Genomic DNA, 54,742 nt, shown 5'->3' on the forward strand with positions numbered 1-54,742 from the left:
AAAGGAACCAGACGTACAGTCTGGTTCCTTTTCAGCATACTTTCCTCTAAAGGAAAAAGGTCCGGCTCTATAGGCCAGACCTCATGAAACTCTGATGATATATTTATTGTATTTGTCGATACTGTTGTTTATTGAGCGCAGCGACTGTTTCGTTTCCTGGATCTCTTTTTCAAGGTTTTTCAGAAACTGAGTTAATTCCTCAATCTTTTGCTGTTGCACCGCTTCCACACTCCTTTAATAAGATCGTCCTATTTATATGGCTAATGTCTTATCGATGATCTTATCTTTGTTACCTTAATAGTAAAGGAAGCTGGAAGGAATTTCACCGAAAATAAGGCGAAATTCTTAGTGCGTCATACCGCAAAGAGCGCAATAGTCCGATATGCGTGTTTTAGACTGCGTTTCCTCTCCGTCAAAACTCCCAAATAACGACATGTTTCGATATTTTCAGATGCTTAAAGCTTATTTTTTCAGGGAAAACAAAATTTTTTCTTTGAATAGGACGTCTGCTTCAAGGAGGGCTGCTCTGTGGAGCTCTTCTCTTGATTCTTTTCTGCCTTTGTACTCAATCGTATAGTCCACTATTCCCTCGGAAGAATACATGCACTCCATTTTTGCTGAACAATTCCCATACTGTACCGAAAAAACCGCAACGAGGTGCTCGCCAAGCTCAAACAACGCTGGAACAGCAGCCATGTCTACGCCTCCTTATCCCTGTTTATTTGGGAATATTCGGCATACTGTGACGAAATCCTGCTTCTTTCTTAAGGGGTCATCCTCTTCCTCACTTCGCATATGAATAAGAAGAGCGCGTCAGGCATCCTTATATACAAGGGGGGAAAAGACATGTTCCATTTGAACGGAAATTTCCCGCACAGGGCGCAGCCTTCGGTCTATCCGCCTATCGTTACCGGAAGATTTATGTCATCAGCAAGAGGGATGAATGTACTCCTAGCTGATGCAGGCAAGCTTGGAGCAAGGATTGCCCAGTCGCCGGCTTTTGCAAGGCAGCTGATGATCGAGGCGCAGAGTGCACAGACTCCCCGTGTTTATAAGCTTCTTCAAAGTGCGGGCATTATAAGTAAAATGGAAGCAGTTTATTCGCCTGACGGATTGCGGATTGCCTTTTCTTCTGATTGCTGCCGTCTGACGGTATTTTACAGCTGGTAGTTCTAACGCAAAAACCGCAGTCCCTTCATGAGGGATCTGCGGTTTTTGCGTTAGGCTACTTCATGGCCTCTGGAGGCTTCTAAAATTTTAAACCATTGTTCTCTGCTCAATGTGAGATCAAGCGCGTTAACGGCTGCTTTCACTCTTTCAATTTTCCCTGATCCTGTTATCGGCATGATGCGGGCAGGATGCACGAGCAGCCACGCGTATAGAACTTCATCTATACCGCCGGCTCCAATTTGCTGTGCGGTCTCCTCAAGCACCTCTCTTAATCGGACAGCTTTATCGCCTTCTGCCTGAAAGATGCTGCCTCCGGCAAGCGGTGACCAGGCCATAGGAGGAATGCGCATTTCCTGGCATAAATCAAGTGTGCCATCTTCAACGTTTTCAAGCTGATAGGCAGACAGCTCGATTTGGTTTGTTACAAGCGGCATCTCTAAATAGGATTGAAGCATGCGAAATTGCGATGATTTAAAGTTAGATACACCAAAATGGCGGACCTTGCCTGATTTCTTTAAAGCTGTGAAGGCTTCTGCCACTGCTTCAGGGTCCATAAACGGATCCGGACGATGAATAAGCAGCAGGTCTATGTAATCAGTCTGAAGATTTTGAAGCGATTGTTCCGCCTGCTTGACGATATAATCCCTGCTTGTATTGTAATGCTTCACATCAGACTTTAAATTTATTCCGCACTTTGTCACAAGCTCCATCTGTTCTCTTAAAGAAGGCTCTAATGCGAGTGCTTTGCCGAAAAGCGCTTCACATGTATATCCCCCGTAAATATCTGCATGGTCAAAGGTTGTAAGGCCAAGGTCCATGCAATCTTTTATCAATTTGAAGGTTTCCCCAGAGGATTGATTCCAATCGGCCAGACGCCATAGGCCATGAATAATCCTTGAAAAAGATAAATCTTCTGCCAGCTGTATTTTTTCCATTGGTTCAGCTCCTTTCTCCCCTAATTTTAATATCCTTTTTCAAAAACACAAAAGTTAAGCATTAGGTCTTTAAGAAAATAGATTAATAAGTCTTCTTAATGCTTTCAATTTGCTTCATCTTATTTTCCCAGCACGCTTCACTCAAATCAACTGGGTATTCTTCAGGATTGAGCGCACGCTTGTATTCATCCCATATAAGCCCAAGATTGTCTTCTGCAAATGACTGAATTTCTTTAAGCGGAGGAGTATCATATACTTGCTTGCCGTTTTTGATCACTTCTATTTGAAGCTCCCTCGCTTCAAAATTCGTCACAAATTTGCTGATAAAGGTATGAACAGGATGGAACAGCTTCAGCTTTTCTTCTCCCTGAAGATTTTCACTTTCAAGTGCAATATAATCTCCTTCTGAATGTCCGTTCTTCAGATTGATAATCCGGTAGAGCTTTTTTAAACCTGGTGTTGTGACCTTTTCAGGGTTTGAGGAGATTTTCATTGTATCTGCCATTTCACCTGCTTCGGTTTCAATGGAAACGAGCTTGTAGACGGCACCAAGAGCAGGCTGGTCGAAGGCCGTAATCAGCTTTGTTCCCACACCCCAAATATCTATTTTTGCTCCCTGGGCCTTTAGATGAAGAATGGTTCCTTCGTCAAGGTCACTTGAAGCAACAATTTTCGTGTCTTTAAATCCAGCTTCATCAAGCATTTTTCTCGCTGCTTTTGAAAGATAGGCCAAATCGCCGCTATCAAGGCGAATCGCTTTGAAACGAATCCGATCTCCCATTTCTCTGGCGATTTTAATGGCATTTGGAACGCCTGATTTCAGCGTATCGTATGTATCAACGAGAAAAACGCAGTCTTGATGTGCTTCTGCATATTTTTTAAAAGCGGTATATTCATCTCTATATGCCTGCACCATTGCATGGGCATGTGTTCCGGCCACAGGAAGACCAAACTTCATGCCTGCCCTGACATTGCTTGTCGCTTCAAAGCCTCCGATATATGCTGCTCTGCTTCCCCAAAGGGCCGCATCCCATTCCTGCGCTCTGCGGGTTCCAAACTCAAGGAGATGGCAGCTTTCTGTCACATGCTTAATTCTCGACGCCTTTGTGGCAATGAGCGTTTGGTAATTGACAATATTTAATAAGGCGGTTTCAATCAGCTGCCCTTCCGCAAGCGGCGCCTCCACCCTGACCAGCGGCTCATTCCCGAAAACAAGCTCTCCTTCTCGTACAGATTTCACGGTTCCTGTAAAACGAAGATTCCGCAAAAAGCCCAGGAAGTCATCCTTATATCCAAGTTTTTCTTTTAAATAGACAAGGTCCTTTTCTGTAAAATGAAAGCGGGTCAAATACTCCAGCATTTTTTCAAGCCCGGCAAAGATCGCATAACCGTTTCCGAAAGGAATTTTTCTGAAAAACAGCTCAAACACTGCCCTCCGGTTATGAATGCCATCACGCCAATAAGTTTCAGCCATGTTAATTTGATACAAATCTGTATGCAGCGCAAGGCCGTCCTTTTCAAAAAGCTCTTCCACGCTCTAAACACCTCTGCAAACGGAAAGTTTTCAGCTAATAAGCTGTTGTGACTATATTGCCCTAAAAACGGAATTACAATAGAAAAACGGCTGTTCCCCGCTTCCTCACTGCATGGCAGGACTTTGCATATAGTAACCCAGAGACATTTTTACCGGGGAGTGAACAGTTTGCCTGCCATTTCTGGAAAAGAATATATCAAGCGCATGAACCAAATGAATCCAGAGATTTGGATTAAAGGAGAAAGAGCAGCTATGCCGCTGTCTGAGCACCCTGCATACAGCGGAGCTATGAAAACAAAAGCGGGTTTATACGATTTGCAGCTGCATCCTGAGAAAATTGAAAAGATGACATTCGAAACAAAGCCAGGCCATTTAGCAGGCCTGTCCTATCTTCGTCCAGAGACAAAAGAGGATCTGGCGAAAAGAAGGGAAATGATGACAGAATGGGCGCTTGCAACGTGCGGGATGATGGGAAGAACGCCGGATTATATGAATACGGCTCTGATGTCTCTCGCAGCCAGCGCCGATCTGCTGAAAGACCAGGATGACGAATTTGCCAAAAACCTGGTCCGCTTTTATGAAAAGGCAAGAGATAGCGATCTTTCTTTTACTCATAGCTTTATGAACCCGCAGACAAACCGTTCTTCTTTTTATGACGAGGAGACGGATAAGCCGATTGCAGCCAAAATCATAAAAAAAACGTCTGAAGGGCTTGTTATTCAGGGGGCGCGCCTGCTCGCCACTCAAGGCGGCATGACGGATGAAGTGCTGATTTTTCCATCTGCAGGTAAATTCACGGATGAAGAATATGCTTACGCCTTCAGCATTCCAAGCAATACAAAAGGCCTTTCGTTTATTTGCAGAGAGTCCTTTCATGAGGGAGATTCCCGCTTTAATTATCCACTTTCCTCCCGCTTTGATGAAATGGATGCTCTTCTTGTTTTTAATGAAGTGACTGTTCCATGGGAAAGAGTATTTTTTTATCACAGGCAGGATCTCGCACAGAAGCTTTTTCAGCAAAGCTGCTTTATTCCACAGGCACTTCACCAGACTGTGAACAGACAGCTCGTTAAAAGCCAATTCCTTCTTGGACTGTCGCAGCTCCTGGTCCAAACCCTGAATGTGAGCGAGTATCAGCATATTCAATCAAAGATCAGCGAAGTGATTATTGGGGTAGAGTCTACACAGGCAATGCTTGAAAAGGCAGAAAACGATGCTGTACAGGATAATTGGGGGACGATGCGGCCAAGCACACATCCGCTCTATTCGGCGGTTTGCCAGTTTTCCTCTCTTTACCCGAGATACATTGAAATACTGCAGCTGATCGGGGCTGGCGGTTATATGAGCCTTCCCGGCGAGGAAGACTTCAGTTCCCCTGTTTCGGACTCCCTTGATGATTATCTGGCTTCAGCTGCCTATGATGCCCGCTCCAGAACAAAGATTTTCCGCCTTGCGTGGGATACAGCCATGAGCTCTTTCGGCACGCGCCAAACCCAATATGAACGGTTCTTTTTCGGTGATCCCGTCAGGCTCTCATCCAACCTTTACTGGAACTATCCGAGAGAAGAATATTTGAGCCGGGTGAAGCAATTTTTGAATCTTAAAGATCCCTTTTCTATGTAATTTAATAGTTCCGTTATGAATTGATGCAGCAGTTTAAGAGCTGCACCCGAAAGGAAGGATCCTATGCCTTCTCAAATTAACATTATTAATTTCAAAGTGAACTCGATCAACAACAATGCCAATGTAGACTTTGGCAACATTACACAAAACAGCCATACAGCCAACTCGAAAAACGTCGGGCTCAATCTGTCATTCGGTGATTTATCAGTTAATTATTCTCTTATGAACAATTGCTATGCCGATCCTGATGTCAGCGATCAGGATCAGATTGAAAACCCTTCTTTCCCGGTTACAAAGCAGCTCTGAAAAGCAAATCAGCCTTCAGAAAAGTCTGAAGGCTGACGTCAGGCATTGTATGAAATGCTTTGGCCGCTGATGCTTGTGCTTTTATAAGTCTCTGCGCTCTTTTCATTGTACATCCGGATTCTGTCCCCTGACACACTGGAACCTGAGCCGTAATGGTTTTTTTCTGCGGATTTCGGCGAAATCGAGAATACATCACCGACTGTGAATGCACCAAATCGGAGCCTTTCCACCTCAATAGGGCCAGTGATAGCCGGCATATGCCCACCTCCTCTTGAACAATGTATGGCTTTCCCTGTCATTTGTTTCATTCTTTTTATGAACGGTTAGGCTTATCCCCGCATATGATAGGCGTGAAGCACGCATTACAAAAAGAGGGTGAAGGAACATGCCGACTGTGATCAACCTTTTCAGCATCAGGGTGAACAGCATATCCAATAACGGCTCTGTAAATATCGGCGAAGCAATGCACAACAGCCATGTGTCCAGCTCAAAGGCAACCGGAAGCAATACGTCTTTCGGCGACCTTTCTCCGACTGAATCGCTGATGGAAAATATTTACATCGATCCGGATACGAACGATCAGGCGAATATCGGAAACCTTGATGAAGTTGTAACAACTCAAACTTAAAGGGGAACAACCAGATGCCCTATCAAATTAATGTGTTTAATATCAAAGTCAATGCCATCACGCAAAACGCGAGCGTTGACTTTGGCAACACTTCGCATAACAGCCATACCTCCAATTTTAAAATTACCGGCTCCAATGCTTCTCTCGGAGATCTATCACCAAGCTTTTCTTTAATGGGGAATGGCTTTTTGGATCCTGATATTACGGATCAGGATCAGATTCTTGATCCGGCTAACGCCTTTACGGCCCAATTTTAATAACAGGGGGCGCTTCCATGGACGTGGAAAAAATCAAAAAATGGCTCGCTTTGACGGAAAAATATCAGCAAAACGATTTTTGGGATTCCATTTTTGATGAAAATACCCTTACGCGAAGCAGCAATGCTGCCTCTCCAAAACAGGACAGCGCTCCTTTTCCAAAGTGCGATATTTTTCAAAACGAGACATCGGTAGTGGTCATGGTTGAGCTTCCTGGCATTAGAAAAGAAAACCTGATTACTGCCCTTGATCCTGCCGGGGAAGTATTGAAGGTAAAAGGAATGCTTTCCCCGCCGTTTCCATTCCAATCTATCGTTTCCTCCGAAAGATATTACGGAGAATTCATGCGGGCCATCAAGCTGCCGTATCCTGCAGTAAAAGAATCTGTCAGAAGCTTTATTCAGGACGGCCTCCTGCAAATCACATATGAAAAGCGTCTGGACCAGCCTGCTGTATCCTTTGAAGCTGATGATACGAATATTTCCCCTTCTTAACCGCATACACTTTACTAATCTATAGAAGCCTGCGTGGGATCGGCGATGTTTTTCAAAAAACGGAAAAAACACACACAAGAAACGTCAGGGTTAAAGGAACAAATAGCCAAGCTTGAAAAAACGGTCCACATTCTTGAAAAGCAGCTGTCCGCATTTATGAAGATACAGGAAATACAAAGGCAGCGCCCTGAATCCATTTCTAAGGAAATTCACCACATTCATAAGGAAACGGAAAATGAAACACTGCCAATGGTGTATGTTGAAAAAATCCATATTGAAACGCTTCACATGAAAGAGCTGGATCTCTCCAACAACCTTGGCCAGCTTGGAGTGAAGGATTTAACAGGTCAGCTGTTTATCGGGACCACCTATGGGAAAGAACATCAGGTCAGCAAGAAAATCAGCGAATCAGAAGATGGACCAAAAATCAACTATTCTTCAAAGACGGAAAAAGGCCCCGTTTCAGATGAAACGTGACCTTTTTTGTTTTATTATTTCCCTTTGTTTTCATTCTGGTAGCGCATCCTTAAGCGGACAAGCCTTACTACGTTCAAAAATACCGCCTTCAAAACAGCATAAGTAGGAACAGCAAGGATCATTCCTAAAATGCCCCCAAAGCTGCCGGCTCCGATTAAAAGCAGGATGATCGTAAGGGGATGCGTATTCAGCCGCTTTCCAATGATAAGCGGTGACACCAGATTCCCGTCAATCTGCTGAACAACGGTTACGACCACTGCAGCGAGAAGCGCTTTTGTAGGAGATTCAAGAAGCCCGATAATAACAGCCGGGGTTGCCCCAATGAAGGGTCCAAGGTATGGAATAATATTGGCCACAGCTACTGTCAGACCAAGGATCAAGGCATAATTAAGGCCGATGAGCGAAAAGCCGATAAAACAGCCGGTTCCAACGAAAATGCAAATAATGAGCTGTCCTTGAATGTAAGCTGCAAGCGTATTGTACAAATCAGCAAAGATCTTTAAGCCTTCTTTGCGGTATACAACCGGCAAAACCTTAACAGCCATTCCCGGAAACTTATGGCCGTCCTTCAGCATATAAAACAAAATAAACGGGACGGTAATAACGGTCAGTGTAATATTTGTGACCACACCAAGAAGCTGTGTCAGGCTTGACGTAATGTTTTGCGGCAATGAAGTCGAAAAATCGGTCAGTGCCTGCCTGATCTTTTCCATCGATATATATTCCTGTGTCATCACCCAAGTGAACCATTTGGAGTGGGAAAGCGACTCAATATATTGGCTGATCTGAATGGTATACGCAGGCACACTCTTAAATAAATCCTGCACTTGCTGGGAAAGAAGCGGTCCGACCAAGGCAAAAAGGAGAATAAACAATCCAATGAAAACCAAATAAATAATGAGGATGGAAAGTGTCCGGGGTATGCGGTTTTTTTCCAGGAACTTCACTACAGGGCTGAAGATAAAAAACAGAATACCAGCCGCAAGCATCGGCAGGAAAAGCGTTGTAGTAAATGAAATGATGGGGTGGAACAAAAATGTTACTTTCGTACAGACAAAAATAATCAGCAGGAGCAATAAAATCTCCAGCGTCCAAAACTGCAGCTTCGATTTTGGCAATCCGTTTTCCTCCCAAAATACCTATGTATTCTCTCTGCTTCAAACCTACTACCAATAAACAGAGCCTGTCAATAACTTCTCGCTTCTATTTATAAAAACTTTATGTTTGAGCTGAAGATGCTGCGGTGTTCGTACTATGGAGCGCAGAAAAAAACCGCACATTATACTGTGCGGCCTTCTTCCTGCTGTATGACTTCTTCTTCTGTTTCATCCGCCTGTTCTATTTTTTTAATTTCAATAGAGCGGATTAAATGGCTTTCTACTTCTCTGACAGTAAATTCATATCCATTGTATAAAAAGCCCTGGCCTGATTGGATGTCGATGTTGCGGGAAAGAATCCAGCCGCCGACCGTATCAATTTCTTCTTCCTCAATATCAAGGTGAAGAATCTGGTTTAATTGGTCGAGCAGTACCTTCCCATCAATCAGATAATGATGCTCGCTGAGTTTTTGAATTTCTGACACTTCATCCTGGTCAAATTCATCACGGATTTCGCCGACGATTTCCTCCAGTATGTCTTCCACCGTTACAAGTCCTGCAGTCCCGCCGTATTCATCAACCAAAATGGCCATGTGAACCCGTTCCTTCTGCATTTTAATAAGCAGATCATGGATCGGGATAGACTCAATGACTTGGATAACCGGGCGCAAATATTTCTCAATTGAAACATTTCCCCGTTCTTCAGGAGTCAAATAGAATAAGTCCGTGAAAATTTCCTTAATATTAATCATGCCGAGGATATGGTCCTTGTCGCCGTTCACGACAGGGTAGCGCGTATACTTCTCGGTATTCATTGTTTCAAGATTTTCTCTAAATTCTTTTTCAATAGATACTGTTGCGATTTCTGTCCTCGGTACCATGATTTCCTTTGCGACCCGGTCGTCAAATTCGAAAATCCGGTTCACATAGCGGAATTCCGACTGGTTGATTTCCCCGCTTTGATAGCTTTCCGTTAAAATAATTCTCAGCTCTTCCTCAGAATGGGCAAGCTCGCTTTCCGAAACCGGCTTTAATCCGAACAAGCCGACAAACAGCCTTGCCGAATTGTTTAAAACCCATATAAACGGAAACATAATGCGATAAAAGAACATCAGCGGTTTTGAGAAAAGCAGCGCCACCTGCTCTGCCTTCTGAATAGCCAATGTTTTCGGCGCCAATTCCCCTATCACAACATGCAAGAAGGTAATGACGGCAAAAGCTATCGCAAAGGACAGGATTGCGCTGATCGATTCATTCAAATGAATTTTTTCGAATAGCGGATGAAGCAGATGCTCCACAGTCGGTTCGCCAAGCCACCCAAGTCCAAGGGCTGTAATCGTAATCCCAAGCTGGCAGGCTGACAGGTATTCATCGAGGTTGCTCACGACCTTTCTGGCGGAGAGGGCATTTTTGCCGCCCTCTGCAACCAGCTGATCAAGACGCGAGCTCCTCACTTTAACAATGGCAAATTCTGTGGCAACAAAAAATGCCGTTAAAGCAATTAATATCGCTACGAGTAACAGGTTAACTATATCCAAAGCATCCTTACCCCTCTGGAGTAAGGACTCACCTCCAATTTTGATTCAAAATTTAAATTGCCTTTCCTTTATACCTTAATCGTCGCTGCTTCCCTGGAAGAAAATCAGGACCAGATTCAGCAATTCAAATACAGATATCAATGCTGCGGCCACGTAAGTCAAGGCTGCAGCTCCAAGCACTTTATTAACCCCGCGCTCTTCATTGTTCCGGATCAGGCCTTCAGAAAGCATTTGCTTCTTGGCTCTGGAGCTTGCATTAAATTCCACAGGCAGTGTAACAACCTGGAACAGCACTGCTGCAGAGTAAAGAATGATCCCAAGGCCGATCAGTGAAAAGGCCTGAAGGAAAAATCCGCCGAGCAGCAAAAATGGCGCTACGCCAGATGTGAAGCCGACCACCGGGACCATTTTATGGCGCAGTGTCAGCGCCCCGTAAGACTGCTGGTGCTGAATGGCGTGCCCTACTTCATGGGCTGCAACAGATACAGAGGCAATCGAATTTCCATAATAAACAGGTTCAGACAGGCGAACAACCCGTGAAGTCGGATCATAATGGTCTGTCAGTGTGCCTGGAACAGGCTCAACCGGTACATCGTAAAGGCCGTTTTCATTCAGGATGCGCCTTGCTGTCTCAGCGCCTGTCTGGCCGGAAGATGCCGGCACCTTGGACCACTTTTTAAAGTTTCCTTTAACTTTAGATTGTGCCCATAGAGACAATATAAATGCCAGGATGACAAAAATATAAACAGGGGTAAACATTCTCGTGATATTCCTCCCTCAAGTAAGTTGAAAAAACTAGAAAAACAGGATAGCGAGAGACTGCAGAAGCGCTGCTTTTTCCGGTGACAGCATTTTGGCAATTCTCGTTTTCTCCTCTATACTCAGACGGTCAAACAGCGGCTGAAGTTCCGTAATTTCGTCTTCCAATTGTTTCATATGCGAAGCAAGAATCTGCGCCTGCTTCAGATATTTTTCGTGTTCAGCCTGCTGCAGCACATCAGCGCGCTTCCACTCAAGCCTATCTTTAATCTCGTTCAGGCTCATTTTCAGCTCTTTGCATTTTTCAATAAAATGAATATCATCCAGTGCGTTTTCGGAATAAAGCCGGTAATTGGAGCTGGATGTCTTCTCAACTTGCAAAAGACCAAGCTGGGTATAATAATCAATGGTCCTTTTTGATACATCTGCCCGCTTTGCTATTTCCCCAATCCGGTACATAACCCCATTGGAACGTCACTCCTTATTATCATGTTAGATCCGTTATTTTATTGACAGATTTTTATCTATCATAACTTAATTTTATCAGTCCTTAACCGTACAGTCAAACGTTATGGTTGGCGTTTAAAATGCTTTTCTCTCAGCATGCTTGTCCCCACGGCAAAGAGCCGCTGGCTGCGGCAGCTTACTGCAAATTTTCCGGCATAATGTACACAATGTGCTGAAGCCTGACAAAAAAAGTGCTTCCGTCAATTTGGATAACGGCATGATCGGGCTTCACATCCGTAAGTTTTCCTCTAAGGGTGTCCCGGACAGTCTGTACGATAATCGTTTTTCCAATCGCTCCCTGAAGCGTATGGTAAACGTACGGTTCAACAAGGGTAACCATTTTAGGGCTCTCTGACTGCTGATTTGCCATGCATCCAGCTCCCTTCATGAATGTCACTTCCACTATATGAAGGAGGAGGGCAACTTAGACATTGTTGATTTCCGTTTCAAGCAGGCGCTGAGTCTCCTCGGCGTTTTAGCTCCTGCCACTCCAATCAGCAGGTGCGAAAAATCAATATTCTTCTTTAACTTAGCCTTTTTTCTAAAAATAACAAAATACAACCCTAAAAGCGGATTGTATTTCTCTTTCATATCGTATTCTGCTTTGGTTCAAGCACTCCGTCAATTTTCTTGTCGAGCTCCCGAACCATCCTGAGGGCCCGCTCTTCTGAGATTTGCCGGCGGTGATGATTGCCGTTCGGCTCTTCATCCAGTTCATCAGCAAGCTTTACAATCTCCTGCAGCGGTGTAAGCGACAGATTTGTCTGCGGCAAATAGGAATCCGTATGAAGAAGAATGGCTACTGCAATTTCCTTTGCTGCCGCTCTGTCTTCGCCAAGCTGGATCAGCATGCGGTGGGCTCTTTCTGCGCCTTTGATTGCGTGAATGTCATTTTGCCTGTAAAGGTTGTAGTCCCACTTGCCGTCAGTGTACCACTCATAGTGGCCGATATCGTGAAGCAAAGCAGCTTTGGCTGCATAATCAGGGTTTACTCCTCTTTCAATCGCCAGCTTAAACGCATAATAGGCTGCCGCTACAGCGTGAGCAGTTCCGGATCGGTGAAGATATTTAATTGTTGACGGGTGTGTAAACAAGTCTTCTAATGTAATTTTCCTCAAAGAACATTCCTCCTCCAGTTCCTTCGCTGCCATTTAACATAATTGATATGGGAGAGAGCACGCCATTGATCTGGTATATTTTATACCCGTTCTTTTTTACCTGCCCCGCCAGCTATCTTTTTCCCGTTTTTATTTCAGGCAAACCGAAAAGAACATGTCAGGTACGCGGAAATATGACGGTGAAGCTGACCCCATCCTCTACATTTTGGGCAAATACTTCAGCCTTATGCAAATCCGCAATGCGCTTGATGATGGCTAGTCCCAGTCCGAAATTTCCTTTTTTCCCTTTAATGTACGGCTGGAAAAGAGAAGGCAAAAGCTCTTCTTCAATTTTCTCTCCATCATTAAAGCATTGCACGATGGCTTTTCCTGCTTCAATCTTCGAGGAAATAACCACTTCTGTTTTAGCGTATTTCAAGGCATTATCCAGCAGATTTTCAAACAGCACGGATAGCTGTTCCGGATCGCCTTCTATTTCTGATTCCTGAATAGCAGACTTGATTTTGATGTTTTTATTCGCGGCCTTCAGCCTGACAATCACATCTTCAATGATTCCGTCCAAAAATACCTTTTCATGAACTGCCTCCATCTGTGAAAGATAATCGAGCTTTGTTAGGTACAGCAGTCCTTTTATTTTCTGGCCGAGTTTTTCTGCTTCCTGTTCTATAATTTCAGCAGTGCCATAAGGGGATCCTGTTGGATGCACCCCTTCTTTCAGGGCGTCCGCATAGCTCCTTATCACCATAATCGGAGTTTTTAAATCGTGTGAAACGTGCTGAAGCATCGTTTGCTGAAATTCATCCTGCTTCTTCAGCTGAATTCTCATTTCCTCAATCGACTCTGCCAGCATTCCGATTTCATCGCCTCTTTTTAACAGCAGAGAAGCGTTCAGCTTTCGGTCTGCGATCAGCTTCACATGCTGGTTGATTTTTTCAAGCGGTTTGATCAGCATTTTAGAAAAGATAAAAGAAAGAATGATGCCTCCAATAATAATCAGAATAAAAATCACTAAAATTTTGGCCAGCAGCGTCTTAACCAGCTCTTTGCGGTAAGTATCCCATAAATAAGAGATTTGATAATAATCATTGCCTTTATAAATAACCGGCCTGATCACATACAAAAGCTCCTGATTGCCTATCGTTGTATGATATCTCTGCTCGCTTGTCCTCTGCTCTTCTGCCTGCTTATAGACATACTGGATCACCTTTAGCGGCAGCCTTGCCGTCGAATCCATCCGGATGTCATTGCCATCCTGTGAAATCAGCACATCCTGAACAGAGCGGATTTCCTGCTCACTTTGAGTCTGGCTGGAATCTTTGTTGATGACTGCTCCGACCGTTCGGGTCAGCTGATATTCCTCAATTGTTTTAAACATTTCATTTGTAAAAAAGGTTTGCAGCGCAGTGGGAATCACCAGAAAAAAGACGATGGCCATAAAAACAATCAGTCCGGTAAACAAAAGCGAAATCTGGACAAACAGCGGTCTATTTTTCAAAATGCTTGACCGTCCTGTACCCGTATCCGTAGATTGTTTCCAGATGAAGCTCCGGACACTTTTTCCGGACCCTTCTGATCAGGTCATCCACAACCCTGTCTGAGCCGAAATAGTCTTCGCCCCATACATGAAACAGGATTTGCTCCCTGCCGAGTGCCTGCCCGATATGCTTCAGCAAATACAGCAGCAAGTCATATTCCTTTGATGTGAGCGGGATCTGCTTTCCATCTTCTGTTACAGTCCGCTCTCTTTCTTCTATTGTATAAGGTCCGTAACTGAACGCTGTTTGTTCATGCTCCATGCGCTCATATACTCTTTTTAAAATCTTTTTGGAACGAATGACAAGCTCCTTCGGCAAAAAAGGCTTGGCAAGATAGTCATCACTTCCCAATTCTAGCCCGATAATCCTGTCCAGGTCTTCATCCCTTGCACTGATATAAATCACCGGAATCTGCTCATCAATTTTTTTGATTTGCTTAAGCAGCTCATACCCGTCCATATCAGGCAGCATGATATCAAGAATCCATAAATGCGGCTTGTCAGCTGCTGCCTGAAGTGCAGAACTGCCGTTCAAAAAACTTTTCACTTCCCAGCCTTCCTGCTTCAAGTAGGTTGAGAGCAATGTATTTAAATTTGCTTCATCTTCCACTAAATAAACGTTATAACTCACCAGATAAGCACCTCCCGTATACACGAAAGGGACGTTTTCAAGGAAACGTCCCTTTCAAAGCTTCCTTCTATTATTGAACATTTTTTTGGGGCTGTTTGTCCATCTCTTTTAACCGGTTTTCCATCTTTTTGTTGTGCTGCTGCAGACGGTCAAGCGCAAGGTTCAGCTGTTTCTGGATTTCTGCTTTATCTTTTGATTGAACAGCTTCATGAAACTTCTTCATCGCTTCCTGCTTTTCCATTTTATGTGCCTGATGCTTTTCTTTCCATTTAGCCATTTTTCCCTTGTATTGCGCATCTGTCATTTTATTGTTTTCCGCTTTTTTCTTCCATTTTTCTATGTTATCCATTTTGGCTTCTTTGTGTTTTTCGAAATGCGGCTTCATTTGCTTTCGAAGCTCCTGCTGCTTTTGGATTGCCTGATTCCATTCATCCTTCTTCTCAGGCGTGTATGTTTCTACCAGTTTCATAAGCTTGGCTTTCATTTCAGCCCGCTTTTCAGCAAACTTTTCTTTGTTCAGGTCCTTTTGCTCTGTCGGGGCATCAGTCTTCGCTGTGACGGCAGATGCTGCGTTCGCTGCTCCCGGGATAAGCAATCCCAATGCTGTTCCGGCAACAAGCCATTTTCTTTTAAGCAAATCAAATTCCTCCTTATGAGTTGGTACGTTAATAGATTACCCCCAAACTATGTCAAAAACCCTGTATCAGTGTGTGAAATTATGTGAAACAACTGCCTTTAGGAAGGCTATTGCTTTTGCCTCTTTAGAGGGCAATAATAGAAGAAAGACGACATGATAAGGTGAGGAACGGTAAATGAGTGCATTATCAAAAGACCCTTTTGCCTACCATTTTGAAAGGCTTGAGGATATGGCAGACAGGATCAGCGAGGTTCTCCTTTGCCCAATTACAATAGAAGATGTGAATCATCGGCTTCTTGCCTACAGCACGCATGATGACTGCACGGACCAGGCAAGGATTTCTACAATCATCGGACGGAGGGTGCCCGAAAAGGTTATTAACAGTCTCTGGAAGGACGGCACCATTCCAAAGCTGATGGAAACAGACGAGCCTGTCCGTGTCTCTCATATAGATGAAGTGGGCCTAGGCAACCGGATTGCGATCTCCATCTGGAAGAACAAGGAGGTCATCGGCTTCATCTGGGCGCTTGAAATTCATAAAACGCTTGATCAAGATGACTTGCAGCTGTTAAAAAAAGCCGCACAGGCTGTGAAAAATAAAATGGTTAACCTGCAGGTAAGGAAAATTAAGAAAGAAGAGCGAAATCAGGAGCTGCTGTGGAAATTGCTCACAGGGCATTTAACCATGCAAAAGCAAATCAGTGAGAGCTTTGAGCAAATTCAAGTGAAAGAACCTGCCTTGTTCTCTATCGCCCTTTTCCGCTTTCCTGAAAAAATCAGCGATACAGCAGAACGGCAAATTAATTATCTGCTGCAGACAACCCAGCAGATTCAAATACCTTTATCTACGATTGACTACGACAAGCTTTTAGTGCTGGTTGACTTGAAAGAAGAGCTCCCGCTTGCGAGCCTCAAGGAATTTTCTGGGGCGGTTATCCGCCAGCTGGATGAGCGTTTTTCTATTAAAAATGTCTCCGCTGCAATTGGAGGAATATACTCTAACCTTGCCCTAGCTGGAAAAAGCTATAGAGAAGCACTGTCAGCTCTTCGGATTAAACAGCGCTTACCGGAAGAAACAGCAGGCCTGATTCACTTTTCGGAGCTTGGGATCTACCAATATCTTGATGTATTGCGGGAAAAAAGGCAGGAAGAAGGGTATGTTAACTGGCAGCTGCTGATGCTGAAGGAATATGATTTGGAGCATCGCACAAACCTCGTAGAAACTCTTGAGGTTTTTCTCGATTCTGACAGCAGCGTGCACACGGCTGCAAAAGCCCTGAATGTACACGTTAATACGTTGAATTACAGACTGAAGCGTATTGCCGAAATTGCCGAGATCAATTTAAAAAACCAGAATGAAAAGCTGACGATCTACCTCGATTTGAAATTAGAAAAACTTGATTTGTGAAATCCCACAAATCCATGTAAACCCTTTCTCCATTTTTAACAAAGAAAAAAAGAATGACAGGGATTATACTGAAATTATAGTAAAGCCTGCTTCAGCGGGCTTGATTCTGTCATATTTTTAGCGCATTGCTTTTTCTGTTTGTAGATGAAGAACAAAAGAAAAAAGAATTCGCTGTTATTTATAAGGAGGAAGAATCCATGATTATTGGGGTACCAAGAGAAATTAAAAATAACGAAAACCGCGTTGCACTGACTCCAGGCGGCGTTACACAGCTTCTGGCAGCAGGACACCGTGTTCTAATTGAAATGGATGCAGGGACAGGAAGCGGATTTACAAACGAAGACTATGAAGCTGCAGGTGCTGAAATTGTTTTAGAAGCAGCAAAAGTCTGGGCTGATTCTGAGATGGTTATGAAAGTAAAAGAACCGCTTGAATCTGAATATGGCTATTTCCGCGATGGTTTAGTGCTGTTCACCTATCTTCACCTTGCAGCAGAACCTAAACTCGCCAAGGCGCTTAAAGATTCCGGAGTGATCGCTGTTGCCTATGAAACTGTATCACCAGGCAAAACGCTGCCGCTTTTAACGCCGATGAGCGAAGTAGCAGGCCGCATGTCAGCGCAGATTGGCGCTCAATTCCTTGAAAAGCCGAAGGGCGGCAAAGGCATTCTTCTTGCAGGTGTACCAGGCGTCAGCCGCGGAAAAGTGACCATCATCGGCGGAGGCGTCGTTGGAACAAATGCAGCGAAAATGGCTATCGGGCTTGGAGCAGATGTTACCATCATTGACCTTAGTGCGGATAGACTCCGCGAGCTTGATGATATCTTCGGCAACCAAATCAAAACATTGATGTCAAATCCGGTAAATATTGCAGCAGCTGTTGCTGAAGCAGACTTGCTGATCTGTGCCGTACTTATCCCTGGAGCAAAAGCACCGACGCTCGTTACAGAGGACATGGTAAAATCAATGAAGCCGGGCTCCGTGATTGTTGACGTAGCCATCGATCAGGGCGGCATCGTTGAAACAGTTGACCATATTACAACACATGACAATCCGACATATGAAAGACACGGTGTACTTCACTATGCCGTAGCCAATATGCCAGGTGCAGTGCCAAGAACTTCAACGCTTGCCCTGACAAACGTCACAGTTCCATACGCCCTTCAAATCGCAAACAAAGGCGTTTACCGTGCTGTAAAGGAAAATGCGGCGCTGAAGCAAGGGGTTAACACAGCAAAAGGTGAAATCACCTACGAAGCGGTTGCGCGCGACCTTGGCTATACGTATGTGCCGGCAGAAACGGTTCTGGAAAAAGAGTTCAGTATCCAATAATTTGAAAGGACTGCCCTGATTCAGGGCAGTCCTTTTTTAACCTGTTAATCAAAGCTGAAGCGCTCTTCCTTCCAAGGGTCTCCATTTATATGATAGCCGTTTCTTTCCCAGAAGCCTGGATGGTTCTTTTCAGTGAACTGTATGCCGCGGAGCCATTTGGCGCTTTTCCAAAAGTATAAATGCGGCATGACCATTCTTAAAGGATAGCCGTGCTCAGGTGTCAGCGGTTTGCCGTCATGAGCATACGCAAGAAGACTTGTCTCTGCAAGAAAATCTTTGATGGACACATTGGCTGTCCACCCCTCTTCTGCATGAAGCAGGACATATTCCGCTTTCCGTTTAATGCCGATATCTTTTACAAGGTCAGATGTTTTTACGCCTGTCCACCCATTATCAAGCCTTGACCAGCCTGTAACGCAATGAATGTCATTACTGACATTTGCCTCTGGAAATGCCTTGATGTCTTCAAAGGTCAAAAGCTTCGGATTTTCTACAAGCCCGTATATTTGCAGGTTCCATTTTGACAAATCAGGATAATAGGGCACACTCCCCGCATGAAGAACAGGAAATTTAGTTGTGGCATTCTGATTTGGCGGTATTCTGTCTGAGTCTTTCCCAGCTTTGCTTTTCCCAAAATACATCTCACTCACCCCGTTCTTTTTATGTTAACCTTTATATAAAATTAGTTGACAACAATTATTCCTTCAATTAATCTGAAATTAGATGTCACTATAAGCTGGAGGATTAGGATGAATAGCAGATTTAGAGTTTATGATTTGGCTCTTGCCGGAATGTTTGCTGCCTTGATGGCAATTGGAGCAAATTTGACTTCCTGGCTGCCGTTTCTTCAGGTAGCTGGAGTGCCGCTTTCCATGGCCCCGTTCTTTGCTATTTTGGCTGGATTGCTTCTTGGAAGCCGCATGGGAGCTTTATCGATGATTGTGTATGCATTAATCGGTGCTGCAGGGGCCCCTGTGTTTGCCGGTTTTAGCGGCGGCTTTAATGTCTTAATCGGCTCTACCGGAGGATTTATTCTATCATATATCGCTGCCGCCTACATTGCCGGTAAAGTAATTGAAACAAGAAAGCAGCCGGGACTGCCGCTGTTTATTGCCGCATCATTCGCAGGAATTGCTGCCATTTATTTTATCGGAACTACTTATATGTATTTTGCCGTAAATTACCTTGTCCATGCAAAGATGACCTACGCTGGAGCATGGCAGATCATGGCATGGTTTATAGTAAAAGATATAGCTTTCACAGTGCTTGCTGCCATCATTGCTCCAAGAATCTACTATGCTGTATCCAAACCATCGCGGCGAACTCATAGAGCAGCTTAAGAAGCGGGCAGAAATGCCCGCTTTTCCTTATAAATAAGTGAAAAATAAATTGCAAAAAAAACCATAATATAGTATATTAACAACCCTAAGCTGCCGATAATAGAATTGTCAGCTTGGAAAAGAGCTGAACGGTCTGCTAAAGCGTAAGCAGACTTGGTATTTTTATAGAGAGAGGAGCTAGAGGGGATGAACGTAGCTTTAAGACGTTACTTTTTTACCGAACTAGAAAGAGAAATGTTCGAAACACAATTGCTGCAAAGAGAGCCGCAGATGGCCGACAGCATTTTTGACCTTGACGATGCCGAATTGCTGAATAGACTTCAATAATAGCCCTAGCGCTTAAATAGGATGGAAAAAAAGCCGCCGAATTTCATTCGGCGGCTTTTTTGTTCAGCTATTTTCAGGCACAAACCGTTCTACAAAAGAAGCAAGTGTTCTCGCCATCACGCCTGTAGCGCCTGATGGGCCAAGAGGAGATGCTTTCTTAGTCGTTGCCGTCCCTGCAATATCGAGATGCACCCATGGCGAACCTTCTGCAAACTCTCTTAGGAAGGCACCGGCCATAATCGCATGTCCCTCTCTGCCTGGGGAGTTGTTCAAATCAGCCATCTGGCTGTTCCGCACTCTCTTCATATCCTTCTCTGTGATCGGCAGCTGCCACATCGGCTCACCGCATTCTTCACTTGCCTCAAGTACTTGTTTATAGAGACCCTCATTATTTGTCATGGAACCAGTCATTTCAGTCCCAAGCGCCACAATCACGCCGCCTGTCAGTGTTGCAATGTCAACAAGCACTTCTGCTCCGTGATGTTTGGCATAAGTCAGGCCATCAGCAAGCACAAGGCGTCCCTCAGCGTCCGTGTTCAGGATTTCAATTGTTTTTCCGCTCATGGAAATGATGACATCATCAGGCTTCATTGCGCTTCCGCTGATCATGTTATCTGTTGACGGGATCACGGCCACGATATTTTGCTCAGGCTTTGTTTCTCCGACAATTTCCATGGCGCCAAGCACTGCCGCAGCTCCGCCCATATCGGTTTTCATTCCGACAATGCCATCCTTCGGCTTAATGGAATAACCGCCTGTATCGAAGGTGATGCCTTTTCCTACAAGACCGATCACATCTTCCCAGTTTTCTCTGCCCTGATATTTAAGGACAATCATTTTCGGGGGCTCTGCAGATCCTTGATTTACTGCAAGCATGCCGCCCATGCCGAGCTTTTCCATATCTTCCTTTTCCAGAATTTCGCATTCAAATCCATATTTTTCCGAAAGCCTTGCAGCGTATTCTGCCAATTCAGAAGCTGTCAGGATGTTTCCGGGCATATTAACAAGTGTTCGGGCTGAGTTCGTTCCTTTCCCGTATGCCTCTCCTACATTTAAAGCTGCCTGTATTTCAGCTGAGTCTTTTTCAGAAATGATCGTCATCTGCTGGATCGGCTTTTCAGGTTCATTCGACTTGTGCTTGTAATTCTGCACTTGATAAGTGGATAGATGAAGAGCCTCACCCATAGCATGGCTAATTTCCAGGATATCCATTTCCTCAGTTAAAAACGTATCAGCTGCAACCGCTGCCGTCTGGATTCTTGCTTTCTGAAGTGACTGAAACAGCTTCCCGAAAATCTCCCTTGCCGCTTCAAAGGTAAATTCTTTTTCTTTTCCAAGACCTGCAAGATAGATTCGTTTTGTACTCATTTTTCCGAGCGGATAAAGCTTTGAGATTTCTCCTCTTTTTGGAGAAATATCGCCTTCTTTCATCAGTTCGGAAATTTGTCCTTCCAGCTTTTCATCCAGAATGGAAAGCAAACCGCCAAGCTGATTGTTTTTTTGAAACACTCCCAGCACAATGGTATCCTCGTTCCAGTTTAAAAGAGATTGCACTTGAAACAATGTTTATTCCTCCTCGAAATGTTTTTCTTTACGATCATCCAGGTATAAAAATAATGAGGGAAAAGAAGGCAGTTCATTTGCCAGTTCGTAGGGTACCTTGTCTATTTCATGTGGTATAATGGATAAGCACTTTTCCATAAAAACATGAACTCTTTCAAGGTCGATTCCCCAGTAAAAAGGGCGGTAGGGCTGTATGTATTGTTTTCCTGCAAGCATCATTAAACGAGCCCCTTTTACATTGCCATATTCATAATGATAAATGGCAACTGACATTTGCAATAGACCCTTCAAGAAAAGGTTCTCTTTATCTGTGAGCCAGATATCCTCTAAGAGATCATGGCAAGTATAGTAATCGCCTTCATTAAATGAAACGAAAAACTGATAATACTCTGCAGGATATTCCTTCATGAAAGAATCCCCCACTTTCATGTTAATATTGTATCAGAGCATTTGAAATTTTCATACGCAGCATGCTTACAAGGCATTTTGCAAGTACCTTTGTGATTGAAAGGAAGGGTTTCGCCATAATGAATATCCTTTTTAACTTCCCGCTTCTTGCGGCATTATTCGCTATCTTCTTTGCCCAATTTGTAAAAGTACCGATTCACTTTATCGCCATCAGGCAATGGGACTGGTCTTTAATAACAAGTACAGGCGGAATGCCAAGCTCTCATTCTGCAGCTGTAACAGCCCTTGCCACAGCTGTCGGGCTTGAGGAAGGATTTGATTCTTCCATCTTTGCTGTAGCGGCCATTGTAGCCGTCATTACGATGTTTGATGCGACTGGCGTCAGACGGGCTGCAGGGGAACAGGCAACAGTGCTGAACAAACTGGTCGTGGATTTTAACCGATTTGTATCTGAAGCAAAAGACTGGCCGCAGGCACAGGAAAAAGAAAAAATTAAAAAGCTGAAAGAATTGCTCGGCCATCAGCCGATTGAAGTCTTTTTCGGAGGCTTGACAGGCATTCTTTTATCTATTCTGATTTACTATTTATTTATTGTGTAGGTGACACATATGAGACTCCTTTCACTATGTCCGAGCAATACTGAGCTTGCAGCCTTCCTCGGGCTCGAAGACCAGCTGGCTGCTGTAGATGACTATTCAGACTGGCCTGAGTCGGTCGCAAGCCTTCCAAGACTGGGTCCGGATCTTTCCATTAACATGGATTCTGTTGAAAAAATGAATCCTGATCTTGTGCTTGCTTCACTCAGCGTTCCAGGGATGGAAAAAAACGTGGAAGAGCTTGTCAAAAGACAGATTCCCCATATCGTTTTTAACCCTCAGTCCCTGGACGATATTGCGGAAGACCTGCTGACCTTAAGCGAGGCATGCGGACTTGGGGAAACAGGCAGAAAATTTGTTAGTCAGTATAACGAAAAAATTACCCATTACCGGAGCAAAGCGGAACAGCTGCAGGATAAGCCGCGAATATATTTCGAATGGTGGCCAAATCCTATTTTTACTCCTGGAAGGATTAACTGGCTTACGGAAATCAGTGCGCTTGCAGGGGCTGTTAATATCTTTGAAGATGTGGAGCTCGCAAGCATACAAACAGATTGGAAGGATGTTCTTTCAAGAAACCCTGACTATATTTTTCTAGCATGGGTCGGCGTCAGCCAAAAAAGGATGAAGCCGGAGCTTGTGCTGAAAAGGCAGAATTCCGGGTCATCTGCGGCTGTTCAGCGGAATCAGATTCACCTGCTGCAAGAAGCGCTTTATTGCCGGCCATCTCCAAGACTTCTTGAAGGTCTTGAACACCTGGCAGATTTATTGCACCCTGGACATTTTTCTTCGTGAAATAAAGACAGCCTGTCCGTTTAGGACAGGCTGTCTTTATTTTTTAGTCTCGGCACTCACATATTGCTGCCTGAATGCCTGCATTGTCTGATCCTCGTTCAGCTGCGACAGCTCTTTCTCCGTCAGCCGGCCGCTGCCCTGGCGGATCACATAGACATCCAGCTTCTTCTTTCCCCAGTTGGCATACACATCATCCACTGTCTTATAATATAAATCCAATTCATTTCCCTTTATGGCTTCTCCCTTGTCAGCAACCACTCCGTAGCCGTAGCCCGGAATAAATAAAATGGTGCCCACCGGAAAAACCTTTAAATCAGCTGCAACCGTTGAATACAAGTCCCTTTTAACTTTAACACCAGAGAAAGTGATGCCGTATAACGGGTGACCCGCCTTCTTCCCTGTTGATTCATAGCCAGCTGTGTATCCAGTTGCTGTAACAGTCTTTTTTGGATATCGGTCCCATTCAAATGCCGTTTCCAAATCAGGCTGCCTTTCCGCTGCAGCTGCAGCGTAGTTATGTAAGCGGTTTCCGTTAAAGAGTGATTTAAACTCCAATCCGAAAATATTAGCCTGCTGCTCGTCCGTATTTTGCTTATGTGAATTTCCCCATGCTGCTAAATCCTCTGCTTTCACTCCAGTAATCGCACTCAGGGTGACCATCAGGGCTGCAATAAATAAAAGAATAAAAGTAAGCCTGCGAAAAAGAGTTACCATCTTTTTCATATGTCTCTTATCCTCTCCTCTCAACAGTCTATTCTTTCCCACAATTGGAAAAAAGTATTCCTCCTGCTGAAATGGCGAAGACGTTCTGGAGAGCTGGAAGTGGTTTGCAGCTGAACTGGCGTATGAGATAGGAGGTCGCTGATATAATTTTGGAAGTGCTCGATATATTGAAAAGCTCGCCGATATTTTAAGGTGATCCGCTGATAGTTTAAGGCAATCCGCCGATAACGGCTGGCTGGACTAGCTCATTGCCCTGCCTCACACCCAATAATCAGCAATCCCACGTCTAATGCAGCTGAAACAGGCCCTTAGGTAACAAAATTTCCGCAAAATAAAAAGCCTCCCTGCACAGCGGGAAGCTAAAACATTTGATATCCTCTTTTTCTTAATGTTTTGATGGTAATTCCGGCTAAGATTGCTCCAGTCAGGCCGCTGGATAGGATCAGCATGTCTGCCGGTGCAAGGGAAACAATTTTATGCCCAAGAGATTCAAATGATTGCACAGGCATAGTAAAGTAGTTCTTTACGTTAATCTGCTGAATAATGGCTATGCAGACAAGCGGATAAACGATGGCCATTACCCATGATTTCCGCAGGAGCATATTCAAGATAAATCCGATTCCGAAGAATAGAACGAAAAATAAGACCATGGAAATGATCACAACTGCTATATTCATGCCCAGCACCCCTTTTTCTAGACAATTCTAGTTTACTGAAAGGGGGTAAGGCGAGTCAATCTCGTTTTTAGAAAATTTTTACTTCTTCCCTGTACCCTGGCAGCAGTCGCATGTTTCTGATCCTCCAAGCAGCAGCTGGAAGTATCCTTTTCCAGAACAATATGGACAAACTTTTTTCTCTGCTTTTGTGGAATTCATATGCTAATCTCTCCCCTTTTGTATTGATTGAATATTAAGATAACAGGTATTCTGTCAAGAATAAAGGGAGAAAAACTTACAAATCTTCTGATGTAAGCGAGTACATTAGGCTTTTACTCGCTCATCCTCTTATTTTCTTATTATTTTGAATATTATAAAAATAAGTGATATGCCGTATAACCAAAGTGATCACCCGGATTAAAATCTTTATATACATCAAATTGCGGTGCTATGTTTCTGTCTAAAAATGATTGAAGCAAAAGTGATGAGTCCGGATCCTTTTTTAGCGCTTCCGGTGAAAGAAAAGCTGCTTCAGATAACTCTTTTTCCTGTGCTGTTATGGTTTCTGTCAGGGCATGAAGCTTGAAAATCAGCATGTTATCGCTTATTTTATGCTGAAGCACTCCAGTTCTGATTCCAATCAGCCCTTCAAGCGAAGCTTCAACGCCTGTTTCTTCCTTTATTTCTCTTAGGATCGCCTGGTCCAATGTTTCATCATGGTTCACAAATCCGGCAGGCAGCGACCATTTCCCCTTCAAGCCCCCGTACTTCTTTTTCACAACAAGCCATTTTCCTTCTTGATCGGTCACCAGCCCTGCTGCAGCCAGCCAGACATTTCCTCTCTTTTCCATTCCATCTCCATCCTCTCTTTGAAGTTGGCTCTATTAAATTGGCTGTTGATTTCCGTTTCAGGCGTCCGCTTTCCGCGGGGCGGGCGGTGAGCCTCCTCGGCGCCTTAACGCCTGTGGGGTCTCACCTGTCCCGCTGCTCCCGCAGGAGTCTCCCGCCTGCCACTCCAATCAACAGGTGCGGAAAAATCAACTTTTTTTCTTTAACAAAGCCTTGAAGTTAAAAAAAGACAAAAGCCTGTTTGCTTTTGCCTTTTTCTTGTATAGTCATTCTTCAAGCATCGGCTTAGAAGAATTTGAATTTACCTTTTTTCAGAACCATGCCTGGTCCGCCGACCATGAAGAGGGCGCGGTTGTCGATCATTTTTTTCATGAAAGAGGCTTTTGTTCCGTAAAGTTTTTTGCCGAATGCCATACCAACAGCATTGCTTTCGCCAAGTGATGCCACAGTACCTTTAATATCAGGCTTGAATTGTTCAAGCTGGCCTTGGCCTTTCACTAGTGCGGCGATGTTTTTCGCACAAGTTTCCCCTTGCTGCATAGCGATTTGCGCAGTTGGAGGGAATGGACGGTTGATTTCTTCGTTGATGATCAGTGAGCAGTCACCGATAACGAATACTTCATCATGTCCTGGTGCGCGAAGCTCAGGGCTTACTTTTACGCGTCCACGCATGTTTTCAAAACCAGCTTCTTCTACAACGCTGTTTCCGCGGACACCTGCTGCCCAAACAACTGTATCAGCTTTGATTTCTTCCATCTCTTCGCCTTTTGCAACGATAATGCCTTCTTCAGTGCATTCTTTGATCGCAGTGCCAATTTTGAACTCTACTCCGCGCTGCTCAAGGAAATTCACTGCATACTCAATCAGTTCCGGATCAAATCCAGGAAGAGCAGTCGGTGCTGCTTCTACACAGATAATACGGACGTTTTTCTGATCAATGTCATACTCGCGGCAAAGCTCAGGAACCCGCTCTGCAAGCTCGCCAAGGAATTCGATGCCAGTAAAGCCGGCACCGCCGACAACGATTGCCAAGCGCTCGTTGCGTTTTACTGCTTCTGTATTATATGTGGCAAATTGATATTCAATATGCTCGCGAAGCTGGCGTGCAGCGTTAATATTTGTAATTCCGAAGGCATATTCCTTCAGACCTTTAATGCCGAATGTTTCAGGATTTGAACCAAGCGAAATAACAAGGTAGTCATAATCCAATTCTCTGTCTTCCAATTTGACTTTCTTCGCTTCTTTATCAATGGCAACAACATTGCCTTTAACAAAGTTAACACGGCTTGTATTAATAACTTCTTTCACCTGGTAGCGTGCTTTATCATGGTGAATTGTACCTGCTGATGCTTCATGAAGCCACGTTGTTTCGTAGTGGTAATCATTTTTGTTCACAAGCGTGATTTCGGCATCATTGACACCCAATTGTTTTTGAAGCCTAGTCACCGTCATAAGACCGCCGTAACCAGCACCCAAAATAAGAACTTTTGGCTTTCTCACAAGAATCACATCCATCTAATAGATTTTGAAATGAGTACAGAAAATAGGTCCAACCTTATTTTCTGCCCTTTTTCGCATAATATTTCTTTTTTCAGCAAAAAAGTTTGTGAAATCCTTCACTTACCTCTCCGCAAAAACACACAAAACACTATAAAACCACAGAAAAATTATAATAATGATGTCTATATATCATCATATTCCTTTCCTCTTTTTTTTTCAAGTTATAAATAATTTCCTGTCGAAAGATAAGAAAATTCAAATAATATTGTATAAAATCGGAGAATCCTATATCATAATACATAACTTTTTTGCCTTTCTTTAGGCCATTTCGTTTTAAACTGATTTTAAAAAAGTATGGTATTATGGATTTCAATAAGTATTTTATTTGCTGGGGGGAACGATTGTGAAGGAAGATACAAAGGTTTATGACATTACCATTATCGGTGGAGGTCCAGTTGGTCTGTTTACAGCCTTTTACGGCGGTATGCGCCAGGCAAGCGTAAAGATCATTGAAAGTCTGCCGCAGCTTGGCGGCCAGCTGTCTGCCCTTTATCCTGAAAAATACATATATGATGTAGCCGGATTTCCGAAAATCCGCGCCCAGGAGCTAATCAATAATCTAAAGGAACAAATGGCTCAGTTTGAACCTGCTGTCTGCCTTGAGCAAGCAGTAGAGTCTGTTGAAAAACAAGCTGACGGTGTTTTCAAACTAACGACTGAAAGTGAAGTCCATTACTCCAAAACCATTATCATTACTGCAGGAAACGGCGCTTTCCAGCCGCGCAGGATGGAGCTTGAAGAAGCAGAGAAATACGAAAAGAAAAACCTTCATTATTTTGTAGAAGATATGAATTACTTTTCCGGCAAGCGGGTTATGCTTTGCGGCGGAGGCGACTCTGCAGTTGACTGGGCGCTGATGCTTGAGCCTGTGGCAGAAAAGGTTATGCTCGTTCACCGCAGAGATAAGTTCCGCGCCCATGAGCACAGTGTGGAGCTTTTGAAAAATTCCAAGGTGGAAATCCTGACTCCTTATGTGCCGACAGAGCTTCATGGTGAAGATCATGTGCAGCAGGTTGGCCTTGAAGAAGTAAAAGGCGACCGCAAGGAATTGGTAGAAATTGACGAACTGATTGTCAACTTCGGCTTTGTTTCATCTCTTGGCCCAATTAAAAACTGGGGACTTGAGATTGAAAAGAACTCCATCCTTGTAAACAGCAAAATGGAAACGAACATTGAAGGCATTTACGCAGCAGGAGACATCTGCACGTATGAAGGAAAAGTAAACCTGATTGCGAGCGGTTTCGGCGAAGCGCCTACTGCTGTTAACAATGCAAAGGCGTACATGGATCCAAAAGCGCGCGTGCAGCCGCTGCACAGCACAAGCTTGTTTGAAGGAAAATAAAACATTAAAAAACTGACCATTCAGGTCAGTTTTTTTGTATTCTTTTCATCATTCTATAATTGATCAATTCAACACCGTTTTTTAAGATGCACCGTTCTTTTTCCACTTGATAGCCGATATGTTCAAAAAACGGTCTGGCTGTGATGCTGGCATCCGTATCCATTAATTTAATCCCAAACTTCAATGCTTCTGATTCGAGTGCAGCAGCCAAAGCAGAAGCAATTCCCTGTCTCTGAAACTCCTTATGAACATAAAGGCGGTCCAGATGGCCGGCTATTGTCATGTCTGCAAAGCCCGCTATGCGGCCATCCTTAATTGCTTTAAAGGAAATATTCCGGCTTAAGGAGGCTCCCCATGAAGCAGCCATCGTTTCTCTCTCTTCTTCAGGCGCCCATGCCGCAAGCTGTTCTCCTGTATAATCCTGCTTGTTGATTGTATGGACGGTTTGGAAAAATAAGCTGATAAGTTCCTCTAAATCAGAGGACTGGTACTTTTTTATGTTCACCATTTTTTCTCCGGCTTCCTTAATTATTCATACTAAAAATAAGGCCAAAACAAGCTGCGACCAGTAAAATAACCAATCCAAGAGCAATAAGCAATCCTTGGCCGAGTCTTATTTTTCCAAATGCAAAAGCAGCAATGATAGCGGCAATGTGCAGAACCGGTGCTATGAATATAAGCCAAAAGCGGCCTGATGTAAGGAGGATAAAGGAAAGCAAATAGAAAAAAACCGGTATAACGATCCCCAGCCAGAGCTGATTCCAAACATCTTTGTTATCTGCCATTACACCCTCCCCATCTCCACTTCCGCGCGGATCTTTTTCAGCATCTCTTCCTTTTCATCACGGTAGAACAGGTTATACGTATCAAAAGGAATAATGCGTCCGTCCGGATGGGCAATATGCACGCAGGAACGCTTCACAGAACGGATATCAAACTGGTAGGCATCTAAAAATTGCATGATAATCACGCGAAAAACATTATCGTAGCCGATTTGTCCAGGCATTGATACTTTCGGCAGGCAGCAAAGCAGATCCTTCAGCGACAATGCGGAGGAATCCGGAGAATGATTCAGCGAGAATAGTTTAAAAATCATTTTTTGGATATTTTCATCCTGTTCAAATACGATCGTGTTCCTTTCCCCTTCAAGCAGAATGTCCGGATCAATCATACCAGTGAGCGGTGTGACATTGCCGTTCATTTTGAGCGCATACCCCATTGCAAGGCAGTCAGGATGGCATGGAACAGGAATAATATCCTCTTTGTTGAAAACCTCTGATTGGTCAATGATCATTTGGCGCACTTCAGACAGTGTCAGCCTGTCAGTCGCCGGGTCAAAGTCTTCGAGGCGTCCTGCAGCCTGTATCGGCTGAAAGGTGACTCCTCTTACGCAAGGCTGCTTGAGGCCATATTGAATGATTTCGCCGACTTCATGATCATTCAGACCTTTTTTCAGCGTAACAACCAATGTAGTAGACAAATTGAACTCATTCAAATGATCAATCGCTTTTTTGCGCACATCTGTTAAATCCACTCCCCGCAGTTCAATCAGTGATTCAGGATCAAAGCTGTCAAACTGGAGGTAGATTTCAAAGCCGGGTGCGTATGATGCAAGACGTCTTGCGAACTCTTTATCATTGGCGATCCGCAGCCCGTTTGTGTTCACCATTATATGCTTAATCGGCCGCTCCTTCGCCATGTCCAGAATATCGAAAAAATGAGGGTGAATGGTCGGTTCCCCGCCGCTGATCTGAACGATATCGGGCTCGCGTTCGTTTTTCACTATAGCATCAAGCATAAACTCAATTTCTTCAAGCGAACGGAATTTGCCTTTTACAGGGGAAGACTCCGCATAGCAAATCGGACATTTCAAGTTGCAGCGCTCCGTTACTTCAAGGAGCGTCAGGCAGCTGTGCTGCTCGTGATCAGGACAGAGGCCGCAATCATAAGGGCAGCCGTATTTGACAGGAGTATTCCAGCGGTAAGGCATTTCAGACGGCTTGATAAAATCCCTGCACCGTTTATAATACTCAACATCTGTTGAGATCAGGACGCGTTCCCGTCCATGTGTAAAACAGTGCTTGATCATATACACCTTCTCATTCTCAATAACCACTTTCGCTTCTACTTTGCGGAGACAGGTGGAGCAAATGCTGTTTGTCAATTCATAAAAGAGATAGGGACGATTAGGCATGAAGCGTACTCCTTTCGATTGCTTTCGCTTTTCTTGCTACAAGCTGTATGTAATAAAGAATTCCAGCAATGCTTGCCAGCTGGATGTTATTCATATTTAAAAACAGGTCAGGTGTCGGCTTAATAAAATCAATGAAAAGCCGGAATGTTAAATATCCGAGCATAAAAACCTGAAAATAAAAGCCATCCCATGGTTTATCTTTTTTCTTCAAATAAAGAATGAAAAATGCGATACATAGCAGAAAGGCAATTTCATAAAGCGAGGTGGGATGCCTTTTTACGCCGTCTCCAAAATCAATGCCTGTAATCCATGCAGTAGGAGTGCCGTATGTATGGTCATCAAGCCCTGTGAGAAAGCAGCCGATGCGGCCGATCATCATGCCAATCGCCAGCGGAAGAACAAAATCATCCCCTGTGGAGGATTGCCACCCAGCCCATTTTTTTGCGAGCTCCACACCGATTAACCCGCCAAGCAGACCGCCTACAATGGTTTTTCCCTGCAATAAATAAGCCAGACTGTTCCAGTTGGCTATTGTCTGATCAGGACTCTCCAGCCAATAAAGCACCTTTGATCCCAAGGCTGCCCCAAGCACTGCTCCGACGACAACCCACATGGCGGTGTCTGTCGGAATGTTCTCTTTTCTTCTCTTCCATAAATAGATCCTGAAGCCAATAAAGTAAGAAAGCGATTCCATTATAAAATGCGGATGTATGCCAAAAATGTACACAGGAAAGGTCACTGCCATTTCCTCCATTTTCCAGATTACTTTTATTATACATGGAACACAGCCTGAGAGGGGAGGGATTTTTTAGATGCTGCTATTCTTAAAATATGCTTTCATATGTACATAACAAGAAAATAGTCCAGCATAGCTAATCATATTGGATGCTTAGAAAGCATTCTCCTTTTGAAGCACAATTTTTCTGTTTTGCTGAACATCAACTAAAAAATCCCCCTTATAAAAAAGGGAGATTTTTCGTAAAGCTAGGGCCGAATCAGTTTTAGCACTCTTCAGGGGCACCGGCATTTGCAGCTGTTCTGAAAGAAGAACCGCAGCCGCATGATGCAATAGCATTCGGGTTATCAATTGTAAACCCGCCGCCCATCATGGATTGTTTAAAGTCAATCACAGTTCCCTTCAGTGCAGGCGCGCTTTCTTTATCCACAAGAACTGTCAAGCCGTGCAGCTTTAACTCTGTGTCGCCTTCTTGTATCTCATGGTCGAAACCCATTCCGTACGAAAGGCCGCTGCATCCGCCGCCATTTATAGAAACACGAAGATAGGCATTTTCTTCTTCGTTTTCTTTCATCATATCTTTTATCTGAAAGGCGGCTGCTTCTGTAATAGTCAATAGCTCGCTCATTTTAAAACACTCCTTCATTTAAATCATACTGCTAGTATACTCTACCTGTCATTCAGTCTCAAATGATTGATAATAGTAAATACCTTCGCAAATGACTTCAGCCGGGCCAGTCATCATCACGCGCCCTTCCTCAGTCCAGTTGATGATTAAATCGCCGCCTGCAAGGTGCACAATAGTATCCGCCCCTCTTTTGGCATAACCGTTCAGAACAGAGGCAACGACTGCTGCGCAGGCGCCAGTACCGCAGGCCTGTGTCACGCCTGAGCCTCTTTCCCAGACGCGGAAATGCATCTCATCTTCTTTGACAGTTTGAACAAATTCAGTATTAACGCTTTCTGGGAATCTCGCATCCTTTTCGACAAAAGGACCAAGTGTTGTTACGGGAGCTTTTTCAATATCATCCACATAGAAAATAATATGCGGGTTTCCCATGGAAAGTGCTGTTGCTTGGTAAAGCTGGCCGTTGAACTCCATTTGCTCTGCAATGGTTTCACTTTCTGCGTCCCCGGTCATCGGCAGGTCGCCTTTTTTCAGGCGCGGAGCTCCCATGTCAATCGTGACATCAGACACATGGCCGTCTGCCATATGAACCTCAGCTTCCACAATTCCTGAGAGCGTCTCAATCGTAAATCTCGGATTGTAGACAAGGTGGCGGCTGTAAGCATATTTCGCTACACAGCGAAGGCCGTTTCCACAATTCTTCCCTTCTGAACCGTCACTGTTAAAAATGCGCATCTTTACTGAAGCTTTGTCAGATGGGCAAATAAGGATCAAGCCGTCTGATCCGATGCCTGTATTAACATTCGAGACCATCTGTGCAACATCTGCAAGATCTTCTTCATTTATTTTTTCCTCAAAAAGGTTAACGTAAATATAATTGTTTCCGAGACCATGCATCTTAGTGAAATGAAAAGAATTCATATTCTCCTCCAAAAAAAGTTCATTTTTAACAGTATAGAATTTATATAGGCTGTTAACAATATAAACATCCCCCGTTTGAATATATCGGTAAAGACCTCCTGCATTTTATGTATGGGGTCTTTGCTGTTTTATGCTGAAAATTGAAGTGAGCTGACGGTTTACTTAATAATTGAAGCTATTTACGGCCTGTAATGGAAATACATAGAGTTTCTAGATCCTTTTAATGCTGCTTATGCGCGGGAATCAGGCTTTTGTGCGCAGGTTCTCAAGCTTTATGCGCAGCTTTCTGCTCTTTATGCTTGGGCTCGGAACCCTATGCTCAGCTCTCACCCATTATGCACGAGTTACATACATTATGCGCAGCTTTCACCCTCCATTCCACAAATACTAACCGAAAGTCCTGTTCCATCGAACCGCCATTTATAAACTTCGCATAATTCTTCTCCTGAATGACCAAAACAGAAAGTATTTTTCACCTTGCGTCATTATAGTTCTTTTTTCACAACATTAGTAGTATAATAGAACCACAAAATAGTTCGTCACATTTTCTTTTAAGGAGGTATTCAAATGAATGAGACTGACTGCCTTTATGATAAACATGTGAAATGCCTTGTCTGCAGCCACGGCTTTACGACAAAAAAGCTGCGGTCAAAGTATGTAAGGCCGATTCAGCATGATACAGATTTTTGTTCTTATTACGATTCTGAAAACCGCAACCCTCTTTACTACTATATTACTGTCTGCCCGGAATGCGGGTACTCCTTCTCAGATGAATTCTCCAGCTATTTTCCTCCGCGGACGCTCGATGCGATTGAAGAAAAGGTATGGAGCAACTGGGGAAAATTAAATTATTGCGGCGAAAGAGATCTCAGACAGTCATTGAATACCTATAAACTTGCCATTTACTGCGCACAGCTGAAGCAGGAAAAACACGTTGCAGCAGCCGGCATCTTTCTGCGTCTTGCCTGGCTCTACCGGACAGAAGGAAAAACAGCGCAGGAATTCCGGTTTATGCAGCTTGCGGCAGACGAGTACACTCAATCCTATTCAACAGGCGACTTTAAAGGCTCTCATTTGTCTGAAGTGAGAGTCCTTTACCTTGCCGGCGAATTAAACAGGCGGCTCGGCCGGACTAATCAGGCAACGCTTTATTTTTCAAGGATTATCGAACGGCAAAAAGAATTTCTTGAAAAAAGCGTGATCCAAATGGCTAAAGACCAATGGCAGGAAATCCGGGCTGAAAAACAGCGGGCAGCCAATTAATGCAAAAGCGGGCTCTGACATCGAGCCCGCTTTTCTTCATATACGCAGCTGGATAAAAAATTTGTACTGCGTTATTTTTTGTTTTGCTCAGCCGCTAGCCCCTCGAGGTCATAAGCCCGTCATCCAGAGAAAGGAAGAATCGCCTTTCTCCGGCTGCCCGTCTTATGCTTGTCGGGGCTGGTCAAGCGGCTTGCGCTTTTCTTAGAACATTGGGTTTTCTTCCAGGTGCTGATATATGTTGTCAACCAGCTCTTCTGGCGTTTCACCGGCTACAGCTTCGCCGTTAACCAGTGCATATAGGGATTCAAAGCATTTTCCGCAATAGCCGAGGCACCCATATTCGACGATATCGAGATTCGGGTCTTTTTCGAGCTGTTCCAATGCTTTTTGCGAACCATTCGCCAGATTGCTAATGCAAAATTCAATTATTGGCTTCATGCCTGTCACCTCTTAGGTGCATCCAGTCTCAACCTTCTTTGAGAAGCAGGATGCTGATGCATCTATACTATACGATTTTTCCAGCCCTCTGTCGAATGTTTGGCCTAATTCTTAACAGGTTAAAGTTTAACCATCGGAAATATTTGTGATTTTCCTACATCTTATTGTGATTTAACGCCAAGTTCGATATACTTTTTTATGGAATTTGTAAAGGTTTTCTCAAAATTTATAAGTTTAGCATATTAATTGATCTACATGAAAAAGGGGAATCCGCATATGAAAAATTTAGTGATTCTTGGCGGAGGGTACGGCGGCATGCGATTGCTTCAAAAGCTGACTCCGAATCATCTGCCAGAAGACGTTCAAATCACCCTCGTTGATAAAAATCCATACCACTGTCTGAAAACAGAATATTACGCCCTTGCAGCCGGTACTATTTCCGACCACCATGTCCGTGTTGAATTTCCAGTGCACAGCAGACTTCAGCATAAATACGGATCTGTTGAAAAAGTGGACAGGGAAAAGAAAGAAGTCCTGTTTTCCAACAATGATGTTCTGCCTTACGATGAACTGATCATTGGCCTTGGCTGCGAAGATAAATATCACGGCGTACCAGGGGCGGTAGAGTACACCTACAGCATCCAAACGATTGACCAATCCCGCCAGACCTCCCAAAAGCTGAACAACCTCGGCGCAGGAGCAAAGGTGGTTATTGTCGGCGCAGGGCTTAGCGGAGTAGAGCTTGCAAGCGAGCTGCGCGAAAGCAGAAAAGATCTTGAGATCGTACTTATGGACCGCGGAAAGCTGATTCTGTCCATGTTCCCTGAACGGTTAAGCCGATATGTGCAGGCATGGTTTGAAGAACACAATGTAACCATCATCAGTTCTTCCAATGTTACAAGAGTCGAGCCCGGGGTTGTTTATAATCATGAGGAAGCGATCACAGCGGATGCAATCGTCTGGACAGCCGGCATACAGCCGAACCGTATTGTACGCGAGATGGATGTAGAAAAAGATCCTCAGGGAAGAGTTATTTTAACAACACACCACCATCTGCCAAGCGATGAAAATGTTTTTGTTGTCGGCGATTGTGCGAGCCTTCCGCATGCACCAAGCGCCCAGCTTGCTGAAGCACAGGCAGAACAGATTGTACAGGTTCTTTTGAAACGCTGGAAAAACGAACCGCTGCCAGAAGAGTTTCCTGCCTTCAAGCTGAAAGGCGTGCTCGGTTCTCTCGGAAGAAAGCACGGCTTTGGTTTGCTTGCGGACAGGCCTTTGATGGGAAGAGTACCGCGGCTTCTTAAATCCGGTATTCTTTGGATGTATAAGTACCACAGCGGATGAGCATAAAAAGACAGGCTGTTTGGCAGCCTGCCTTTTTTTATGCTCATTTCCTTACAACGGGAATCCAAATCTCGCTTCTAAAGTCCTCCCGGTCAGGGCCAGCTTCAGGATAGACCTCAAGCTCAAGCCCTGACGCCTGCTTATACCCTGTAGAAGGAAACCATTCGGAGTAGATGCTTTTCCACACTTCCTGTATAGCATCAGGCATCGGGCCGACAGCTTCAAAAACAGCATAATCAGCAGCAGGCACGCTGTATTCCCGCCAGCCTTCAGGGAGGATCCCGCCATCGCCTTCAGCAGCGATAGCATATGTCATCCTGCCATTTTCATCAGGGAGGCAAATGCCGAGCAGCCCAAGGCTTCCTGCCTTTTCTGAAAGCTCTTTTTCGAAGCCGGTTTCATATGCCTCCTGCCAGAATTGCGGAATTTTCACCATGTTCTCGCCGTTTTCAGTGGAAATGGAGATATCCTTGCCTATTGCCTTGAATGCTTCTTTCTTTACAATCTTGTACTTCATTCCGACAGCCCCTTTAATCTGAATTTGGAAGGAGAGACGTGGATAGGCATTCAGAGGCCGAGTACCTTCCCGTGCTTCAGAAGGGCTTATTCCGTGAGCATTTTTAAAGGCCTTGGAAAAAGATTCAGGTGTCTCATAACCATACCTGGCAGCAATGTCGATCACTTTTGTCTTGGAAGAGGCGAGCTCCCGGGCTGCTTTTGTCAGCCTCCTGTTTCTGATATATTCGCCTATCGGCATTCCGGACAAAAGACTGAACATCCGCTGAAAGTGGTATTTTGACATACAGGCAATGGATGCTGCCTTGCCAAGATCAATTTCCTGATCCAGATGGCTTTCAATGTACTCAAGGCTGTCATTAAAATGCTTCAGCGTTTCCATCTGTCTTCCTCCCTTCCACTTTACTTTATCAGCATGGGGGCAGTGCCGCCTGTCATTCTTTGCCCTGTTTGGACAGTAGATTTTACATAGCTCCAGGAAGATATCCGTACTTTTCAAGTTCGCTGTATACGGCCTTCAGCCTTGGATTGCCTTCGCCGACAACCGTATCTTCGATTACAACAAGCGGGTAAAAGTATTCATCATTCAGCACTTTCTCCGCATAGCTTTTCCTTCTTTCGTCTTCCTGCGGTTCATGAATATCTATATAAGTAACTGTAAATGGCTGTTCAGGATATTTTCTGCTGATGGCTGCCTGAAGCCATTCGCATGTCTCTTTTGATGATGGCAGGTTCACACAGCTTGCACAGAGAACTTCTGCCCCATATACACAAATTTCAACGTTCTTCTTCATTACCATTCCCCCTTGTGTGATTTAATTGTATTTGATTTCCCGCCTATATTCCATTGTCTTTTCAGAGGGAAATTATCCTTTTGTCTTCCTGATGAAATATGATAAAATGAGTTAGATAAAGAGAAAAAAATGATGAAGGCATGACATTAGATTTATAAGTCCCTCTTGAATATAATGGTATCAAAGGAAGGAGTCGATCAGCGTGGAAGAAACACAGATCGAAATGAGAGAACAAGTACAGGAAGTACTCGATAAGCTTCGCCCATTCCTGCTTCGCGATGGCGGAGACTGTGAATTGGTTGACGTGGAAGACGGTATTGTAAAGCTTCGCCTTCTCGGTGCATGCGGCAGCTGCCCAAGCTCAACCATCACATTAAAAGCAGGCATTGAGCGCGCATTGCTTGAAGAAGTGCCTGGAGTATTGGAAGTAGAACAAGTATTTTAATTCGCATTTTAAACCCGATGGCAAGCCATCGGGTTTTTTGTTTGCTTATTTTAAGTATTGTTCAAACCAGTCTTTTATCAAATTCAAACGGTCTGTTCTGAGCTTTGGATGGCCATTTCGCGACAAGTCATGGCTGCTTTCGGGAAAACGCACAAATTTGGCCTCTTTGCGGAGCCTTTTCAGTGCAATAAAGAGCTGTTCTCCCTGCTCAATCGGGCAGCGGTAATCTTTTTCACTGTGTAAAATCAAGAGCGGTGTTTCGATGTTTTTGGCATATTTGATTGGTGAGTGCTCCCACAGCTTTTCAGGAGAATCGAACGGATCATAGCCAACTTCCCATTCTGTAAAGTAATGTCCGATATCACTAACCCCATAGAAGCTGAGCCAATTGGAAATCGAACGCTGTGTGACAGCTGCTTTAAAGCGGTTTGTATGGCCGACGATCCAGTTGGTCATAAAACCGCCATAGCTTCCGCCGGTAACTCCCAGCCTCTCCTTATCAATAAAGGCGCAGGAAGACAGTGCATGATCAACAGCTGCCATTACATCCCTGTAATCATCTCCGCCGTAATCCCCTCTTACAAGGTCTGCGAAATGCTGGCCGTACCCTTGGCTTCCTCGAGGGTTAATAAAAAGTAAACAGTAGCCTGCAGCTGCCAGCACTTGAAATTCATGCATGTATGTATTGGCATACATCATGTGAGGACCTCCATGGATTTCAAGCAAAAGCGGATATTTTTCCCCTTCTGTATACCCATGAGGCTTCATTATCCAGCCATGAAGCTCAAGGCCGTCTTCTGCTTTCAGAGTCATTGCTTCAGGCTTGCTGATATCCTTTCCACTTGTATATTCCTTGTTTGCCTCAGTAAGCCGTGTGCTCTCTCCTGTTTTAAAATCCAGCAAGAAGAGCTCGCAGGGCTCTGTTAAAGAAGAAATACCGGCTACCGCTGTGTGCTCTGAAGGATTCAGTGCTAAACCATAAACATGCTCTTCTTCCGCTCTGACAGGAAAGACAGCCCCGTCTATAGAGCCATAGTGGATAGAAGTGCTTCCCCTGTCGCTTGCAATAAAATAAAATCCTTCTGAATCCTCTGTCCATTGAATTCCCGGATAGACATTTCTGTACAGCACATCCCCTGCTGCAGCGTCACTAATATGCAGATCAAGACCTTCTGTCAGGCAAATCACTGTTTGGGCTGCGTAATCATAGAGGTACAGCTTGCTGCTGGACGCACTGAAATAATCTCTTTCATTTCCTAGGAAAGCCAAATACCTGCCATCAGGCGAAAAAGACAAACTGTCGAAATAGGCTTTTCCATCCGTGAGCTGAACAGCCTTTTCCCCGCCTAGCTCTTGGATAAAAACATGAGATTCCAGTGATAAATCCGGATTCTCCGAGCGATCTGTTACAAAAGCGATCCGCCCGCCGTCTGGATGGTAGACCGCTGAGCGGGCTCCCTTCTTTTCATGAGTCAGCTGGACGATTTCCTTTGTTTCCATATTCAGCTGAAACAGCTGGCTTTCCCTGTCCTTTAAAAATCCGCTGCCGTCTGATTTGTAGCTCATGTTCCTTACGGTAAGCGGCTCTGGAAACTTATCTTTTTCTTCCAGATCCCCGTAAGCCTGGCCATCTGAAATGGATAAGGAGAACAAGAGGGATTTCCCGTCAGGAGACCAGACAGGAGCTGATGCTGGATAGATAGAATCCGTCAGCTGTCTTGCTTCTCCCCCATTGCTGCTCATAACATAAAGCTGGGTTTTCCCAGATCTGTCAGATAAGAAAGCAAGCTTGCTCCCGTCTGGGGACCAGCGGGGCGAATGATCCCTGTGCTCACCATGCGTCCATTGGGAGAGATGCTTGCTCCGAAGAACGGCGACATGCAGGGAGGATATGTATTGATGATTTTCTTTCTTGATCTTTGTCTCTACATAGACGGCTTTTTTGCCATCAGGTGAAAGGCGCGGATCTGTGAGAGAGGTTAATTGGTAAAGATCTTCTGCCAATACTGGCTGCTTTTGGCTGCTGTTCATATAATAGTCTCCTTTTTGGGGATATAGATAATTATTTCGACATACGAAATAAAAATCCTTTTAAATGATCTTGTAAACGAAAAACAAAGCAGCTAGTAAAAAGCTGCTTTGTTAGATGCTCCTATTTTTTTGAGCAGCTGATACCATTTTTTCAGAATAATGGACAGTGCTTCCTTCTTTTGGGATGCTAAACTGTTTTACTTGGCAGGCAGGAAATTTTTCTGCAAGCAGCATTTCAAGCTGCTCTCCTTCTCCGCAAGCGGCAAAGCACAGAACAGCTGGGCCAGCACCGCTGATTGCTGCCCCGTATGCACCTGTTTCCTCAATTACCTCAAGCGCCTCCCTGTATTCCGGGATGAGCACATGGCGGTAGGGCTGGTGCAGCAAATCTTTTTTCATGATCCTGCCGGCAAGCTCCCAGTTGCCTGACATAATGGCTCCTGTCAGAAGATTGCTGACAGCACTTGCTTCCACTGCTTTTCGATAGGGAAGCTGGTCAGGCAAAACGTTCCTCGCATCCTTTGTATAAACCTTGTAAGCAGGAATAATCGCAACTGTGTCAACCTTTACTGAAGGGACATGAATAATCTCGGTTTCTTCTTCCTGATGCAGTCCAATCACAAGGCCTCCGTAAACAGATGCACCGACATTATCGGGATGTTCCTCTATCAGGCTCGCAATCCTTGTTTTTTCGATGTTGGACAGCTCAAGGGAGCAAAGTTCATTCGCCAGTTCTATTCCTGCCACAACGGCTGCAGCACTGCTGCCGAGGCCTCTTGCGACAGGGATATCACTCCATACCTTCACATGGCATGGCGGCAGATCTAAATCAAATACAGCAGCTGCTCTTGCAGCAGATTGATAAATAAGATTTTCTTTCCCTTCAGGAAGTCCAGAAACCTCGCTGCTTTCTCCCTCAAATAACCATTGATCTGAAAGAACAGAGGTCAGTTTCAGCGTACATCCAAGTGCCATTCCAATTGAATCAAATCCCGGGCCTAGATTAGCTGTACTGCCCGGTACGGTGATGGTGAGCATGTCGCTTTCCTTCATACAAGCTGTACCCCTTCAAGGTGCTCTCTGACAATTCTTTCGTCATTCGGAAGAACGAGAGGCTTAAATTCCGCTACGTTAATCGCAACATTTGGATCCTTTAATCCGTTGCCTGTCAGCACGGCGGCTATTTTGCTGCCTTTTCTGATTTCGCCCGTTTTCAGCTGCTTGATGACGCCTGCAATAGATGCTGCTGAAGCAGGCTCTGCAAAGATGCCTTCTTCTTTTGCCAAAAGCTGATAAGCCTCCAAAATTTCAGCATCTGTCACTTCATCAATTTTCCCTTTTGACTCTTCTGCAGCCGCTACGGCCTTATCCCAGCTTGCCGGGTTGCCGATTCTGATGGCTGTGGCTACGGTCTCAGGGTTTTCGATTACTTGATTTCGGACAATGGCCGCCGCTCCTTCTGCTTCAAAGCCTCTCATTTCCGGAAGGCCGCTGCTGTTAGCCCTATGGTATTCCTGAAACCCTTTCCAGTAAGCTGTGATATTTCCGGCATTGCCAAGCGGGATGGCAAGGATGTCCGGTGCTTCACCCAGCTGCTCGCAAATTTCAAAAGCTGCTGTCTTTTGTCCTTCAATCCGGTAGGGATTTACAGAGTTGACAAGTGTAATCGGCATTGCTTCACAAATGTTCCGGACCATTTTCAATGCATCGTCAAAGTTACCTTCAATAGAATAAATTTCAGCACCGTACATAACAGCCTGGGCAAGCTTCCCAAGCGCAATTTTCCCTTCAGGAATCACAATGATGCACCTCATGCCCGCTCTTGCAGCATAAGCTGCTGCTGATGCAGAGGTATTTCCTGTAGAGGCGCACATGACTGTATTGCTGCCTTCTTCCTTCGCCTTCGCAACGGCCATGACCATGCCCCTGTCTTTAAAAGAGCCTGTTGGATTGGCTCCTTCTGTTTTGGCGTACAGCTCGACCTTTAAACGTTCTGAAAGCCTTGGCAGATGGATAAGAGGAGTATTTCCTTCGTGAAGCGTTAATTTCGGCGTTTGTTCTGTGACAGGCAAATAGATTCTGTACTTTTCCAGCAGTCCGTTCCAGCTCATATTAATTCCCGTTCCCTTCTACCCTGTAAGTGCTTTTCACCTCATCCACAACGTCAAGGCTTTTCAGCTGTTCCAGGATTTCAGTAAAGTCCTTTTTCGTAGCATGGTGGGTAACAATGACAATTTCGGCATTTCCGCTTTGCTTGAGAGGCAGCTGAAGGATTTTTTCAAAGCTGACGCCCCTTTCTGAGAAAAGGGAAGTGATTTTTGCAAAGGAGCCGACTTCATCTTTTACATGAATTCTCAAAAACTGCTGAGCTGAAATTTCATCTGCATATTTCAGCTGCTTATCATACTGCGGGGATACAGCGCTTCTGCCGTTAACCCCAAGCCGCATATTTTTCATAACACCGACTAAATCGGAAACAACGGCTGTTGCCGTTGGCAGGCTTCCTGCTCCAGGGCCGTAGAACATTGTCTCTCCCACTGCTTCCCCGTATACATATACCGCATTGTATTCGTCATTAACAGCAGCAAGCGGATGGTAATCCGGAAGCAGTGCAGGCTCTACGCTGACTTCAATTCTTCCGTTTTCCCGCTGTGCGATGCCGATCAGCTTCATCGTATAGCCAAGGCGTTTGCTGTAGCTGATATCTTCATCTGTTACAGTAGAAATTCCTTTTACCGATACATCATCCAAATCTACATTCATGGAAAACCCGAGCCTTGCCAAAATAGCCATTTTCCTAGCCGCATCAATTCCTTCAACATCTGCTGTCGGATCGCTTTCTGCATAGCCCAGCTCCTGTGCTTCCTTTAAAACATCCGCATAGGCGCTTCCATGCTTGCTCATTTTGGTCAGAATAAAGTTTGTTGTTCCGTTCACGATTCCCATCATTTTATGTATCCGGTCTGATGCCAGGCCGTCAACAAGGCTGCGGAGGATCGGAATGCCCCCTGCCACACTCGCTTCATAAAATAAATCACAGCCATTTTCAGTCGCTGCTGCAAGAAGCTCAGAACCATATACCGCCATCAAATCTTTATTGGCTGTTACGACTTGCTTCTTCTCATTGACGGCATCCAGCAAATATTGCCGTGTGTGTTCTATGCCGCCCATTACTTCAATAATGACATCAATATTTTCATCAGTAATCACTTCGTAGGGATCTGTTGTCAAAAGGCTCTCCTCGACAACAACCTGTCTCTCTTTCTCTTTTTCTCTGACAAGAACCTTTCTCACTTCTACAGGACAGCCGACAAGGTGCATAAGCTTATCCTGGTGTTCTTTAATAATCGTGACAACTCCGCTTCCAACTGTTCCGAGCCCCAGCAGGCCAACCTGTATTGCTTTCACAATCCCCACTCCTTTTTCCGTCTTTTTAGGGTGTACATTTGTTTTCTAGGAATAGACACCTTTAATATATAAGCATTATAGTACCGGGACATTTATTTTACAAGGCTGAATTTTCTGTCTTTCAGTATTGTAAACGCTTTAATGACTGATGCTGCTGATGTTAGATTTTTTGCCAATACTTAGCTTGACGCCTAAAAAAATAACCCGCTGCGTCTGCAGCGGGCTTCGCGTCAGGTTACCGGTGTTTCTGGCTGTTTTCCCTTTAATACTGCCGCAATGTTCCGGCTGCAAAGCTCCATCATCTTCAATCTCGTTTCTTCGCTTGAGCTGCCGATGTGAGGAAGCGCTGTTACCTGCCTCAGGCCAAGAAGGGGATGATCCGGCTGTATTGGCTCTGAAGCAAATACATCCAGACCGGCCCCAGCAATCAAACCGTCCTCAATCGCCCTCTTCAAGTCATCTTCTTTTACTACAGCACCTCTTGATGCGTTAACAAAGATTGCTTTCCGCTTCATTTTTTTAAATGCTTCATATGTGAACATTTCTTTTGTTTCTTCTGTAAGCGGTGTCAGGCAAACGACAAAATCAGACTGCTCAAGCACTTCATCAAAGCTTGCATGCTTTGCTCCATGCGCTTCTTCCGCTGCTTTATTCCGGGAGCGGTTATGATAAAGGATTTTCATATCAAATCCAGTTCCCCGCTTGGCAACAGCTGTTCCGATCTTACCCATTCCGACAATGCCGAGGGTTTTGCCGTGGATATCCATCCCAGCCATCTGAAGCGGTCCCCAGCCCTTCCATTTCCCTTCTTTTATGTAATCAGCAGCTTTCGCAATCCGCCGCGCAGAAGCCATTAAAAGAGCAAAAGCCAAGTCGGCTGTCGTATCTGTCAGAACATCTGGTGTGTTGCAAACCGTTATTTTTTTGGAAGCAGCATACTTCACATCAATATTGTCATAGCCGACTGCCAAGTTAGCAATTACTTTTAAGTTTTCTGCCTGCTCAAGAAGCTCCTGATCAATTTTATCAGAAAGCATGGTTAACAGACCGTCTGCCTCTCTAGCCTTTTCAAGCAGAACTTTCCGCGGACAAGGCTCCTCTTCTTTTTCCCACATTTCTACATTTGCTGTCTCCTTCAATTTCGCCAGCTGATCCTCCGGCAGCAATCTCGTTACATACACAAATGGTTTTGACACCTTTTTCATCCCCTTTCCAGGTTCATCATAACACAGCTGGAAGGGGTGAAATGCAGGTCAAATCCAATGCACGGCAGGCAGTACAATCCTCCTTGTTCTCATGGAAAGCATGGAGGAGTAGGACTTTAAAAATTGCTCATATTCCCCTGAACGCTCAAGCAGCTGGTGCAGCTGTTTTTCATAATACGGTTTTTGTGCTTCCTGTGACAGGTAATAATCCTCTATGCACTCAAAGTAATGCAGCGGAAACAAGAGCCTGCTGTAAATCAATCTCCAGGAAAAGGAGGAGAGCGGCACTGTTCTGTCATACTCCTCAATAAAACTTGCTCCTGATTCGCGAAGCTCATCAGGCCGGTTCAGAAATTCCTGGCGCATATACTCGGCAATGTCCCTGCTTGCATGGTCAAACACCCAGTCAGTCGGAAGCTTGGCGCATACCTCTCCTCCCCAGGAAGACCTTGAGAACCGCTGATGGCAAATCGCTGCTGAATCGACAGGCTTTGGTTCATCATCTAGCTCAGTATCGACCAAATACTGAATGCCGTTTTCCCCAAGTCCAAGATAATAAGGAAAAGATTCGATAAACAGCTTTTCAAAACGGTCCAGAGGATGGGCCTGAACCTTTCCTCTCCAAAAAGCCTCAAGCTGATCGAGCCGTTTTTCCCATAATGTTTTCCACTGGCCGATCCGGTTGGATTTTGTAAGCTGATACGGAAAGCTCCTGCCCCGCTGATGAAACTGAGCAAGCTCCCTTCCCGGCGAAATGCTGTTTCTTGCGCCAGCCTGGCCAAGCTTCAGCACAGCATACTTAACACCCTGATGCTCGCTGTACAGCTTTCCATCCTTGGCAGCCTGAAAGACTGCTGTGTATGGTTCTCTTTTTTCCTGTAAATACTGACTCATATAATGAAGCTCAAATAATTCATCTTCATCCAGATGATGGACAGGCACCACTAGGCAGACAGTCTGGTGAATGCGGAATGCATCACAGCCGTTTACCTTAAAAAAATCTGATGCATGAAGGCCGTAATTCTCTTTCAGCATCGCTCTCATTCTTCATCCCCCTGTTTCCCCTGTATATTGCTATCGTAGTCTCAGATGAAACAGATTATGACTGCTGCATCAAGATCACGGTAAGTTTACACACAAGATGATTCAGTTTTGAATAAAATAGAAAAAAAGATTGGGTGATCCTATTGGAACAAGAGAAAAAAATGGATGCCGTGGAGCGCGCCGCAAGGAACAAGCTCGCAGAACGGGGCGTAAAATCTGAGGATATAGCCGACCTTGTTTATTTTCTGCAGAAAAAATACCACCCAAATTTAAAAATAGAGGAATGCCTGGCAAATGTAGACCGGGTACTTTCGAAAAGAGAAGTACAGAATGCCATCTTAACAGGCATCCATCTTGATATGGCTGCTGAAAAAGGAATCCTCGATGAACCGCTTCAATCCATTATCGAAACAGACGAGAGCTTATACGGCGTGGATGAGGTCATGGCCTTTTCCATTGTTAATATATATGGTTCTATCGGGTTCACCAATTACGGATATATCGACAAAGAAAAGCCTGGGATCCTCAGTTTTTTAAACGATAAATCCACTGGGATGTGCCATACCTTCTTAGATGATATTGTCGGAGCAATTGCAGCAGCAGCTTCCAGCAGGCTGGCACATAGGGCACGGAATACGGAATGAAGAAGAAAAGCGGAAGCGGCTTATGACCTCAGATCGGGTCAGCCGCTGGAGCTGGACAGCAGAGAAGCCGGTTCTCCTTAGGAGAACCGGCTTTTCTAAGCAGTTAAATATATTCCAGCACTTCAGAAAGCGACTGAACAGAATAAACCGGCTGAACCTCATAATTGGCCAGGTGTTCTTTGGCAGTAACGCCGGTATGGACAATCAGCGTGTCCATCCCAGCCTTAATGCCTGCCATAATATCTGTGTCATAATTATCCCCGATCATCAGGGTATCTTCTTTTGCAGTCCCAAGCACCTTCAATGCCTGCTCCATAATAATGGATTCAGGCTTGCCGATAAACACAGGACTTGTTTTCGTGCTTACTGCGATCACAGAGGTGATGGCCCCGTTTCCTGGAAGCAGCCCTCTCTCCGTCGGAAGCGCGATGTCCCCATTAGTTGAAATAAATTCTGCCCCGCTTCGGACGCCAAGGCAGGCTTTGGCAAGCTTTTCATATGTAATTTCCCTGTCGATCCCCACAATAACAAAATCAGGGTTTTCCTCCTGTAATGTAAATCCTTTGTCCATAACAGCCTTGCGGATTCCTTCTTCGCCAATAACAAAAACAGAAGCATCCTGTTTCTTCTCATATACATAGTTCGCGGTAGCCTGGGATGTAGTGAAAACTTGCTCAGGTGCTGTTGGAATATCAAAAGCATTCAGTTTTTCCGCAACCTGCTCAGGCGTTCTGGATGAATTATTTGTTACGAACAGATAGGGCAGCCCTTTACGTCTCAGTGCATGAACAAACTCTCCGGCTTCCTCGATTTTTTCCGTTCCTTTATACATGGTTCCGTCTAAATCAATAAGAAATCCTTTGTAGTGTTTCATGAATACCACTCCAGTTTTTAAATAATAAAAGGCGCTCTCCTGTGAAGTAGGAAAGCGCCTTTTCCAGCATGCTAGCGTCTAAATGCAGATACAGGACCAAGCTCATTTTCCAGGTAGCTTCTCACCTTATCCGGAAAAGCCTGAAGAACAGCCGCTTCTTCCTTTATAGCTTTCTTCAATTCCCCATGTGAAATACTCATATATTCCTGAACAAGCGGCTTGCGGAAAGAAATCAGCTTTTTCAATCCCTTTTCATCTTCTTCATTTATCACTTTTTCATCCAGCAGGATATCAATAATATCTTCATAGCTTCCAGGATCACGCATGATAAAGCCGTCAATCATGGCATTGCCAACGTCCACAATCGACTCTATAAAAAGATGGCCAATCCTTTCAAGCGCAAGCTTCTCAAGCCTTGTTTCAAATGATGCCTGCTCTAAAAACAGCTGCAGCGTTTCTTCGTAATACTGCAGCAGCTGTTCAATCCGTTCTCTGTCAACAAAATACATCGGTGCCTCAGCTCCTGTTCAAAGCGCAATACGTGCTGTTTCAAGGGTTCCCGGGCGGGCGTAATAATACCCCTGAACAAGATCAACAGAGTTCCTTGAAAGCACTTCCGCTTCTTCTTTTTTCTCAATTCCTTCTGCCACAACAAGTGAGCCTGTCTCTCTGGCGATCAGCAAAAGGCCCTTCAGCATGCTTTCCTTCACCCGGTTCGTATCAATATCCTGAATAACAGACCGGTCAATTTTTATTATATCAGGAAGAATCTCGCTTATGGTATGCAAACTGGCATAACCTGCTCCGGTATCATCCACAGCAATCCGAAAGCCCATTTTTCTCAAGGCAGAAATATTTTCCTTGAAAAAATGAAGTCCTTCAATGGAGTCTCTTTCCGTTATTTCAAAGATAATTTGAGATGGCAGGACAGCAGGGTGCTCTTTCAGCACCTTGCTGACGTTCTTCATAAAACGCTGGCTGCCTAATGTTAAAGGAGTAAAGTTGATGAAGATTTCCTGTTTGCAGCCTGTTTCTTCCGTCAGCTGCAGCGCCTTCTCAAGAATCAGCATTTCCAGGTCAAACGCCATATTTGTCTGTCTTGCCACACTGAATAAGGGCAGCGGACTTTCCAGAGAGGTCCCTTTTGGCCCTCTCGTTAAAATTTCCCATGCCTTTACTTCATGAGTTGATAAATCAATAATAGGCTGAGCGAGCAGGGTAATATTCTGCTTTTGAATGATTTCCCGCATTTCCAATATGCTTTCAATATACTTTGATTGAACCCTTTTTTCAGCCATGGCGATTGCCTGCTGATGCGCCTTGTAGATGGCATCCTGTGTAGAATCATTTTGCTTTTCAACAAACATATAGCCTACTTCAAAAGAAAAATCACAATAAGGATAGCGCTTTGCGAGCCGGCTTTCAACCTTTGGCATAACCGTCCTGATAAAGCTTTCAATATGCGGAACACTTTGTCTTGCATCGTTTATTTTTAAAAAGATGGAAATCCCATCTGTATAATAGTCATGAACAACCAAAATTTCTTTGTTGTATTCAGAAGCTTCAAGAATCTCCTTGAAAGCTGTTTTCAGCTCAAGCAAGCAGGCTCTGTAATCCTCGGCATCAAGCTGTTGCGGGAGTTCTTTGATGTTTAAAAGATTGGCCACCACAACGGCAACTTTTCTGCCGCTGGCCACTGCTGAATAAACGCCCTCCAGTACGGGATTTCGGAGAACAAATTGAGGGGGATAATAGCGCAATTGCCTATATGGCAAAAGAATTTTGCTCCATTTGCTGAATCTTTTGCTGTGCAGTGTCCAAAAACCGCTTCTCATTCTCTCAACCCTTCTGGCTAATACCTTCTATGTATTACTATCTTATCACAAAACCTTATAATTCGACTTTTCCCTTGTAAATTTTTCTTTTAAACCCAATTTTTAAGAAATAACCAGGACATTTGTCCTTTTAAATTATTAGAAGATTCATGTTATTCTCTAGAAAAGAACGTGGAGGGGATTTTTGGTGGAGCGCTTTTTTTTATATGATGAAACGGTTGAAGCGAAAACGAGATTTGTCAGCTTTGCAGGAAAAAACAGAAGATTTGACCTTGCCATCCTGCAAACGGACCGTTATTTCGGTAAATCCATTGTTCTCGATATTCAAAGCAACCGGTTTGCCATTGTCGGCTTGGATGATTTAGAAGAAGAAGGAAGCATTGAAGCTGAATTCGGCTTTAGCGAAGAAGATGCAGCAGAGCTTCGGGAGTTTCTTTATGAAATGGTTTAGCGTATAAGATCACCGGATTGATATAAAATACTGTTATCAAATCCAGCTGGCAGGTGGCCTTTATGAAAGAGAAGTATACCGATTTTTCAAATGTCGAAAACATGCATCACTACCTGACGCCGGAGATTACCCCTGAGGGCCCATACGGAGCTCCCAGAGGCAAAGACGAGCCGGTTGAAAACAAAACCTCTCCATGGGAAGAAGGACAGCGCTACTACAGCGCCTTTAATTACGAAGTAAAACCGTTTCATCAGGACATCGAAAGGCAGTATCCGGGTGCACACCCTGTACATGACGACCCGGACAAGCGGGAAGAGCCTCCTTATAATGATGAAAGCAAAAAATAAAAATGCCGGACAGTTATCCGGCATTTTTATTTCGAATTTTTTTCAATACAAAATAGGCGCAGCCAAAGTTGCAGTATTCATAAATATATTCATCAAGGGTGCTGATTTTCGTATCATACGTTGCCTTCTGATTATCATTGTTGAAAAAACCTTTAAGGCGGAGCTGATTATATCCCCAATCCCCCACAATGAAATCATATTTATTTAAAATCTCTGAGTACCTTGCTTTAAAAGCCTCCTCATTAAAACCGTTCCGAACATCCTGGACAACCTCAAAGCAATGGTTTTGAATGCAGATCATGTCTTTCCTTCACCCCTTTTGTACAAGGCACATGCCTTATGTCTTACTTGGATAAGCTTTACTTAATAATAGCGGATTTGCGGCGCTCCAGCAATTGCTATGTTAGAAACAGCAGCCAAAAGCCATTCTAACGGTGAGGAGGTGCAAATCATGAAAAAATGGAAAAACGCGCTAGTCCTGCTGGCTGCTTTCGGAACGCTGGCAGGCTGTCAGATGCAAGACCGTGCAGGTGAAAGAGAAATGCTTCAAAAAGACGGAAATACAATTAACGTTTCCGACCGCACTGAAATGTATAATAAAAATGGCCTCCCTAACGGCCGTGAAGGAAAAATGACGAACTTTGGGTATGTAAGGCATACGAAAGCAGAGGTCACAAAAAACGGAAAAGCAGCGGAAATTCACGCCATTAACAGAGAGCAGCTTGCCAACATCATCAGCAGCATGGCTGTTCAGCTTCCACACGTCCAGGACGCTGCGGCCCTTGTAACAGATGAAGAGGTGATGGTCGCCTACCAGACCGATTCAAAAAAACGCTCTCAAACAGCAGACCAGGTAAAGCGGACAGCACTTTCAGTGGTTCCTGCCTATTTTCATATCTATGTCGCGGACAATCCTGAAATCATCAAGCAGCTTCAATCTTACAGCCGTTTTGACTCCAACACAAACAACATTAACCAGATCATGAACCAGACAATCAAAGAAATGAAGCGCTATCCGCAAGGCGGCAAAGCAGGAAGAGGCACGAATGCCAACAACGAGGATCCAGGAGAAATGGACAAAGAGCTTGATGTGAAAAACGGCCCTAAGTCTATGATGGTGGATTGAATACTGCCGTGATAGCAGTTTTGGCAGCCTGCATGTAAAGAGGTAAACCCGCATGTATATTGCAAAAGCTGCATGTAAAATGGATAGCCCGCACACAAATCGGGTAAACCGCATATGAGATAGCCCAGGCTGCATATAAAATTCCCAAACCTGCAAATAAATTTGAAAAACCTGCAATTAAAATCTTAAAACCCGCAATTAAAACCTGCAAACCCGCATATAAACCCGTTAAATAAGGGCCATTTTTTATAAAAGTTAGGCTGTTATGTTAAAAATCCGTACATTTTTCTTTAAAAACAGCTGAAATCCGACAGCCTTCAGCTAAAATGAACGGCCGGCTGCTAAAAGAAAAATCCCGAAAAGCCGTGATGGACTTTCGGGATTTATTTTTATGCATTTGCTTGTTTCGTTTTGGCTGCTTCGTTTACTTGCTCATCTGCATGGTAGGAAGAACGGACAAGCGGACCTGCTTCACAGTGGCTGAATCCTTTGCTCATGGCAATTTCTTTCAGCTCTGCAAATTCATCCGGATGGTAATATTTTTGAACTTTTAAGTGTTTTTTGGATGGCTGCAGGTATTGGCCGATGGTCATAATGTCTACGTTGTTGGCTCTGAGGTCATCCATTGTTTCGATGATTTCTTCTTTTGTTTCGCCAAGACCGACCATCAATGAGCTCTTTGTCGGAATGTCCGGCTGCAGTTCTTTTGAACGGCGGAGGAATTCCAATGAACGCTCATATGTTGCTCTGGCACGGACTCTCGGAGTGAGGCTGCGCACGGTTTCAATATTATGATTCAAAATATCCGGACGTGTGTCCATCAGTGTTTTTAGGTTTTCGTAAACTCCGCCCATATCGGAAGGAAGCACTTCAATAGTAGTAAACGGGCTTTTTCTTCTGATAGCTCTCACGGTTTCAGCAAAAACAGCTGATCCGCCATCCTTCAGGTCATCCCTAGCTACTGCCGTAATAACAGCATGCTTCAGATTCATTAAAGCAACTGAATCCGCCACGCGTTCCGGCTCTTGAAGATCAAGTTCTGTAGGAAGTCCTGTTTTTACTGCACAGAAGCGGCATGCACGCGTGCAGACAGAACCAAGGATCATGAAGGTTGCTGTTCTTCTGACAGCCCAGCACTCATGAATATTCGGACATTTTGCTTCTTCACAGACCGTGTGAAGGTTTTTCTCCCTCATCATTTTTTTCAGATCTGTATAGTTTTCGTTCGTATTCAGCTTTATTTTCAGCCATTCCGGCTTGCGCAAGTATTCTTCTTTTTTTGCCAACAAGATCAGCTCCATTATGTAGTCTTTACGCATGTATACAAAGAAAATGGAAACGCATCCACTTCATCCAAAACCAGCACCTGCAAATGCAATGTACACTAGTCACTTTAACATAGAAAAGGAAAGGAGGACAAGGGAAAGCGGAGTTCTATTTACTAACATTTTCTAAACATGAATCAGGTTTCAAACACCAAACTAAAGATATGCTATTTACCCTGAAAGGAGCATCCAGATATGAGAAGGTTTTTTGTCCTCATTTCCCTTTTCTTATTCCTATTGCCCTGCTCTGTATCCGCTCTCAGCCTGGATGACAAGCAGCTGTCGGATTCGAGAAAAAAGCTTTACCGTAAAATTGAATCAAGAACCCATGTCCCTTGGTATTTAATCGGGGCTGTGGATCAGTATGAAAAAAATGTCCGCCTTGCCCGCCGTGATCTTCCGAAGCAAACAGGACTGGCAGGTCTTTATATACCGCCGGATAAATGGAGCGGTGCTCTCAATCCAAAGGCATATGAAAGCGAGCCGGCAGCCATTGCCCTTTTTGGCGGGATGGGCAGGGATGGTGATGGTGACGGAAAAGCAGACCGTAACAATGATACCGATGTGCTGTACAGCTTTGCTGAATACCTTGCCTCTTATGGCATGCGAATGGATGATTACAGAATTGGACTATGGGAATATTATCAGCGTGATAAATCCGTTGGCATTATTTTTAACCATATGAAGCTGATTAAAAAATACAAACGATTTAATCTGAAAGAACGGGCCTTCCCTGTTTCCCTGCGCTCTGACTACAGCTATCGCAGCACATGGGGTGATGCCCGCGGCTGGGGCGGCCGGAGGATACATGAAGGAACAGACGTATTCGCAGGATACGGCGTTGCTGTTAAATCTAGCTGCTTCGGCGTGATTGAAATGAAAGGCTGGAACAGATACGGCGGCTGGAGGGTCGGCATCCGCGACTTTAATAATACGTATCATTATTATGCCCACCTGAATGGCTTTGCAAAGGGCTTGAAAGAAGGACAGATCGTCACACCAGGACAGGTAATCGGCTCTGTCGGAAGCTCCGGTTACGGACCGCCTGGAACTGCCGGCAAATTCCCGCCGCACCTTCATTATGGCATGTACAAGGATAACGGCCGGACTGAATGGTCCTTTGATCCTTATCCTCATATGAAAATGTGGGAGCGTGCTGAAAAGAAGGCGCTGAGGAAGAAGAGGAAATAGCTGCACGGTTTCATGCTGGGAGTAGGAAAATTCGGTATCTCTGTACAGCACTGATTTAAACAGTAAACCGGCATTTGGCTTAATGTAAATTAGCCATATGCCGGTTTTAGGTTTTTAATGCTAGCCCCTCACTATAGCAGGAGCGCAAAATTCATTTTTGCAAAGAGAAAAACGAATTTTCACCATTGGCCCTTCTCCATATTCGCCGAACCAGACTTTATACTCACCGATCGAGAGCACATTTTCGCCAATGAGGCTCTCATATTCGCCAAAACTCCAGTTAATTTATCCAATGGCCGGTTTTAAAAAACAACAGCAGGCATCCGGAATCCGGATGCCTGCTGTTATTACTTCCCGCCTCCCGGCATCTCAATAGCCGGCGGTGAGCCTCCACCGCTGTTAAAGTACTCAGGAACATCTCCTTGCACTGCCTTAAGGATGACAGGAACATTTGTCGTTACTGTAAACGGCTTCGTGGCAAATGGTATGACCGTTTCCACATCAACCTTTACACTGATGGAAATTTCAAATAGGGCGTTGTTGATGCCGTACTGCTTGACGTTTGTTTTGACGTCGGAAAATACATCCCCCATTACGTAAAAACGGACAGGGACCATTGGGCCAAGCCCGCCGAGGAGTGCATTATTTGTGGCCTGGCCGATTGGGATATACGAGACAATGCCGTTATTTTTCTGCCCGATTGTCACGCTGCCGGGCTTCCTGTTTTCAAGGCCTGCCATATTGCCTTTTTCTGCTTCACGCAAGTATTTTTGGATCTTTCCTGTAATGCCTGCCATCATCCTCGTGACATATTGGGAGTCAAAGCTCGTGTCTGTTACTTTTCCTGCTTTATCTCTTTTAACCTCTATGAGTTTAGTTGTATCGACATTCTTTTCCATTTCATCCTGGATCGCATTGTTAATAACAAGGCTCGCTATGCGTTTTGTTTCGATTTCAGCAATGCGCATCAGGGTTGGGCTGATTTCTTTATTGATGATGTAGAGTCCTGCAGCCGTTGATAATAGAAAGAAAACAAATGAGAGCAGAAGCACATAGCGAAAAGGCAGCGGCCCTTTTCTTTTCATGCGGCGGAATGATGCCAAAAGAAATCCCCCCTTACAAGCTATACATATGCTTGCAAAAGGGGGAATAGCAGATGTTTTTCATAACTTTCATTTTTACGGGCCGCCGATTAACAGTTAAGGCGCTGCTGCCATCTTTGCCAGAGCGTCTGTCCCTTTCATTCCCGGCACAATGCCGAGTGTTTCGGCTTCTTTTGTGACGGATTCAAGCGGCGCCTCCAGCAGCTCTTGAATGGTCCTGACGCTGACGGCTCTTCCTGCAATGATTCTGCGGCTTCCGAGCCGCTCATTGAGGAGGGCAACATCAAGAGCTCCGCAGGCAATATAACCTTTATCATTTGCAACTGCCATAAAGTTTGTTTTTGGCAGCTGGACTGAAACAGCAGTAAACATCGTTCCGTTAATAACTACAGGCTCCATAGTGATCATATGTCTGCAGCTCCCCTCTCCCATTACTTTATGAGAGGGGGCAAACTCATTATGAAGATTGTTTTGAAACTTTTTTCAGCTTCCAGGCAAGCAGGTCTCTCAGAAATTCAGGCATGAAAAAGCGTTTTTTCTTCGCTCTTCCGATTTCGGGATATAACGGACCGAGCGTGTACATGTCAACCGTTGCAACAGCATAGACTCTCTCAGGATCCAGAGGCTTTCCGCAAGCCATAATGGATTTTACATGGCGCTCTCCATCCTCAAGAACTTCTGTTTCAACCTCGATGCCGCTGAACACCATTTTCCCCATAATTTTGCCCCTGAAGCC

67 protein-coding genes (1 of these 67 cut by a window edge) are annotated in these 54,742 nt (G+C 44.5%); 22 read left to right on the forward strand and 45 right to left on the reverse strand.

The window, feature by feature from the left end:
* Window positions 1-81: 81 nt before the first annotated feature.
* Complete coding sequence (locus LRR81_RS18325) at window positions 82-219, reverse strand: DegQ family regulator (protein ID WP_231790854.1); 138 nt, start codon at window positions 217-219, stop codon at window positions 82-84.
* Window positions 220-462: 243 nt separating this feature from the next.
* Window positions 463-696 carry a hypothetical protein gene (locus LRR81_RS18330; protein WP_231790855.1) on the reverse strand — a complete coding sequence of 78 codons (234 nt, stop codon included), beginning with the start codon at window positions 694-696 and terminating at the stop codon, window positions 463-465.
* Between the two features lie 150 nt (window positions 697-846).
* Between LRR81_RS18330 and LRR81_RS18335 the strand changes: the two genes are divergently transcribed.
* The gene (locus LRR81_RS18335) at window positions 847-1,170 is read left to right on the forward strand and encodes a hypothetical protein (RefSeq protein ID WP_231790856.1); all 324 of its coding nucleotides are present in this window, start codon (window positions 847-849) and stop codon (window positions 1,168-1,170) included.
* Window positions 1,171-1,220: 50 nt separating this feature from the next.
* Here the strand turns inward: LRR81_RS18335 and LRR81_RS18340 are convergent, their stop codons facing one another.
* Together LRR81_RS18340 and LRR81_RS18345 are read right to left on the reverse strand one after the other, a co-directional pair.
* Window positions 1,221-2,105 (reverse strand): aldo/keto reductase, encoded by an 885-nt coding sequence (locus tag LRR81_RS18340; protein ID WP_231790857.1) that lies wholly within the window; start codon window positions 2,103-2,105, stop codon window positions 1,221-1,223.
* A gap of 82 nt (window positions 2,106-2,187) precedes the next feature.
* Window positions 2,188-3,639 (reverse strand): nicotinate phosphoribosyltransferase, encoded by a 1,452-nt coding sequence (locus LRR81_RS18345; RefSeq protein ID WP_331716359.1) that lies wholly within the window; start codon window positions 3,637-3,639, stop codon window positions 2,188-2,190.
* 168 nt (window positions 3,640-3,807) lie between these two features.
* On the opposite strand from LRR81_RS18345, the gene hpaB reads away from it, so the two are divergent.
* Together hpaB and LRR81_RS18355 are read left to right on the forward strand one after the other, a co-directional pair.
* Window positions 3,808-5,262, forward strand: coding sequence for a 4-hydroxyphenylacetate 3-monooxygenase, oxygenase component (gene hpaB / locus LRR81_RS18350; protein ID WP_231790858.1), 1,455 nt, complete (start codon window positions 3,808-3,810; stop codon window positions 5,260-5,262).
* A 63-nt stretch (window positions 5,263-5,325) separates the two neighbouring features.
* Window positions 5,326-5,568 carry a spore germination protein gene (locus LRR81_RS18355; RefSeq protein WP_231790859.1) on the forward strand — a complete coding sequence of 81 codons (243 nt, stop codon included), beginning with the start codon at window positions 5,326-5,328 and terminating at the stop codon, window positions 5,566-5,568.
* A gap of 38 nt (window positions 5,569-5,606) precedes the next feature.
* On the opposite strand, the gene LRR81_RS18360 is transcribed toward LRR81_RS18355, so the two are convergent.
* On the reverse strand, window positions 5,607-5,825 hold the full coding sequence (locus LRR81_RS18360; RefSeq protein WP_231790860.1) for a spore germination protein: 219 nt from the start codon (window positions 5,823-5,825) through the stop codon (window positions 5,607-5,609).
* A gap of 128 nt (window positions 5,826-5,953) precedes the next feature.
* Between LRR81_RS18360 and LRR81_RS18365 the strand changes: the two genes are divergently transcribed.
* The 4 genes from LRR81_RS18365 to LRR81_RS18380 are packed head-to-tail and all read left to right on the forward strand — an operon-like array spanning window position 5,954 to window position 7,424.
* Window positions 5,954-6,196, forward strand: a complete 243-nt coding sequence (locus tag LRR81_RS18365; RefSeq protein WP_231790861.1) for a spore germination protein — start codon at window positions 5,954-5,956, stop codon at window positions 6,194-6,196.
* A gap of 14 nt (window positions 6,197-6,210) precedes the next feature.
* Window positions 6,211-6,453: a spore germination protein gene (locus LRR81_RS18370; protein WP_231790862.1), complete on the forward strand. Its 243-nt coding sequence runs from the start codon at window positions 6,211-6,213 to the stop codon at window positions 6,451-6,453.
* Between the two features lie 17 nt (window positions 6,454-6,470).
* Window positions 6,471-6,947: an Hsp20/alpha crystallin family protein gene (locus tag LRR81_RS18375; RefSeq protein WP_231790863.1), complete on the forward strand. Its 477-nt coding sequence runs from the start codon at window positions 6,471-6,473 to the stop codon at window positions 6,945-6,947.
* Window positions 6,948-6,992: 45 nt separating this feature from the next.
* Complete coding sequence (locus LRR81_RS18380; protein ID WP_231790864.1) at window positions 6,993-7,424, forward strand: hypothetical protein; 432 nt, start codon at window positions 6,993-6,995, stop codon at window positions 7,422-7,424.
* Between the two features lie 14 nt (window positions 7,425-7,438).
* Here LRR81_RS18380 and LRR81_RS18385 read toward each other — a convergent pair whose 3' ends face one another.
* The 9 genes from LRR81_RS18385 to LRR81_RS18425 form a co-directional block, all read right to left on the reverse strand.
* Window positions 7,439-8,542 (reverse strand): AI-2E family transporter, encoded by a 1,104-nt coding sequence (locus LRR81_RS18385; RefSeq protein ID WP_231790865.1) that lies wholly within the window; start codon window positions 8,540-8,542, stop codon window positions 7,439-7,441.
* 161 nt (window positions 8,543-8,703) lie between these two features.
* The gene (locus LRR81_RS18390) at window positions 8,704-10,059 is read right to left on the reverse strand and encodes a hemolysin family protein (protein WP_231790866.1); all 1,356 of its coding nucleotides are present in this window, start codon (window positions 10,057-10,059) and stop codon (window positions 8,704-8,706) included.
* 75 nt (window positions 10,060-10,134) lie between these two features.
* Window positions 10,135-10,818 (reverse strand): zinc metallopeptidase, encoded by a 684-nt coding sequence (locus LRR81_RS18395; protein WP_231790867.1) that lies wholly within the window; start codon window positions 10,816-10,818, stop codon window positions 10,135-10,137.
* A gap of 36 nt (window positions 10,819-10,854) precedes the next feature.
* Complete coding sequence (locus LRR81_RS18400; protein WP_231790868.1) at window positions 10,855-11,277, reverse strand: MerR family transcriptional regulator; 423 nt, start codon at window positions 11,275-11,277, stop codon at window positions 10,855-10,857.
* Window positions 11,278-11,461: 184 nt separating this feature from the next.
* Window positions 11,462-11,695: a YuzF family protein gene (locus LRR81_RS18405; protein WP_231790869.1), complete on the reverse strand. Its 234-nt coding sequence runs from the start codon at window positions 11,693-11,695 to the stop codon at window positions 11,462-11,464.
* Window positions 11,696-11,912: 217 nt separating this feature from the next.
* Entirely contained in the window at window positions 11,913-12,443 is a 531-nt protein-coding gene (locus tag LRR81_RS18410; RefSeq protein WP_231790870.1) for an HD domain-containing protein, read from the reverse strand.
* Window positions 12,444-12,600: 157 nt separating this feature from the next.
* Complete coding sequence (locus LRR81_RS18415; RefSeq protein WP_231790871.1) at window positions 12,601-13,938, reverse strand: sensor histidine kinase; 1,338 nt, start codon at window positions 13,936-13,938, stop codon at window positions 12,601-12,603.
* Window positions 13,928-14,608, reverse strand: coding sequence for a response regulator transcription factor (locus LRR81_RS18420; protein ID WP_231790872.1), 681 nt, complete (start codon window positions 14,606-14,608; stop codon window positions 13,928-13,930). The genes LRR81_RS18415 and LRR81_RS18420 overlap by 11 nt, the downstream gene beginning before the upstream one ends.
* 70 nt (window positions 14,609-14,678) lie before the next feature.
* Window positions 14,679-15,245: a hypothetical protein gene (locus LRR81_RS18425; protein ID WP_231790873.1), complete on the reverse strand. Its 567-nt coding sequence runs from the start codon at window positions 15,243-15,245 to the stop codon at window positions 14,679-14,681.
* Between the two features lie 175 nt (window positions 15,246-15,420).
* On the opposite strand from LRR81_RS18425, the gene LRR81_RS18430 reads away from it, so the two are divergent.
* Entirely contained in the window at window positions 15,421-16,653 is a 1,233-nt protein-coding gene (locus LRR81_RS18430; protein ID WP_231790874.1) for a PucR family transcriptional regulator, read from the forward strand.
* Between the two features lie 197 nt (window positions 16,654-16,850).
* Window positions 16,851-17,984, forward strand: coding sequence for an alanine dehydrogenase (gene ald, locus LRR81_RS18435; protein WP_231790875.1), 1,134 nt, complete (start codon window positions 16,851-16,853; stop codon window positions 17,982-17,984).
* A 44-nt stretch (window positions 17,985-18,028) separates the two neighbouring features.
* Here the strand turns inward: ald and LRR81_RS18440 are convergent, their stop codons facing one another.
* A complete protein-coding gene (locus LRR81_RS18440) occupies window positions 18,029-18,625 on the reverse strand; it encodes a sulfite oxidase-like oxidoreductase (protein WP_231790876.1) in 597 nt (198 codons plus the stop codon).
* Window positions 18,626-18,733: 108 nt separating this feature from the next.
* On the opposite strand from LRR81_RS18440, the gene LRR81_RS18445 reads away from it, so the two are divergent.
* Together LRR81_RS18445 and LRR81_RS18450 are read left to right on the forward strand one after the other, a co-directional pair.
* Window positions 18,734-19,324 carry a biotin transporter BioY gene (locus LRR81_RS18445; protein ID WP_231790877.1) on the forward strand — a complete coding sequence of 197 codons (591 nt, stop codon included), beginning with the start codon at window positions 18,734-18,736 and terminating at the stop codon, window positions 19,322-19,324.
* 186 nt (window positions 19,325-19,510) lie between these two features.
* Window positions 19,511-19,651 (forward strand): hypothetical protein, encoded by a 141-nt coding sequence (locus tag LRR81_RS18450; RefSeq protein ID WP_231790878.1) that lies wholly within the window; start codon window positions 19,511-19,513, stop codon window positions 19,649-19,651.
* 63 nt (window positions 19,652-19,714) lie between these two features.
* Here LRR81_RS18450 and LRR81_RS18455 read toward each other — a convergent pair whose 3' ends face one another.
* Both LRR81_RS18455 and LRR81_RS18460 read right to left on the reverse strand, forming a co-directional pair.
* Window positions 19,715-21,214 carry a leucyl aminopeptidase gene (locus LRR81_RS18455; RefSeq protein ID WP_231790879.1) on the reverse strand — a complete coding sequence of 500 codons (1,500 nt, stop codon included), beginning with the start codon at window positions 21,212-21,214 and terminating at the stop codon, window positions 19,715-19,717.
* Between the two features lie 3 nt (window positions 21,215-21,217).
* Window positions 21,218-21,622 (reverse strand): DUF309 domain-containing protein, encoded by a 405-nt coding sequence (locus LRR81_RS18460; protein ID WP_231790880.1) that lies wholly within the window; start codon window positions 21,620-21,622, stop codon window positions 21,218-21,220.
* A gap of 119 nt (window positions 21,623-21,741) precedes the next feature.
* On the opposite strand from LRR81_RS18460, the gene LRR81_RS18465 reads away from it, so the two are divergent.
* Both LRR81_RS18465 and LRR81_RS18470 read left to right on the forward strand, forming a co-directional pair.
* Window positions 21,742-22,221 (forward strand): divergent PAP2 family protein, encoded by a 480-nt coding sequence (locus tag LRR81_RS18465; protein WP_231790881.1) that lies wholly within the window; start codon window positions 21,742-21,744, stop codon window positions 22,219-22,221.
* Between the two features lie 9 nt (window positions 22,222-22,230).
* Window positions 22,231-23,013, forward strand: a complete 783-nt coding sequence (locus tag LRR81_RS18470) for a cobalamin-binding protein (RefSeq protein WP_231790882.1) — start codon at window positions 22,231-22,233, stop codon at window positions 23,011-23,013.
* Between the two features lie 36 nt (window positions 23,014-23,049).
* Here LRR81_RS18470 and LRR81_RS18475 read toward each other — a convergent pair whose 3' ends face one another.
* The 5 genes from LRR81_RS18475 to LRR81_RS18495 form a co-directional block, all read right to left on the reverse strand.
* Complete coding sequence (locus LRR81_RS18475; RefSeq protein WP_231790883.1) at window positions 23,050-23,736, reverse strand: 3D domain-containing protein; 687 nt, start codon at window positions 23,734-23,736, stop codon at window positions 23,050-23,052.
* Between the two features lie 359 nt (window positions 23,737-24,095).
* Entirely contained in the window at window positions 24,096-24,413 is a 318-nt protein-coding gene (locus tag LRR81_RS18480; protein WP_231790884.1) for a YuiB family protein, read from the reverse strand.
* Between the two features lie 78 nt (window positions 24,414-24,491).
* Window positions 24,492-24,611 (reverse strand): YuiA family protein, encoded by a 120-nt coding sequence (locus tag LRR81_RS18485; RefSeq protein ID WP_231790885.1) that lies wholly within the window; start codon window positions 24,609-24,611, stop codon window positions 24,492-24,494.
* Between the two features lie 152 nt (window positions 24,612-24,763).
* Window positions 24,764-25,243, reverse strand: coding sequence for an NUDIX domain-containing protein (locus tag LRR81_RS18490; protein ID WP_231790886.1), 480 nt, complete (start codon window positions 25,241-25,243; stop codon window positions 24,764-24,766).
* A 283-nt stretch (window positions 25,244-25,526) separates the two neighbouring features.
* Window positions 25,527-26,756 (reverse strand): NAD(P)/FAD-dependent oxidoreductase, encoded by a 1,230-nt coding sequence (locus LRR81_RS18495; RefSeq protein ID WP_231790887.1) that lies wholly within the window; start codon window positions 26,754-26,756, stop codon window positions 25,527-25,529.
* Window positions 26,757-27,144: 388 nt separating this feature from the next.
* Between LRR81_RS18495 and yumC the strand changes: the two genes are divergently transcribed.
* Window positions 27,145-28,143, forward strand: a complete 999-nt coding sequence (gene yumC / locus LRR81_RS18500; protein ID WP_231790888.1) for a ferredoxin--NADP reductase 2 — start codon at window positions 27,145-27,147, stop codon at window positions 28,141-28,143.
* Between the two features lie 25 nt (window positions 28,144-28,168).
* Here the strand turns inward: yumC and LRR81_RS18505 are convergent, their stop codons facing one another.
* The 6 genes from LRR81_RS18505 to dapF form a co-directional block, all read right to left on the reverse strand.
* Window positions 28,169-28,651 (reverse strand): GNAT family N-acetyltransferase, encoded by a 483-nt coding sequence (locus LRR81_RS18505; RefSeq protein ID WP_231790889.1) that lies wholly within the window; start codon window positions 28,649-28,651, stop codon window positions 28,169-28,171.
* A gap of 16 nt (window positions 28,652-28,667) precedes the next feature.
* Entirely contained in the window at window positions 28,668-28,928 is a 261-nt protein-coding gene (locus LRR81_RS18510; RefSeq protein WP_231790890.1) for a hypothetical protein, read from the reverse strand.
* Window positions 28,928-30,337: a radical SAM protein gene (locus LRR81_RS18515; RefSeq protein ID WP_231790891.1), complete on the reverse strand. Its 1,410-nt coding sequence runs from the start codon at window positions 30,335-30,337 to the stop codon at window positions 28,928-28,930. Before LRR81_RS18515 ends, LRR81_RS18510 begins: the two co-directional genes overlap by 1 nt.
* Window positions 30,330-31,076 (reverse strand): prolipoprotein diacylglyceryl transferase, encoded by a 747-nt coding sequence (locus LRR81_RS18520; RefSeq protein WP_231790892.1) that lies wholly within the window; start codon window positions 31,074-31,076, stop codon window positions 30,330-30,332. Before LRR81_RS18520 ends, LRR81_RS18515 begins: the two co-directional genes overlap by 8 nt.
* Window positions 31,077-31,338: 262 nt before the next feature.
* Window positions 31,339-31,701 (reverse strand): HesB/IscA family protein, encoded by a 363-nt coding sequence (locus LRR81_RS18525; RefSeq protein WP_231790893.1) that lies wholly within the window; start codon window positions 31,699-31,701, stop codon window positions 31,339-31,341.
* 48 nt (window positions 31,702-31,749) lie between these two features.
* On the reverse strand, window positions 31,750-32,622 hold the full coding sequence (gene dapF / locus LRR81_RS18530) for a diaminopimelate epimerase (RefSeq protein WP_231790894.1): 873 nt from the start codon (window positions 32,620-32,622) through the stop codon (window positions 31,750-31,752).
* 567 nt (window positions 32,623-33,189) lie between these two features.
* On the opposite strand from dapF, the gene LRR81_RS18535 reads away from it, so the two are divergent.
* On the forward strand, window positions 33,190-33,885 hold the full coding sequence (locus tag LRR81_RS18535; RefSeq protein ID WP_231790895.1) for a DUF2225 domain-containing protein: 696 nt from the start codon (window positions 33,190-33,192) through the stop codon (window positions 33,883-33,885).
* Between the two features lie 201 nt (window positions 33,886-34,086).
* Here the strand turns inward: LRR81_RS18535 and LRR81_RS18540 are convergent, their stop codons facing one another.
* Window positions 34,087-34,323 (reverse strand): YuzB family protein, encoded by a 237-nt coding sequence (locus LRR81_RS18540; protein ID WP_231790896.1) that lies wholly within the window; start codon window positions 34,321-34,323, stop codon window positions 34,087-34,089.
* Window positions 34,324-34,599: 276 nt separating this feature from the next.
* Here LRR81_RS18540 and LRR81_RS18545 point away from each other — a divergent pair, with 276 nt between their 5' ends.
* Window positions 34,600-35,667 carry an NAD(P)/FAD-dependent oxidoreductase gene (locus tag LRR81_RS18545; RefSeq protein WP_231790897.1) on the forward strand — a complete coding sequence of 356 codons (1,068 nt, stop codon included), beginning with the start codon at window positions 34,600-34,602 and terminating at the stop codon, window positions 35,665-35,667.
* A 43-nt stretch (window positions 35,668-35,710) separates the two neighbouring features.
* Here LRR81_RS18545 and LRR81_RS18550 read toward each other — a convergent pair whose 3' ends face one another.
* Together LRR81_RS18550 and LRR81_RS18555 are read right to left on the reverse strand one after the other, a co-directional pair.
* The gene (locus tag LRR81_RS18550; protein WP_231790898.1) at window positions 35,711-36,565 is read right to left on the reverse strand and encodes an AraC family transcriptional regulator; all 855 of its coding nucleotides are present in this window, start codon (window positions 36,563-36,565) and stop codon (window positions 35,711-35,713) included.
* A gap of 82 nt (window positions 36,566-36,647) precedes the next feature.
* Complete coding sequence (locus LRR81_RS18555) at window positions 36,648-36,977, reverse strand: YuzD family protein (protein WP_231790899.1); 330 nt, start codon at window positions 36,975-36,977, stop codon at window positions 36,648-36,650.
* 223 nt (window positions 36,978-37,200) lie between these two features.
* Between LRR81_RS18555 and LRR81_RS18560 the strand changes: the two genes are divergently transcribed.
* A complete protein-coding gene (locus tag LRR81_RS18560; protein ID WP_231790962.1) occupies window positions 37,201-37,422 on the forward strand; it encodes a NifU family protein in 222 nt (73 codons plus the stop codon).
* A gap of 45 nt (window positions 37,423-37,467) precedes the next feature.
* Here the strand turns inward: LRR81_RS18560 and LRR81_RS18565 are convergent, their stop codons facing one another.
* From LRR81_RS18565 to yutH, 6 genes are all read right to left on the reverse strand, one after another.
* A complete protein-coding gene (locus tag LRR81_RS18565; protein WP_231790900.1) occupies window positions 37,468-39,453 on the reverse strand; it encodes a S9 family peptidase in 1,986 nt (661 codons plus the stop codon).
* Window positions 39,454-39,564: 111 nt separating this feature from the next.
* Complete coding sequence (thrB, locus tag LRR81_RS18570) at window positions 39,565-40,506, reverse strand: homoserine kinase (RefSeq protein ID WP_231790901.1); 942 nt, start codon at window positions 40,504-40,506, stop codon at window positions 39,565-39,567.
* Window positions 40,503-41,564 carry a threonine synthase gene (gene thrC, locus LRR81_RS18575; protein ID WP_231790902.1) on the reverse strand — a complete coding sequence of 354 codons (1,062 nt, stop codon included), beginning with the start codon at window positions 41,562-41,564 and terminating at the stop codon, window positions 40,503-40,505. The genes thrB and thrC overlap by 4 nt, the downstream gene beginning before the upstream one ends.
* A gap of 1 nt (window position 41,565) precedes the next feature.
* Entirely contained in the window at window positions 41,566-42,861 is a 1,296-nt protein-coding gene (locus tag LRR81_RS18580; RefSeq protein ID WP_231790903.1) for a homoserine dehydrogenase, read from the reverse strand.
* Window positions 42,862-43,091: 230 nt separating this feature from the next.
* Window positions 43,092-44,057: a 2-hydroxyacid dehydrogenase gene (locus tag LRR81_RS18585; RefSeq protein WP_231790904.1), complete on the reverse strand. Its 966-nt coding sequence runs from the start codon at window positions 44,055-44,057 to the stop codon at window positions 43,092-43,094.
* Between the two features lie 57 nt (window positions 44,058-44,114).
* Window positions 44,115-45,110 (reverse strand): spore coat putative kinase YutH, encoded by a 996-nt coding sequence (gene yutH / locus LRR81_RS18590; protein WP_231790905.1) that lies wholly within the window; start codon window positions 45,108-45,110, stop codon window positions 44,115-44,117.
* A gap of 161 nt (window positions 45,111-45,271) precedes the next feature.
* Here yutH and LRR81_RS18595 point away from each other — a divergent pair, with 161 nt between their 5' ends.
* Window positions 45,272-45,754 (forward strand): phosphatidylglycerophosphatase A family protein, encoded by a 483-nt coding sequence (locus LRR81_RS18595; protein ID WP_231790963.1) that lies wholly within the window; start codon window positions 45,272-45,274, stop codon window positions 45,752-45,754.
* Window positions 45,755-45,857: 103 nt separating this feature from the next.
* On the opposite strand, the gene LRR81_RS18600 is transcribed toward LRR81_RS18595, so the two are convergent.
* The 3 genes from LRR81_RS18600 to LRR81_RS18610 all read right to left on the reverse strand — a co-directional run bounded on the left by LRR81_RS18600 (window position 45,858) and on the right by LRR81_RS18610 (window position 48,463).
* The gene (locus tag LRR81_RS18600) at window positions 45,858-46,628 is read right to left on the reverse strand and encodes a TIGR01457 family HAD-type hydrolase (protein WP_231790906.1); all 771 of its coding nucleotides are present in this window, start codon (window positions 46,626-46,628) and stop codon (window positions 45,858-45,860) included.
* A gap of 71 nt (window positions 46,629-46,699) precedes the next feature.
* Window positions 46,700-47,137 (reverse strand): DUF86 domain-containing protein, encoded by a 438-nt coding sequence (locus tag LRR81_RS18605; protein ID WP_231790907.1) that lies wholly within the window; start codon window positions 47,135-47,137, stop codon window positions 46,700-46,702.
* A gap of 18 nt (window positions 47,138-47,155) precedes the next feature.
* Window positions 47,156-48,463: an EAL domain-containing protein gene (locus tag LRR81_RS18610; protein WP_231790908.1), complete on the reverse strand. Its 1,308-nt coding sequence runs from the start codon at window positions 48,461-48,463 to the stop codon at window positions 47,156-47,158.
* Window positions 48,464-48,647: 184 nt separating this feature from the next.
* On the opposite strand from LRR81_RS18610, the gene LRR81_RS18615 reads away from it, so the two are divergent.
* Entirely contained in the window at window positions 48,648-48,914 is a 267-nt protein-coding gene (locus tag LRR81_RS18615) for a DUF3055 domain-containing protein (protein WP_231790909.1), read from the forward strand.
* A gap of 62 nt (window positions 48,915-48,976) precedes the next feature.
* Window positions 48,977-49,261, forward strand: coding sequence for a cytosolic protein (locus LRR81_RS18620; RefSeq protein WP_231790910.1), 285 nt, complete (start codon window positions 48,977-48,979; stop codon window positions 49,259-49,261).
* A 13-nt stretch (window positions 49,262-49,274) separates the two neighbouring features.
* Here the strand turns inward: LRR81_RS18620 and LRR81_RS18625 are convergent, their stop codons facing one another.
* Window positions 49,275-49,562: a YutD family protein gene (locus tag LRR81_RS18625; protein WP_231790911.1), complete on the reverse strand. Its 288-nt coding sequence runs from the start codon at window positions 49,560-49,562 to the stop codon at window positions 49,275-49,277.
* A gap of 150 nt (window positions 49,563-49,712) precedes the next feature.
* Here LRR81_RS18625 and LRR81_RS18630 point away from each other — a divergent pair, with 150 nt between their 5' ends.
* Window positions 49,713-50,387, forward strand: a complete 675-nt coding sequence (locus tag LRR81_RS18630; protein ID WP_231790912.1) for a YhcN/YlaJ family sporulation lipoprotein — start codon at window positions 49,713-49,715, stop codon at window positions 50,385-50,387.
* A gap of 389 nt (window positions 50,388-50,776) precedes the next feature.
* Here LRR81_RS18630 and lipA read toward each other — a convergent pair whose 3' ends face one another.
* Window positions 50,777-51,673 carry a lipoyl synthase gene (gene lipA, locus LRR81_RS18635; RefSeq protein WP_231790913.1) on the reverse strand — a complete coding sequence of 299 codons (897 nt, stop codon included), beginning with the start codon at window positions 51,671-51,673 and terminating at the stop codon, window positions 50,777-50,779.
* Between the two features lie 234 nt (window positions 51,674-51,907).
* Between lipA and LRR81_RS18640 the strand changes: the two genes are divergently transcribed.
* On the forward strand, window positions 51,908-52,903 hold the full coding sequence (locus LRR81_RS18640) for a M23 family metallopeptidase (RefSeq protein WP_231790914.1): 996 nt from the start codon (window positions 51,908-51,910) through the stop codon (window positions 52,901-52,903).
* 347 nt (window positions 52,904-53,250) lie between these two features.
* On the opposite strand, the gene yunB is transcribed toward LRR81_RS18640, so the two are convergent.
* From yunB to LRR81_RS18655, 3 genes are all read right to left on the reverse strand, one after another.
* Complete coding sequence (yunB, locus tag LRR81_RS18645; RefSeq protein ID WP_231790915.1) at window positions 53,251-54,006, reverse strand: sporulation protein YunB; 756 nt, start codon at window positions 54,004-54,006, stop codon at window positions 53,251-53,253.
* A 96-nt stretch (window positions 54,007-54,102) separates the two neighbouring features.
* A complete protein-coding gene (locus LRR81_RS18650; RefSeq protein ID WP_231790916.1) occupies window positions 54,103-54,414 on the reverse strand; it encodes a YunC family protein in 312 nt (103 codons plus the stop codon).
* A 49-nt stretch (window positions 54,415-54,463) separates the two neighbouring features.
* Window positions 54,464-54,742, reverse strand: partial view of a bifunctional metallophosphatase/5'-nucleotidase gene (locus tag LRR81_RS18655; RefSeq protein WP_231790917.1) — the final stretch only. Its footprint extends 1,116 nt past the window's final position; only the last 279 of its 1,395 coding nucleotides appear in the window; its start codon lies off the right edge, out of view — the gene reads right to left on this strand; it ends in the stop codon at window positions 54,464-54,466.

The sequence above is a fragment of the Metabacillus kandeliae genome (assembly GCF_021166585.1).
GTDB lineage: Bacteria > Bacillota > Bacilli > Bacillales > Bacillaceae > Metabacillus_B > Metabacillus_B kandeliae.

What these genes read in the sequence shown, in the direction of transcription:
- LRR81_RS18445 (WP_231790877.1), top strand. Translation starts at nt 18,734, where the DNA reads ATGAATAGCAGATTTAGAGTTTATGATTTGGCTCTTGCCGGAATGTTT.
- LRR81_RS18610 (WP_231790908.1), bottom strand. Translation starts at nt 48,463, where the DNA reads ATGAGAAGCGGTTTTTGGACACTGCACAGCAAAAGATTCAGCAAATGG.
- thrC (WP_231790902.1), bottom strand. Translation starts at nt 41,564, where the DNA reads ATGAGCTGGAACGGACTGCTGGAAAAGTACAGAATCTATTTGCCTGTC.
- LRR81_RS18535 (WP_231790895.1), top strand. Translation starts at nt 33,190, where the DNA reads ATGAATGAGACTGACTGCCTTTATGATAAACATGTGAAATGCCTTGTC.
- LRR81_RS18550 (WP_231790898.1), bottom strand. Translation starts at nt 36,565, where the DNA reads ATGGAAACGCTGAAGCATTTTAATGACAGCCTTGAGTACATTGAAAGC.
- LRR81_RS18495 (WP_231790887.1), bottom strand. Translation starts at nt 26,756, where the DNA reads ATGGATGTGATTCTTGTGAGAAAGCCAAAAGTTCTTATTTTGGGTGCT.
- LRR81_RS18470 (WP_231790882.1), top strand. Translation starts at nt 22,231, where the DNA reads ATGAGACTCCTTTCACTATGTCCGAGCAATACTGAGCTTGCAGCCTTC.
- LRR81_RS18510 (WP_231790890.1), bottom strand. Translation starts at nt 28,928, where the DNA reads ATGGCAGATAACAAAGATGTTTGGAATCAGCTCTGGCTGGGGATCGTT.
- thrB (WP_231790901.1), bottom strand. Translation starts at nt 40,506, where the DNA reads ATGAAGGAAAGCGACATGCTCACCATCACCGTACCGGGCAGTACAGCT.
- LRR81_RS18430 (WP_231790874.1), top strand. Translation starts at nt 15,421, where the DNA reads ATGAGTGCATTATCAAAAGACCCTTTTGCCTACCATTTTGAAAGGCTT.
- LRR81_RS18365 (WP_231790861.1), top strand. Translation starts at nt 5,954, where the DNA reads ATGCCGACTGTGATCAACCTTTTCAGCATCAGGGTGAACAGCATATCC.
- LRR81_RS18605 (WP_231790907.1), bottom strand. Translation starts at nt 47,137, where the DNA reads ATGTATTTTGTTGACAGAGAACGGATTGAACAGCTGCTGCAGTATTAC.
- LRR81_RS18440 (WP_231790876.1), bottom strand. Translation starts at nt 18,625, where the DNA reads ATGTATTTTGGGAAAAGCAAAGCTGGGAAAGACTCAGACAGAATACCG.
- LRR81_RS18485 (WP_231790885.1), bottom strand. Translation starts at nt 24,611, where the DNA reads ATGAATTCCACAAAAGCAGAGAAAAAAGTTTGTCCATATTGTTCTGGA.
- LRR81_RS18405 (WP_231790869.1), bottom strand. Translation starts at nt 11,695, where the DNA reads ATGGCAAATCAGCAGTCAGAGAGCCCTAAAATGGTTACCCTTGTTGAA.
- LRR81_RS18475 (WP_231790883.1), bottom strand. Translation starts at nt 23,736, where the DNA reads ATGAAAAAGATGGTAACTCTTTTTCGCAGGCTTACTTTTATTCTTTTA.
- LRR81_RS18335 (WP_231790856.1), top strand. Translation starts at nt 847, where the DNA reads ATGTTCCATTTGAACGGAAATTTCCCGCACAGGGCGCAGCCTTCGGTC.
- LRR81_RS18640 (WP_231790914.1), top strand. Translation starts at nt 51,908, where the DNA reads ATGAGAAGGTTTTTTGTCCTCATTTCCCTTTTCTTATTCCTATTGCCC.
- LRR81_RS18395 (WP_231790867.1), bottom strand. Translation starts at nt 10,818, where the DNA reads ATGTTTACCCCTGTTTATATTTTTGTCATCCTGGCATTTATATTGTCT.
- LRR81_RS18625 (WP_231790911.1), bottom strand. Translation starts at nt 49,562, where the DNA reads ATGATCTGCATTCAAAACCATTGCTTTGAGGTTGTCCAGGATGTTCGG.
- LRR81_RS18330 (WP_231790855.1), bottom strand. Translation starts at nt 696, where the DNA reads ATGGCTGCTGTTCCAGCGTTGTTTGAGCTTGGCGAGCACCTCGTTGCG.
- LRR81_RS18465 (WP_231790881.1), top strand. Translation starts at nt 21,742, where the DNA reads ATGAATATCCTTTTTAACTTCCCGCTTCTTGCGGCATTATTCGCTATC.
- LRR81_RS18380 (WP_231790864.1), top strand. Translation starts at nt 6,993, where the DNA reads ATGTTTTTCAAAAAACGGAAAAAACACACACAAGAAACGTCAGGGTTA.
- LRR81_RS18545 (WP_231790897.1), top strand. Translation starts at nt 34,600, where the DNA reads ATGAAAAATTTAGTGATTCTTGGCGGAGGGTACGGCGGCATGCGATTG.
- LRR81_RS18600 (WP_231790906.1), bottom strand. Translation starts at nt 46,628, where the DNA reads ATGAAACACTACAAAGGATTTCTTATTGATTTAGACGGAACCATGTAT.
- LRR81_RS18360 (WP_231790860.1), bottom strand. Translation starts at nt 5,825, where the DNA reads ATGCCGGCTATCACTGGCCCTATTGAGGTGGAAAGGCTCCGATTTGGT.
- LRR81_RS18560 (WP_231790962.1), top strand. Translation starts at nt 37,201, where the DNA reads ATGAGAGAACAAGTACAGGAAGTACTCGATAAGCTTCGCCCATTCCTG.
- LRR81_RS18620 (WP_231790910.1), top strand. Translation starts at nt 48,977, where the DNA reads ATGAAAGAGAAGTATACCGATTTTTCAAATGTCGAAAACATGCATCAC.
- LRR81_RS18490 (WP_231790886.1), bottom strand. Translation starts at nt 25,243, where the DNA reads ATGGAAAAGAGAGGAAATGTCTGGCTGGCTGCAGCAGGGCTGGTGACC.
- yutH (WP_231790905.1), bottom strand. Translation starts at nt 45,110, where the DNA reads ATGAGAGCGATGCTGAAAGAGAATTACGGCCTTCATGCATCAGATTTT.
- dapF (WP_231790894.1), bottom strand. Translation starts at nt 32,622, where the DNA reads ATGAATTCTTTTCATTTCACTAAGATGCATGGTCTCGGAAACAATTAT.
- LRR81_RS18370 (WP_231790862.1), top strand. Translation starts at nt 6,211, where the DNA reads ATGCCCTATCAAATTAATGTGTTTAATATCAAAGTCAATGCCATCACG.
- LRR81_RS18355 (WP_231790859.1), top strand. Translation starts at nt 5,326, where the DNA reads ATGCCTTCTCAAATTAACATTATTAATTTCAAAGTGAACTCGATCAAC.
- ald (WP_231790875.1), top strand. Translation starts at nt 16,851, where the DNA reads ATGATTATTGGGGTACCAAGAGAAATTAAAAATAACGAAAACCGCGTT.
- LRR81_RS18515 (WP_231790891.1), bottom strand. Translation starts at nt 30,337, where the DNA reads ATGCCTAATCGTCCCTATCTCTTTTATGAATTGACAAACAGCATTTGC.
- LRR81_RS18460 (WP_231790880.1), bottom strand. Translation starts at nt 21,622, where the DNA reads ATGAAGGAATATCCTGCAGAGTATTATCAGTTTTTCGTTTCATTTAAT.
- LRR81_RS18450 (WP_231790878.1), top strand. Translation starts at nt 19,511, where the DNA reads ATGAACGTAGCTTTAAGACGTTACTTTTTTACCGAACTAGAAAGAGAA.
- LRR81_RS18555 (WP_231790899.1), bottom strand. Translation starts at nt 36,977, where the DNA reads ATGAAGAAGAACGTTGAAATTTGTGTATATGGGGCAGAAGTTCTCTGT.
- LRR81_RS18565 (WP_231790900.1), bottom strand. Translation starts at nt 39,453, where the DNA reads ATGAACAGCAGCCAAAAGCAGCCAGTATTGGCAGAAGATCTTTACCAA.
- LRR81_RS18630 (WP_231790912.1), top strand. Translation starts at nt 49,713, where the DNA reads ATGAAAAAATGGAAAAACGCGCTAGTCCTGCTGGCTGCTTTCGGAACG.
- LRR81_RS18400 (WP_231790868.1), bottom strand. Translation starts at nt 11,277, where the DNA reads ATGTACCGGATTGGGGAAATAGCAAAGCGGGCAGATGTATCAAAAAGG.
- LRR81_RS18480 (WP_231790884.1), bottom strand. Translation starts at nt 24,413, where the DNA reads ATGAATATAGCAGTTGTGATCATTTCCATGGTCTTATTTTTCGTTCTA.
- LRR81_RS18375 (WP_231790863.1), top strand. Translation starts at nt 6,471, where the DNA reads ATGGACGTGGAAAAAATCAAAAAATGGCTCGCTTTGACGGAAAAATAT.
- LRR81_RS18505 (WP_231790889.1), bottom strand. Translation starts at nt 28,651, where the DNA reads ATGGTGAACATAAAAAAGTACCAGTCCTCTGATTTAGAGGAACTTATC.
- LRR81_RS18525 (WP_231790893.1), bottom strand. Translation starts at nt 31,701, where the DNA reads ATGAGCGAGCTATTGACTATTACAGAAGCAGCCGCCTTTCAGATAAAA.
- LRR81_RS18340 (WP_231790857.1), bottom strand. Translation starts at nt 2,105, where the DNA reads ATGGAAAAAATACAGCTGGCAGAAGATTTATCTTTTTCAAGGATTATT.
- LRR81_RS18595 (WP_231790963.1), top strand. Translation starts at nt 45,272, where the DNA reads ATGGATGCCGTGGAGCGCGCCGCAAGGAACAAGCTCGCAGAACGGGGC.
- LRR81_RS18540 (WP_231790896.1), bottom strand. Translation starts at nt 34,323, where the DNA reads ATGAAGCCAATAATTGAATTTTGCATTAGCAATCTGGCGAATGGTTCG.
- LRR81_RS18650 (WP_231790916.1), bottom strand. Translation starts at nt 54,414, where the DNA reads ATGATCACTATGGAGCCTGTAGTTATTAACGGAACGATGTTTACTGCT.